This window comes from Roseateles sp. (assembly GCF_965229315.1).
Taxonomy (GTDB): Bacteria; Pseudomonadota; Gammaproteobacteria; order Burkholderiales; family Burkholderiaceae_C; genus Pelomonas.
The window spans coordinates 1,040,251-1,095,507 of sequence record NZ_CBDDJA010000002.1; the positions used below are offsets into that span (position 1 = coordinate 1,040,251).

Sequence of the window (55,257 nt, forward strand, 5' to 3'; positions counted from 1 at the left end):
GGTGAGGGGGGCTTGCGAGGTCATGGGGGCGGATTATCCGCGGTGCCTCGCTCGGCTCGGGCGCGCCTGGCGCCTCCTAGAATCCGGCCCCATGAGTTACCAGGTCCTGGCCCGCAAATACCGTCCGCAGAGTTTCGAGCAGCTCGTCGGGCAGGAGCATGTCGTGCAGGCGCTGGCCAATGCGCTGACGCAGGGCCGGCTGCACCATGCCTACCTGTTCACCGGCACGCGCGGCGTCGGCAAGACGACGGTCTCGCGCATCCTCGCCAAGAGCCTGAATTGCACCGGGCCGGACGGCACCGGCGGCATCACGGCGCGACCCTGCGGCGTGTGCCCGGCCTGCCGCGACATCGACGCCGGCCGCTTCGTGGACTACGTGGAGCTGGACGCGGCCTCCAACCGCGGCGTGGAGGAAATCTCGCAGCTGCTGGACCAGGCCGTCTACAAGCCGGTGGTCGGGCGCTTCAAGGTCTACATGATCGACGAAGTGCACATGCTGTCGAACACCGCGTTCAACGCGATGCTGAAGACGCTGGAGGAGCCGCCGGACTACCTGAAGTTCGTGCTCGCCACGACCGACCCGCAGAAGGTGCCGGTCACCGTGCTGTCGCGCTGCCTGCAGTTCAACCTGCGGCCCATGGCGGCGGCGGACGTGCAGATGCACCTCACCAACGTGCTGGGCGCCGAGAGCGTGCCGGCCGAGCCCGGCGCGCTGCGGCTGCTGTCGCGCGCGGCGCGCGGCTCCATGCGCGACGCGCTGTCGCTGACGGACCAGGCCATCGCCTTCGGCGCCGGGTCCTTGAGCGAGGATGGCGTGCGCCAGATGCTGGGCAGCGTGGACCGCGGGCACATCGTGGCCATCGTCGACGCGCTGGCCGCGGCGAGCGGCGAGGCCGTCGTGGCGCAGGCGGACGCGCTGCGCGCTGCCGGCTTGTCGGCGGCCGGCACGCTGGAGGACCTGGCCACGCTGTTCCAGCAGATGGCGCTGGCCCAGGCTGCACCGACGGCGCTGGACGACACGGACAACGAGACGGCGGAAATCCGGCGCCTCGCGGCGGCGCTGCCGGCCGACGAGATCCAGCTGATGTACAGCATGGCCCTGCACGGCCGCGCGGAACTGCACCTGGCGCCCGACGAGTACGCCGGCCTGCTGATGGTGCTGCTGCGCATGCTGGCCTTCCGGCCCGCGGGCACGCAGCCCCGGCCGGTCAAGGCTGCGGCGCTGGTGCGCCCGGCGGCCGTGGCCAAGGCCGTCGTGGCCGTGCCGCTGCCCAGGGCGGTGCCGCCCGTTGCGCCAGCCGTGTCATTGGCTATTGCTGTTTCTGCTGCTCCTGTGGCTGCCGCGGTGACGGCGCCCGTTGCCGCGCCCCCGGCCCTCGCACCGGCGCCTGCCGTCGCGCCTGCCAAGGTGGCCGAGCCTGCAGCGCCCAGCTTCAGCGACCGGCTGCGGCCCAAGCCCGTCGAACGCGAGGTCGTTGCCGAAGAGCTCATGGACTTCGACGGCCCGCCGCCCGACGACGCGCCGCCGCCGTGGATGGACGCGGACGACCTGCCGGCCATCGCCATCGCCGCCCCGCGCGGCGAACCCGAGGCGCCGCGCCGCGCCGTGCTGCGCGAGACGCCCGAAGGCGCCCGCTGGGCCGAACGCATCGCGGCGCTGAGCCTGCCGGGCATGACCGGCGAACTCGCCCGCCAGGCCCAGGCGCTGGCCTGCCGCACCGTGGACGGCCGCGAGGTCTGGACGCTGCGCCTGGAGCGTGAGTCGCTGCGCCAGCCCGCGCTGGTCGCCAAGCTCGAAGCGGCGCTGGACGCCAGGCTCGACATCGAAGCTGGCGTGGCCGAAGACTCCATCGCGCTGCGCACCATCGCGCGCGCCGAAGCGCAGCAGCGCGCGGCCGAAGATCTGGCCGCCGATCACCCGATGACGCGCACACTGCTGTCCCAATTCCCTTCAGCGCGCATCCTGCCGGGCTCCGTGCAGCCGCTGACCCCCACCCCCTGACCAGGAAAAGACCATGATGAAAGGCCAACTCGCCGGCTTGATGAAGCAAGCCCAGGCGATGCAGGACAACCTGAAGAAGGCGCAGGACGAACTCGCCCACATCGAGGTCGAAGGCCAGAGCGGCGCCGGCCTCGTGAAGGTCGTCATGACCTGCAAGAACGAGGTCCGCCGCGTGACCATCGACCCCAGCCTGCTGGCCGACGACAAGGACATGCTGGAAGACCTCGTGGCCGCCGCCTTCAACGACGCGGTGCGCCGCGCCGAGGCCACCAGCGCCGAGAAGATGGGCAAGCTGACCGCCGGCATGCCTCTCCCGCCCGGGATGAAATTCCCGTTTTGACCGCCCTTGATGCGCTCGTCGAGGCGCTCAAGCGCCTGCCCGGCGTGGGCCAGAAGTCGGCGCAGCGCATGGCCTACCACCTGCTGCAGCACGACCGGCTGGCGATGCCGCGCCTGGCCGACGCGTTGACCGCGGCGGGCGAGCACATCAAGCACTGCGAGCGCTGCCACACGTTCAGCGAGACGCCCATCTGCAGCGTCTGCGCGGACGCGCAGCGCGATGCGGCGCTGCTGTGCGTCGTCGAGACGCCGGCCGACCAGGCCGCGCTGGAGCGCACCGGGTCCTACCGCGGCTACTACTTCGTGCTGCTGGGGCGGCTGAGCCCGCTGGACGGCGTCGGCACGCGCCAGATCGGCGCCGCTGAGCTGCTGGCCCGCGCGAGCGAAGCCGGCGTGGCGGAGGTCATCCTCGCCACGAGTTTCACCGCCGAGGGCGAGGCCACGGCCCATGTGCTGGCCGAGGCGCTGCGCGTGCGCGGCATCACCTCCACGCGGCTGGCGCGCGGCGTGCCGGTGGGCAGCGAACTCGAATACGTGGACCTGGGCACCATCGCCCATGCGCTGACCGACAGAAGATGAGCCCAACCCCTACCGGCTTCGCCGGCCCCCTCAAGGGGGCGCTGCCAGTGGCCTGGCCAAGCCAGTTCCACGGCAGCCGCTTGGGCATACACCACGCCATTCAGGAGCCTTCATGACTGTTGCCCAACTCTGCCTGCTCGTCGCTTGCGTGCTGCCCATCGCCTGCGCGGGGCTGGCCAAGTCCAAGGGCTTCGGCAAGCGGCGCCGCGACGGTGGCTTCGACAACCACCAGCCGCGCGCGTGGCTGGCCCGGCTCGACGGCTGGCAGGCGCGTGCGAACGCGGCGCAGGCCAACAGCTGGGAGGCGCTGCCGGTGTTCATCGCCGGCCTGTTCGTCGCCTCGCAGCACCAGGCCGCGCAGGGCACGGTGGACCTGCTGGCGCTGGGCTTCGTGGTGTCGCGCCTGCTCTTCATCGCGCTCTACCTGGCCGACCAGGCCTCGTTGCGCTCGCTGCTCTGGATGGCTGGCCTGGGGGCCTGCGTGGCGCTGTTCTTCGTGCGCTGAACGCCGCCGGCGACCGTCAGGGCGCCGCGGCCGCCATCACGTTGCGGCCGTTGCCGGCCGCCTTGACCGTCTTTGCGGCCTTGGCAGCAGGCTGCTTGGCTGCCACCCGCACGACCTTGGCAGGGGCCGCCTTGGCCATCGAGGCCTTCGCCACCGGCCGGGTCTTGATGGCAGGTTCGCTCCTTTTGGCCGGCGTGTTCGCGGTGTAGACGACGATGGACTGGCCCGGCTTGAAGCGCGCGCCATTGCCCACCTTGTTCCACTGCGCGACCTGCTCGGCCTTGACCTTGTAGCGGGCTGCCACGGCGGCGACGGTGTCGGCCTTGCCGGCCTTGAGCGTGAGGCGGCGCAGCGGCGGCGCGTCGGGCGCGAGGTTCAGCGCCGCGGTGTCGGCCAGCCGCTCGGACACGTCCGCGTGCACATGCTCGCCGCGCGGCACCAGCAGCGTGGAGCCGGCCTTGACCAGCATCTTGGGCGGGATCTTGTTGATCTCGCGCAGCAGCACTTCGCTCGTGCCGTTGCGCTTGGCGGCCTCGCCCGGGCTCATGGTCTTGGGCACGACCCAGGCCGTCCAGCTCGCCATCGGGCCGGTGTGGCGGGCCAGGCTCTCGGCGAATGCGCTGGCCTGGTCGTAGGGCAGCAGCACCTGCTGCGTGGCGGCGGCCAGGATGACCGGCTTGTTCATCTGCGGGTTGAACTGCTGGAAGGTCTCCAGCGAGATGCCGGCGAACTGCGCGGCCAGCGACACGTCGATGTCGCGCTCGATCTTCACGCTCAGGAAGTAGGGGTGGTTGGCCACCGGCGGCAGCGTCAGCGCGTAGCGGTCGGGCGCGAAGACGATGTTCTTCACGGCCTGCAGCTTGGGCACGTAGTAGCGCGTCTCGTCGGGGATCTTCAGGCTGGCGTAGTCGGTGGGCAGGCCCAGGCGCTGGTTGCGGGCCACGGCCTTCTGCACGTTGCCCGGGCCCCAGTTGTAGGCGGCCAGCGCGAGGTGCCAGTCGCCGAACATCTTGTAGAGGCGGCCGAGGTAGTCCAGCGCGGCGCGCGTGGAGGCGAGCACGTCGCGGCGGTCGTCGCGGAAGATGTTCTGCTTCAGGTCGAAATCGCGGCCCGTGGCGGGCATGAACTGCCACATGCCGGTCGCCTTGGCCGTGGACACGGCATGCGTGACGAAGGCACTCTCGATGAAGGGCAGCAGCGCCAGCTCGCTGGGCATGCCGCGCTTCTCGACCTCTTCCAGGATGTGGAACAGGTAGCGGCTGCCGCGCGTGGTCATGCGCTCGACGTAGTCGGGCCGGGCGCTGTACCAGGCCTCGGCCTTGCGCACCCAGTCGTCGTCCAGGTCGGGCAGCTGGAAGCCGCCGCGCACGCGCACCCACAGGTCGGCGCTGGCGTCGGGCGCGTCCAGGTCGATCTTCTCGCCGGGGCGCAGGTTGTCTTCCAGCAGGCCGGCCACGACGTCGCGCGTGGGCGGCGGTGCCACCACGGGCGGCGGTGCCAGTGCCGCCTGCACGACGGCGGCGGTCTGTTCGGGGGTGGGGGCGGGGTTGGCGGCCTCGTTGACCGGGGCGGTGGTGGCCGCGCAGGCGGCCAGCAGCGTGGCCAGGGCGAGCGGTGTGAGGCGGTGGATCAGGGTCATCGGAATCCGTTCTTCCATTCGCGCAGCGTCGCGAACACATCGACCGGGCTGGGCGCGGCCGGCAGTTTGACAGGGGCATGGCGCCGCGCGGCGTCACGCAGCGCGGGTTCGGTGCAGCGAAGGAATGGGTTGATCTGGGTCTCGGTGCCCAGCCGCGCCGGCAGCGTGGGGCGGCCGGCGGCGCGTTGGGCCTCGCACCAGGCGGCGTAGGCCGCGAGGGCGGTGTTGGCGGGGTCCACCTCGCGCGCGAAGCGCAGGTTGGACAGCGTGTATTCGTGGGCGCAGCAGACGCGTGTTTCAGCGGGCAGCGCGGCCAGCGACTGCAGCGACGCGTGCATCTGCGCCGGCGTGCCTTCGAACAGCCGGCCGCAGCCGGCGCTGAACAAGGTGTCGCCGCAGAACAGCAGCGGATCGCTGCCGGGCACGTCGGTCGCGAAATAGGCGATGTGGCCGGCCGTGTGGCCCGGCACGTCCATGACGGCGAAGCGCAGGCCCAGCAACTCGACGGTGTCGCCACCCTGCACACGTTCGACGGGCTCGGGCATCTTCTCGCCGGCCGGTGCGTAGACGGGCCCTTGCAGCCGCGGTCGCAGCGCGTTGACGCCGCCGACGTGATCGCCGTGGTGATGCGTCAATAGAATGCCTGTCAGCGTCAGCCCCCGAGCGTCCAGCGCCGCGGCAACCGGTGCGGCATCACCTGGATCGACGACGATGGCCTCGCGGCCGTCATCCAGCAGCCAGAGATAGTTGTCGTCGAAGGCGGGGAGGGGCGTCAGTGTCAGCGCCGAGGACGCAGACTGCGAGCTGATGATGGGTTGCCCCTGTTTCATGCCGCCAAATCACCCATGACAGATAAAAGTCCGAGTATAGATTTGGCAGCCTGGCTGCAAACCCCTCCGGGGCGCTATCTGCTGGCCTGGGAGCAGGCACAGGTGGACGCGGCGGTCATCGACCTGTTCGGTTACCACGCGTTGCAATTGGGCCTGCCCGAACTGGACGGTCTGCAGACCAACCGCATGCCCCACCGCTGGCTCGTCGGGCGCGACCTGCACTGTGAGTTCGATGCGCTGCCCTTCGAGAGCGCCAGCCTGGACCTGGTGTTGCTGCCCCATTCCCTGGAGCTGGCCTGCGACGCCCACGCCGTGCTGCGCGAGGTGGACCGTGTGCTGCGGCCCGAGGGCCGGCTCATCGTCTTCGGGCTGAACCCGGCGAGCCTGTGGGGCCTGCGCCAGAACCTGGGCCGGCTCAAGCGCCGCGGCGAGCCCTACCTGCCTCGCGACGGCGAGTTCATCGGCTACTGGCGCCTGCGCGACTGGCTCAAGCTGCTGAGCTTCGACGTCGAGGCGGCACGCTTCGGCGGCTACCGCCCGCCGCTGCGCAGCCAGGCCTGGCTGGACCGCTGGCAGTGGGTGGAAGGCGTGGGCTCGCGCTGGTGGCCGGTGCTGGGCGCGGTGTATTTCATCCAGGCGGTCAAGCGCGTGCACGGCATGCGCATGATCGGCCTGGCCAAGAACGGGCGCGCGGCTGCCAAGAAGGCACCGGCCGTTGCGCTGAACAACCATCAGAACAAAAAATGACCGAATCCACGCCACCTGTCCTGGCCATCAAGCGCCCGCAGGTCACGATCTACACCGACGGCGCCTGCAAGGGCAACCCGGGCCCTGGCGGCTGGGGCGCCTGGCTGTCCAGCGGCGGCCACGACAAGGAACTCTTCGGCGGCGAACCCGGCACGACCAACAACCGCATGGAGCTGACGGCGCCCATCGAGGCGCTGGCGTCGCTCAAGCGCAGCTGCGACGTGGTCGTGTATCTGGACAGCGAGTACGTGCGCAAGGGCATCACCGAATGGATCGTCAACTGGCAGCGCCGCGGCTGGAAGACGGCCGACGGCAAGCCGGTGAAGAACGCGGACCTGTGGCAGCGGCTGGACGCACTGCGCAAGCTGCACAGCGTGGAATGGCGCTGGGTCAAGGGCCATGCCGGCGACCCGGGCAACGAGCGCGCCGACATGCTGGCCAACAAGGGCGTCGCGTCTCTCGGCCGGGCCCGCCCGTAAAGTCCGCGCGAACCCAGGTTCACGGAGATCCGTCGAATGAAGCTGCTGTCACTCCTGCTTGCCACGGCGCTGGCCGCTGCCACGGCCCATGCTGAGGCCCAGACCTACACGGTGCTGTGCATGAAGACGGCTTGCGGCCAGCTGAAGCTGGTCGAGTCGCCTGGCCGCATGGTGGTGGACTACAGCTACCGCAACAACGGCCGCGGGCCCGACCAGAAGGAGCTGCTGGAGTTCGCACCCGACGGCACCTGGACGGCCTACCGCAACGAAGGCGTGGCCACGTACGGCGCGCGCATCGATGAGCGCTTCGAGCGTCAGGCCGATGGCCGCGTCGTGTGGCGCTCGCCGGTGGACCAGGGCGACAAGCCGGGCGTCGCGCGTGAGGCGGTGTTCCTGCCGGTGGAGTCCAGCCCGGCGTGGGCCGCGCGGCTGGCGCAGGCGCTGCTGGCGCGGCCCGACCAGCGTGCGCCGGGCCTGCCGGTGGGGCAGGTCGCCATCGCGCGCGTGCAGGCGCTGAAGGCCGGCGGCGTGGACGTGGGGCTCTACGCGATCACGGGCCTGGACCTCGCGCCCAGCTACCTGTGGCTGCGCGAGGACAACCGCGCGCTGTTCGCTCGCGTGTCTCCGGGCTGGGGCGCGACAGTGCTGCAGGGCTTCGAGGGCGAGGTGGACCAACTCGCCAGCGCGCAAAAGGCTGCCGAACTGGTGCGACTGCAGCGCGTGGCGCGCGAGCTGCCCCAGCCGTTGCCGGGCCTGACCGTCATCGAAGGCGTGCGCTGGTTCGACGCCCAGGCCGCGGTGCTGCGCGGCCCGTCGGACGTCTATCTGTTCGAAGGCCGCATCGCCGCCATCGCCAGGCCCGGCAGCCTGGCGAATGCGCAGCCGGCCCAGCGCATCAGCGGCAAGGGCCGCACGCTGCTGCCCGGCTTCATCGACATGCATGCCCACGTGGACGAGAGCGACCTGCTGCTGGATCTGGCCGCCGGCGTGACGGCCGTGCGCGACGTGGGCAACAGCAACGCCGACCTGGCGCTGCTGCGTGGCCGCGTGATGCGTGGCGAGCTGCTGGGGCCACGCATCACGGCCAACGGCTTCATCGAGGGCAAGAGCCCGTTCTCGTCGCAGGCCGACTTCGTGCCGGACAACCTCCCCGACGCGCTCGCCGCCATCGACTGGTATGCCGCGCGCGGCTACCGCCAGCTCAAGCTCTACAACTCCATCCGCCCCGAGTGGGTGAAGCCCATGGTGGCGCACGCGCGGTCGCTGGGGCTGCGCACCGGCGGCCATGTACCGGCCTTCATGACGGCGCGCCAGGCCGTGGAGGCGGGGTTCGACGAGCTGCACCACATCAACCAGGTGACGCTGAACTTCCTCGTCGGCAAGGACGACGACACGCGCACGCTGCTGCGCTTCAACCTGGTGGGCGACAAGGCGGCGGACCTCAAGCTCAACGACGCGCGCACCCGCGACTTCATCGCGCTGCTGAAGAAGCGCGGCACGGTGGTGGACCCGACGATGACCGCCTTCGAGGCGCAGTTCACGCAGCGCCAGGGCCAGCCCAACCCCAGCTACGCGATGGTGGCGGCCAACCTGCCGGCGGTGGTGCAGCGCAGCTTCCTGTCGGCCGAGGTGGACATGGACGACGCCAAGGCCCGGCGCTGGCGCGCGAGCTGGCAGGTCATGACCGACCTGCTGCGCCGCCTGCATGCGGCCGGCATACCGCTCGTGGCGGGCACCGATGCGACAGCCGGCTTCGCGCTGCAGCGCGAGCTGGAGCTGTATGTGCAGTCCGGCATCCCGGCCGCGCAGGCCCTGAAGATCGCGACGTGGAACGGCGCCAAGTACAGCGACCGGCTGGCCGACATCGGCAGCATCGAGGTGGCCAAGCAGGCCGACCTGGTGCTGGTGGACGGCGACCCGGTGGCCGACATCCGCGCCATCCGCCGCGTGGCCCTCGTCCTGCAGGGCCTGAACGGCCAGACGCGCGCGCTGTCGCCGTCGGCCCTGTATCAATCGATGGGTATCCTGCCCTTCGTGCCCACCGCCGAGATCCTGAAGTGATGCGACTTGCCGCCACCCTGCTGCTGGCGCTGCCCCTGTGGGCCGGTGCGGACACCACGCTGCGCTTCTGCGCCGCCGGCAGCCCCAAGACCTTCGACCCGGCGATGACCGACAGCGGCATCGACCACGTCGCTCACATGCCCATCTTCGGCACGCTCGTCGAGGTCAGGCGCGGCGCGGACGAGCTCATCCCGGGCCTGGCCGCGAGCTGGCGCGTCAGCCCCGACGGCCTGGCCTACACCTTCGAGCTGCGCCGCGGCGTGGCCTGGCACACGACTGACGAGTTCAAGCCCACGCGCGAGTTCAACGCCGACGACGTGCTGTTCACGTTCGGCCGCGTGCTCAGCCGCGACAGTGCCTTCGCCAAGGCCTTCCCCAACGTGTCGCCCTACGTGGTGTCCATGGGCTGGGAGAAGCTGATCCGCCAGGTCGAGAAGACCGGCGAGCACCAGGTGCGCATCACGCTGGCCGAGCGCGACGCCTCCTTCCTGGCGGCGCTGACGTTCGCTTTCGCGGGCATGCAGTCCGCCGAATTCGGCGCGCAGCTGCTGAAGGCCGGCACGCCGCAGCGCATCGCACAGTGGCCGGTGGGCACGGGGCCTTTCCAGCTGAAGAGCTTCCGCAAGGACGCCGTCATCCGCTACACCAAACATCCTGGCTGGTGGCGCCGTGACGAGAAGCCGCGCGCCGACCAGCTCGTCTACGCGATCACGCCTGACGCCACCGTGCGCTCGCAGCGCCTGAAGCGCGACGAGTGCGACATCGCCGCGCCGGTCGGCCCGGCCGAGCTGGCCGAGCTGAAGAAGGACCCCGCCATCCGCATCGCCACCGCGCCTGGGCTCAACGTCGGCATCCTGGCGTACAACACCCGCAAGCCCGCGCTCGCGAAGCTGGCGGTGCGCCAGGCGCTGGACATGGCCATCGACAAGGCGGCGATCCTGCGCACGGTCTACGGCGACGCCGGCACGGCCGCCACCACCGTCATCCCGGCCGCCAACTGGGCGCACGATGCCAGCCTCAAGGCCGCGCCCTACGACCCCGCGAAGGCCAAGGCGCTGCTGCAGAAGGCCGGCGTGCTGCCGCTGGACCTGCAGCTCTGGGCCATGCCCGTGGTGCGCGCCTACAACCCCAACGGCCAGTTGATGGCGCAGATGATCCAGTCCGACTGGGCCAAGGTGGGCGTCAAGGCGCGCATCGTCACCTACGAGTGGGGCGAGTACCTGCGCCGCATCGACGCCGGCGAGCACGACGTGGCGCTGAGCGGCTGGAACGGCGACACCGAGCCGGCCAGTACGGCGGCGCAACTGGCCTGCGGGTCCAACAGCGGCACGTTCTGGTGCGACCCGGCCTACGACAAGCTGCTGGCCGAGGCGCGCCAGGCGCTGAAGCAGGAGGACCGCAAGCTGCTGTATGGCAAGACGCAGAAGATCGCGCTGGAGCAACTGCCGTGGACGCCCATGGGCTACGGCAAGCTCGCGGTGCCGCAGCGCGCGGCGGTCAAGGGCTTCATCCTGGACCTGGACGGGAGCATCTACTTCGACGGCGTCCTGCCGCGTTGAATTGCCGCGCTGAATTGCCGCGCTGAATTGCCGCGTTATGGCGGGCCGAGCGCCAGGCCGCTCCCAAGCCGGCCCGCGCTGGCGATGCTTGCGGCTCGATGCCGCAAGCATCGCCGTCCCCTCGGGGGACCGATCAGATGCGCCCGCGTTCAGCGCGGCGTGGCTGAGCGAGGGATGCTTCAGATCTTGATTTCCCAGCGCAGCTGCCACTGCGTGTAGCTGGGCCCGCCGCTGCGCGCCGTGATGACGGCCTTGTCGGTGGTGATGACGCTGCCGGTGAAGTAATCCAGCGGCGCCAGGTTGGCGGCCGACAGGCGCACGGCCAGCGAGGGGCTGAAGGTCCACAGCGCGAAGGCGTCGGCGACGCGCTTCTTGTCCAGGTTGGTCAGCTGCAGCTCGGTCTGCTGGATCTCGTAGGCCGGCGTGTAGTTGACGTTGGCGCCCAGCGTCAGCGGCAGGCTGCGCAGGCGGTAGTCGAAGCCGAGGTTGGCGGTGCCGCGCGGCTGCTGGTCCAGCGTGTTGTGCGGCCCGGGGATCTGTTCGACGCGTGAGCGGAACAGGCTCAGGTTGGAGCGGATGTTGACGGGCCACGCGTCCGTGAGGAACTGATCCAGGCGGAACTTGGCTTCCAGTTCGACGCCGTAGGTCGTCGCGTCGCCGATGTTGCGCGGCCGCGCCACCCAGCGCGGCACGCTGGCCCAGGACACAGTCTCCAGCTCGGGCTCGACGCGGATCAGGTCCTGGATGCGGCGGTAGAACGCGTTGACGCTGACGATGCCGCCCAGGCTCAGGTAGTTCTCGTAGGCCAGCTCCAGCCCGCGTGCCACCTCGGGCTTCAGGTCGGGGTTGCCCATGCGGTCGGGGTAGTTGATGACGTTGGCGCCGCACAGCGCGTTGTCGGGGCAGGCGTACTGCGAGTTGATGCTGGGCCGCGCGATCAGGTCCGACAGGTTGGGGCTGCGGTAGGAGCGGGTCAGGCTGGCGCGCACCTGGTCGCGGCTGTTCTCGCCGACCTTCCAGACGGCATGCAGCAGCGGCGTCCAGACCGAGGAGCGGTTGCTGACGGGGTTGCCGGCGCTGCTGCTGCCGGTGGTGATGGTCTCGCCGCGCAGGCCGGCGTAGAAGCTCCATTGCTTGCCCACGCTCCACTCGTCCTGCGCGTAGTACGCGAAGCGCTTGGTGGACGCCGAGAGGTTGTCGCCAAAGTCCTGCAGCGCCGGCAGCGGCAGGCCGTTCTGCAGCGTCACGCGCGTCTGGTCCAGGTTCTGCCCCTCGGCCTCCAGGCCGCCCACGAGGCTGTGCTCGCTGGCCATCTGGTGCGACAGCTTGGCCGTCATGCTCCAGGAGCCGTGGCGGCTGTCGGTGGTGTCGTCCTGCGTGCGGAAGAGCGCGCCGCCGCGGCGCTCCTCGCGGTCGCTCGTGCCGTGGGCGGTCATGCTGCCGAAAGCGCCGCGCACCTCCAGTCGCGTGTCGTCGCCCAGCTTGTGCTGCCATTGCCCGTGCAGGCGGCCCATCGTCGAGCGGTTGCGGCTCTCGGTGTCGGCGTGGTCGTAGTTCAGGCAGCGGATCTGGCTGGTCGGGTCGGCGCTGCACAGGCTCTGCGTCTGGTCGAAGGCGTTGCTGCCCGAGCTGCGGTTGACGACGATGAAGGGCTGCAGCGCGAAGCTGTCGCCGTTGGCCTCGCGCCACTGCACGCGGCCGTTGACATTGAGCGATTCGTTGCCCGAGTTGCTGCGGCCGCGGTTGACGATGGTGCTGTCCTGGCCGCTGCCCAGCAGGTGCGTCGTGCTGGTGCTGTTGTAGTCGTCGATGCGCTCGTTGCGCGTCGCGTTCAACGTGATGTTGTAGGCACCCGTCTGGCCGAACTTGTCGTTGCGCGTCCAGCCGAGGTTGGGCCGCAGCTTGCCGCGCTCCTCGGACAGCTGCAGGCGCAGGTCGTTGACGCGCTTTTGCAGCGCCTCGCGCAGCACGATGTTGATGGTGCCGGCGATGGCGCGCGCACCGTACTCGGCGGTGGGCGCGCGAAGCACCTCGATGCGCTCGATCTGGTCGGGCGGCAGCTGGTCCACCGAGAAGCCGGGCGGCATGCGCTCGCCGTTGACGAGGATCTGCGTGTAGCCGCCGCCCATGCCACGCATGCGGATGTCGCCGCCGCGGCCCGGGCGCCCGCCCGTGGTCACGCCCGGCAGGCGCTTGATGACCTCGCCGATGGTCGAATCGCCGTAGCGCTCGATCTCCTCGCGCGTGATGACGATCTTGCTGGCGGTGGATGCGCGGCGCACGGACTCGTCGCTGGCCCGGCCTTCGACCTCGACACGGTCCAGCTGCGCCTTGCCCTGGTCGTCGGCCGGCCTTGTCGCGGGGCGTGTCGCGGGCCGGCGTGGCTGGGCTGGCGCGGAGGCAGCGCCGTCAGGAGGGGTGGGTTGGGTCTGCGCTTCGGCAGCGCCCAGGCTGCAGCAGGCGGCCAGCGCGACAGCCGCGGGAACACGGTGGAGTTGCATGGGGCGCGAGCTTGCCACGCGGCCGATGCGAGCCTGTGGCGCGCCGGTGAAGGAAAGACTTCTTTACCCAGCCTGCGCAAGCGCGTCAGTACGCGACCTGCGCCGACAGGTAGCCGCCGGTCTGGCGCCTGGGCTGCACGGCCGGCGCGATGCGGCCGAGGTCCACCCACGCGGCCGTCAGCGAGAAGTGCTTGCTGGGCGCCCAGGCGACGAACACGTCCTTCCAGTCGTCTTCCTTCAGTGCACCGGCGCCGAGCACGGACTGGTTCAGGTTGTCGGGCTTGGCGCGGAACTCCACGCCCACGGCCAGGTCCTTGGCGAGCAACTTGGCCAGCGACAGCTCGGGCTGCAGCTGGTAGCCGCTGCCCTGCGCGCCGCCGAAGCCCAGCAGCCCGTTCTGGTTGGCCTGGGTGGCGCGCAGCGTCAGGTTGACCAGCACGCCGGGGGCGAGGAACAGCTTGGTGGCGCTGACGTAGACGTCGGTGCCCGAGGCCTTGGCGCCCAGCGGGCCGAAGAGCGTGGGGCCGAGCGCACCGACGTGGGCCTTCTTGTGCTCCAGGCCGATGGCGAGCTGCGGCATCAGCGTATCGCTGTCCAGCACGGCGTCGCCGGCCACGCGCAGCTTCACGCCGAAGATGTCCTGCTTCAGGTGCAGGCCGTCCAGGCCCAGCGGCGCGAGGTTGCTCTGGGTGTCGAAATCCTGCCTGGCCAGCGAGATCTCGACGCGGTCCCTGATGCCGAGCGCGGCGCCATAGGTCCACAGGCCGTAGTTGCCGGTCTTGGCGCGGGTGACGAAGGCGGTGGCGCCCACCTCGCTGGTGGACGCATAGCTGCCGGTGATCGCCCACGGCGTCAGCCCGCCACCGGCTGCGCCGTCGATGCTGGAGACGCCGCCGGTGAGCAGCAGCTTGCCCGCGGCCTGGGCGAGGGCAGGGGCGCTGACGAGGGCGGCGGCCAGCCCGATGGCGGGCGCAAAGGCGGTGCGGCGCATGAAGAAATCTCCGGTTTCCTTGCAGACCCGGGCACTCTACGCACAAACCCTGTTGGCCGGACGCCAAAGAGCCGGCAGCTAGACTGCGCAGCCCGTTTCAGTGAACTCTTCCCGCCCATGAACGCGATTTCCGAAGCCCAGCTGCAACCCCTGCTGCAAGCGGTGGTCGACTCCGGCAGCAGCCGCACGCTGGGCGACGCCAGGGCGCTGAAGTCCGTCAAGGTCGATGGTGGCGATGTGGTCATCGACGTCGAGCTGGGCTACCCCGCGGCCAGCCAGCATGCGGCGCTGCGCACCGCCTTGGTGGCGGCGGCCAGGCAACTGCCGGGTGTCGGCAACATCAGCGTCAGCATCACCACCCGCATCGTGGCCCACGCCGTGCAGCGTGGCGTTCAGCTGCTGCCGGGTGTGAAGAACATCATCGCCGTGGCCTCCGGCAAGGGCGGCGTGGGCAAGAGCACCACCGCCGCCAATCTGGCACTGGCGCTGGCCGCCGAAGGTGCCCGCGTGGGCATGCTGGACGCCGACATCTACGGGCCCAGCCAGCCGCTGATGCTGGGCGCCAGCGGCCGGCCGGAGACGCTGGACGGCCAGACCATGGAGCCGCACATCGCGCACGGCCTGCAGGTCAACTCCATCGGCTTCCTCGTCGACGACGACCAGGCCATGATCTGGCGCGGCCCCATGGCCACCCAGGCGCTGGAGCAACTGCTGCGCCAGACGCGCTGGCAGGAGCTGGACTACCTCATCGTCGACATGCCGCCGGGCACCGGCGACATCCAGCTCACGCTGTCGCAGCGCGTGCCGGTCACGGGCGCCGTCATCGTGACGACGCCGCAGGACATCGCGCTGATCGACGCCAAGAAGGGCCTGAAGATGTTCGAGAAGGTGGGCGTGCCCATCCTCGGCATCGTCGAGAACATGGCCCTGCATGTCTGCGCCAACTGCGGCCATGTGGAGCACATCTTCGGCGCCGAGGGCGGCGCGAAGATGGCTGCGCAGTACGGCACGGAACTGCTCGGCTCGCTGCCGCTGGCGATGAGCATCCGCGCCCAGGCCGACTCGGGCACGCCCACCGTCGCCGCCGAGCCGGACGGCGAAGTGGCCGGCATCTACAAGGCGCTGGCCCGCAAGGTGTCCGCCAAGATCGCCGCGCAGGGCAAGGACTACTCGGCCAAGTTCCCGAGCATTTCGATCTCCAAGACCACATGAGCCCGTGGCTGACCCGGTGCTGACACGGGCGGATATCCGAGCGTCTTGGTCGCCCTGGAATGCACCGTCTGGACAAGGGCGCGCCTTTGTGACGCAATCACCCGGTCGGTTGCCGCGTGCGGACCCGCTTTCTGTTCGCAATGAAGCGGGCGTGCGGCCCGCAGGAGACAAGCCGTGATGGACATGGACCGGAGGCAATTCTTCCGGGTGAGCGGTGCCGGGCTGGCAGCATCCAGCCTCGTGGCCTTGGGGTTCTCGCCGACGGCGGCCCTGGCCGAGGCGCGCAATTTCAAGCTCACCCGCGCAACCGAGACCCGCAACACCTGCCCCTACTGCTCGGTGGGCTGCGGCGTCATCATGTATTCCTTGGGCGACAAGGCAAAGAACGTCACGTCGTCCATCATCCACATCGAAGGCGACCCGGACCACCCGGTCAACCGCGGCACGCTGTGCCCCAAGGGCGCCGGCCTGCTGGACTTCGTGCACAGCCCCAACCGGCTGAAGTTCCCCGAGATCCGCGAGCCCGGCAGCACCGAGTGGAAGCGCGTCAGCTGGGATGACGCGATGACGCGCCTGGTCAAGCTGATGAAGGCGGACCGCGACGCCAACTTCCAGGCGACCAACGCCGACGGCAAGACGGTGAACCGCTGGCTGACCACCGGCATGCTGTGTGCCTCCGCATCCTCCAACGAATCGGGCTACATCACCCACAAGGCGATGCGCTCGATGGGGATGCTGGTCTTCGACAACCAGGCGCGCGTTTGACACGCCCCGACGGTGGCCAGTCTGGCCCCGACGTTTGGGCGCGGTGCGATGACCAACCACTGGGTGGACATCAAGAACGCCGACCTCGTGCTCATCATGGGCGGCAATGCCGCCGAGGCCCACCCGTGCGGCTTCAAGTGGGTCATCGAGGCCAAGCACCACAACAAGGCCAAGCTCATCGTCGTGGACCCGCGCTTCACGCGCTCGGCCGCCATGAGCGACTATTACGCGCCCATCCGGGCGGGGGCTGACATCGCCTTCCTGGGCGGCGTCATCAACTACCTGCTGAGCAACAACAAGATCCAGCACGACTACGTCAAGGCCTACACCAACGCCAGCTTCATCGTCGGTGAGGACTACCAGTTCAACGACGGCATCTTCAGCGGCTATGACGAGGCCAAGCGCCGCTACGACCCCAAGAGCTGGGGCTACGAGCTGGACGACAAGGGCTTTGCCAAGGTCGACCCGACGCTGGAGCACCCGCGCTGCGTGCTGAACGTGATGAAGGCGCATTACTCGCGCTACACGCCCGAGCAGGTCAGCAAGATCACCGGCACACCCAAGGACAAGTTCCTGAAGGTCTGCGAAATGATCGCGGAGACGTCCAGGCCCGACAAGGTCATGACCATCATGTACGCCTTGGGCTGGACGCAGCACAGCCAGGGTTCGCAGATGATCCGCACCGGTGCCATCATGCAGCTGCTGCTGGGCAACATCGGCCTGCCCGGCGGCGGCATGAACGCGCTGCGCGGCCACTCCAACATCCAGGGCCTGACGGACCTGGGTCTGCTGTCCACGTCGCTGACCGGCTACATGAGCCTGGCCCGCGACAGCGAGCAGGACCTGCAGACCTACTACAAGACCCGCGCCCTCAAGCCGCTGCGGCCGGGCCAGATGAGCTTCTGGCAGAACTACCCCAAGTTCTTCGTCAGCCAGCAAAAGGCCTGGTGGGGCAAGGCCGCGACTGCCGAGAACGAGTGGGCCTTCCACTACCTGCCCAAGTACGACAAGGCCTACGACGTGCTGCAGGCCTTCGAGCTGATGGGCCAGGGCAAGCTCAACGGCTACATCTGCCAGGGCTTCAACCCGGTGGGCTCCTTCCCCAACAAGAAGAAGATCATCGGCGGGCTGTCCAAGCTGAAGTTCCTCGTCATCATCGACCCGCTCAACACCGAGACCGCCGAGTTCTGGAAGAACCATGGCGAGCACAACGACGTGAAGAGCGAGGAAATCCAGACGACGGTGTTCCGCTTCCCCAGCACCTGCTTCGCTGAGGAAGACGGCTCGCTCACCAACTCCGGCCGCTGGCTGCAGTGGCACTGGAAGGGCGCCGAGCCTCCCGGCGAGGCGCGTGGCGACCCGGAGATCGTCGCCGAGATCTTCACGCGCATGAAGGCCGCGTACGCGAAGGAAGGCGGGGCCTACGCCGACCCCATCCTGAACCTGACCTGGCCCTACCTGCAGCCCACCAAGCCCTCGTCGGAGGAACTGGCCAAGGAGTACAACGGCAAGGCGCTGGCCGACCTGCCCGACCCCAAGGACCCGACCAAGATGCTGGCCAAGGCCGGCGAGCAGCTCAGCGGCTTCGGCCTGCTGCGCGACGACGGCAGCACGTCGTCCGGCTGCTGGATCTATGCCGGCGCCTGGACGCAGGCGGGCAACCAGATGGCCCGGCGCGACAACAGCGACCCCTACGGCATCGGCCAGACGCTGAACTGGGCCTGGGCCTGGCCGGCCAACCGGCGCGTGCTCTACAACGCGGCGTCGTGCGACCCGACCGGCAAGCCGTGGAACGCCAGGCGCAAGCTGGTGGCCTGGTCCGGTGACAAGTGGTCCGGTTCGGACGTCCCGGACATCCGCCCCGACGCCAACCCGACGGACGAGGATGCCGTGCGGCCCTTCATCATGACCGCCGAGGGCGTGGCGCGCCTGTTCGCGCCCACCGGCATGGTGGACGGCCCGTTGCCCGAGCACTACGAGCCCTTCGAGACGCCGCTGGCCGCCAACCCCATGCACCCGGGCAACGCCAAGGCCAAGTCCAACCCGGCGGCGCGCGTGTTCAAGGGCGACATGGAGGCCTTCGGCACGCCCAAGGATTTCCCGTACGTGGCGACGAGCTACCGGCTGACCGAGCACTTCCACTACTGGACCAAGAACGTGCAGACCTCGGCCGTCATCCAGCCGCAGCAGTTCGTCGAGATCGGCGAGGAGCTGGCCAAGGAGAAAGGGGTGGCCAACGGCGACTGGGTCAAGGTGAGCAGCAACCGCGGCTTCATCAAGGCGGTGGCCGTGGTCACCAAGCGCATCGCCTCGCTGGACGTGGACGGCAAGCGCGTGCACACGGTGGGCCTGCCCAACCACTGGGGCTTCGTCGGCGTGGCCAAACCCGGCTATCTGGTGAACACGCTGACCCCCTTCGTGGGCGACGCGAACACGCAGACGCCGGAGTTCAAGAGCTTCACCGTCAATCTTGAGAAGGCATAAGGAGCGCACATGTCTTCACTCCAATCCCTCGACATCGCCAAGCGCTCCGCGACGACGACGCCCTCCACGCAGGCCCGTACCCACGTCGCCGAAGTCGCCAAGCTCATCGACGTGTCCTCCTGCATCGGCTGCAAGGCCTGCCAGGTGGCCTGCATGCAGTGGAACGACCTGCGCGACGACGTCGGCGACAACATCGGCACCTACGACAACCCGCGCGACCTGACGCCGCAGAGCTGGACGGTCATGCGCTTCTCCGAAGTGGAGGTCGAAAAAGACAAGCTGGAATGGCTGATCCGCAAGGACGGCTGCATGCACTGCGAGGACCCGGGCTGCCTGAAGAGCTGCCCGGCGCCCGGCGCCATCGTGAAGTACACGAACGGCATCGTCGACTTCATCTCCGAGCACTGCATCGGCTGCGGCAATTGCGTGACCGGCTGCCCGTTCGACGTGCCGCGCATCAGCAAGGTCGACAGCAAGGCCTACAAGTGCTCGCTGTGCTCCGACCGCGTCGGTGTGGGCCTGGAGCCGGCCTGCGCCAAGGCCTGCCCGACCGGCGCCATCCGCTTCGGCACCAAGGAAGACATGCTGGACTACGGCGCCGAGCGCATCGTCGACCTGAAGGAGCGCGGCTACGCCAACGCGGGCGTGTACGACCCGCCGGGCGTGGGTGGCACGCACGTCGTCTACGTGCTGCAGCACGCCGACAAGCCCGAGCTCTACCACGGCCTGCCCAAGGACCCGAAGATCAGCCCGCTGGTGTCTCTGTGGAAGGGGGCCGCCAAGCCGCTGGCCGTGGCGGCCATGATCGGCGCGGCGATCGCCGGCTTCTTCCACTACACGCGCGTCGGGCCCATCGAGGACCCGGACGACCCCGAGGCGGACCGCAACCTCGCCCGCAGCCCCGACCCGGATGGCATTGACCGCCATCCGCACGTCTGAAGGAGCGCACCATGGCCACCCGCTTTCTGCAGCGCTACAGCGCCGGTGATCGCACCAACCACTGGTTGATCGTGCTGTTGTTCTTCTGCGCCGGGCTGTCGGGCCTGGCGTTCTTCCACCCCAGCCTGTTCTTCCTGTCCGCGCTGTTCGGCGGCGGCACCTGGGCGCGCATCCTGCATCCCTTCATGGGGCTGCTGATGGCGTTGTGCTTCGTCTTCATGTTCGTGCGGCTGTGGCGTCACAACGTCTGGCAGGACGTGGACACGCAGTGGCTCAAGCACAGCGGCGACATGCTGCGCGGCGACAAGAGCCACATGCCGCCCGTGGGCCGCTACAACGCCGGCCAGAAGGCGGTGTTCTGGCTGATGGTCGTCTGCCTGGTCGTGCTGGTCGTCACCGGGGTCATGTTCTGGCAGCCCTGGTTCGCCAACAGCTTCCCCATCACGCTGCGGCGCATCGCCGTCGTGCTGCATGCGCTGTCGGCCACGGGCCTCATCCTGACCGTCATCGTGCACATCTACGCGGCCATCTGGGTCAAGGGCACGGTGCGCGCAATGACCCGCGGCAGTGTCACCGAGGGCTGGGCGCGTCAGAATCACCCGCTGTGGCATCGCGAGATGACAGGCAAGCAATGATCCTGAACACGGCCGTTGGCCGCATGCCCGCCGGTCTGGCTCTGCGTGCCGCTGGCGGCGTTGCTCCTTCTTGCGGGCATGAGCCCGCGGCGTCGTCGCTCCTTGCCAGCGACCCGCTTCGCCAGCCCTCAGTGCATGGCCAACTGCCGTCTCCAGGATGACCTCCAGCGCCCACCAGAAGATCCTCAGCCCGGAAGAGATCGCCGTCCGGGCCGGCGAGCAGCAGACCTTCCTGCACCTGCCCGAGCCCGGCGTGTTCGCCGAGCGCGCACTGCGCCTGCGTGCGCTGGCCGAGGGGCATGCGATGCGCGACTTCCTGGGCTTCGTCGCCGAACTGGCCGACGCCCAGCACCGCGCGCTGTCGAAAAACGTGGCCGTGCCGCTGCCCACGCCCGAGCAGATCGAGGCCGCCGCCCGCAGCGGCCGGCCGCTGCTGCCGGCGCCGACCTGGCAGCGCGCGCCGGTGTGGCGCGAGTCGCTGCGCGCGCTGCTGCTCGACCTCGCCCGCCACCTGCCCGCAGGCCCGGCCAAGGCCACCGCGCTGCACCTGGCCGAGGCGCCCGACGAGCACCTGGAGACTCAGGCCGGCCGGCTGCTGTCCGGCGTCATGCTGGGGCTGGACCTGGCCGCCGCGCCACTGGTCGCTGCGGCGCTGCAACTCCACTTCGTGCGCCTCGTGCAGCAGACGGCCGCCGCCCACGCGGGCGCCGCGCTGCCGCCTTTCGGCCGCATCGACGACCCCACGCTGTGCCCCTGCTGCGGCTCGCGTCCGGTGGCGTCGGTCGAGCGCCTGGGCGCCGAAGGTGCGCGCTACCTGGCCTGCGGCCTGTGTGCCACGCAGTGGCATTACGTGCGCATCAAGTGCACGCATTGCCAGAGCACCAAGGGCATCTCGCTGCAAAGCCTGGTGGCGTCCGATGACGCCGGCGCGACGACCACCGGCGCGGTCGTGCAGGCCGAGTGCTGCAGCGAGTGCGGCCACTACCTGAAGCTGATGCACCCGGCGCGCGACAACGGCGTCGAGCCGCTGGCCGACGACCTCGCCACGCTGACGCTGGACCTGCTGGTCAGCGGTGAAGGCGACGGCGGCGGCCTGGAGCGCCACGGCGTGAACCTGCTGCTGCTGTTCGGCGAGCCCGAAGAAGCGCCACCACCCGGCCGGGGCCACTGATGGCCGCGCCCGAAGAATCCGTGGTTCACGGTTCCAAGGCCCAAGACCCAGCGGCCCCCAAAGACCTGCCGGCGCTGGACAAGCTCTTGCGCGACTGCGCGCCGCTCGTCGCCGAGCACGGCCACACGCTGGTGGCCCGCGAGGCACGCGTGCTGCTCGACACGCTGCGCACGCGCGCCGTGGCGGGCGGCCTGCCGCGCAGCGACATCGACGCATTGCCGCAGACGCTGGCCGCCCAGGTGCACGACCGCCTGCAGCCCAAGCTGCGCGCGGTGCTCAACCTCACCGGCACCGTCATCCACACCAACCTCGGCCGCTCGCTGCTGGCCGACGCCGCGCTGCAGCAGGTGCTGGCGCTGATGGTCTCGCCCAACAACCTGGAGTTCGACCTGCAGGCCGGCGGGCGTGGCGACCGTGACGACCTCATCGAGAGCCTGCTCTGCGAGCTGACCGGCGCCGAAGCCGCCACCGTCGTCAACAACAACGCGGCGGCCGTGCTGCTGGGCATCGCGGCGCTGGCCGGCGGCAAGGAGGCCATCGTGTCGCGTGGCGAGCTGGTGGAGATCGGCGGCGCCTTCCGCATGCCCGACGTGATGGCCGCGGCCGGTGCCACGCTGGTGGAGGTGGGCACCACCAACCGCACCCACCCGCGCGACTACGAAGGCGCCATCACGCCGCGCACCGGCCTCATCGTCAAGGTGCACACCAGCAACTACCAGGTGCAGGGCTTCACGGCGGCGGTGGACGAAGCCACGCTCGCGCCCATCGCCCACGCGGCGAACCTGCCGCTGATGACGGACCTCGGCAGCGGCGCGCTGGTGGACCTGTCCCAGTGGGGCCTGCCGGCCGAGCCGCTGCCGCAGGCCATGCTCGCGGCCGGTTGCGACGTCGTCACCTTCAGCGGCGACAAGCTGCTGGGCGGCCCGCAGGCCGGCCTCATCGTCGGCAGCAAGGCCGCCGTCGGCCGCATCCGCAAGTTTCCGATGAAGCGCGCGCTGCGCCTGTCCAAGCTGCCCTTCGCCGCGCTGGAGGCCACGCTGCGGCTGTACCTGCGCCCCGAGCGGCTGGTGCAAGACCTGCCGACGCTCAGGCACCTGACGCGCAGCCAGGCGCACATCGCCGAGCTGGCGCAGCGCCTGTTGCCCGCCGTGGCCGCCGCCGTCGCGCCGCGCTACACCGTCGAGACTGTCGCGCTGCAAAGCCAGATCGGCTCCGGCTCGCTGCCCGTGGAGCGACTGCCCTCGGCAGGCCTCGCCATCAGCGCCGCCGACGGTCGCGGCCGCACGCTGGAGGCGCTGGCCGTGGCGCTGCGCGGGCTGCCGCGCCCGGTCATCGGCCGCGTCAACGACAACCGCCTGCTGCTGGACCTGCGCTGCCTGGACGAGCCCGCGCTGCTGACCGGCCAGTTGGCCGCATTGACGGAGGCACTGGCTTGATCGTCGGAACCGCCGGCCACATCGACCACGGCAAGACCACGCTGGTGCGCGCACTGACCGGCGTGGACACCGACCGCCTGCCCGAGGAGAAGGCGCGCGGCATCAGCATCGAGCTGGGCTATGCCTATCTGGATGTTCCAGGCCACGCCGAACGCATTGGCTTCATCGACGTGCCCGGCCACGAGAAGCTGGTGCACACCATGCTGGCCGGCGCCAGCGGCATCGACTTCGCGCTGCTGCTCGTCGCGGCCGACGACGGCGTCATGCCGCAGACGCGCGAACACCTGGCCGTGCTGAGCCTGCTGGGCTTGACGCGCGGTGCCGTCGCGATCACCAAGATCGACCGCGCCGAGCCCGGCCGCGTCGAGGCGCTGCGCGACGAGGTGAGGTCGCTGCTGGCCGGCACGGGCCTGCGCGATGCGCCCCTCGTCGCCGTCTCCGCGCACACGGGCGAGGGCGTGGCCGCCTTGCGCGAGCTGCTGTTCGACGCCGCCCGCCACACGCCGCCGCGCGCGACGCAAGACCTGGCCCCGCGCCTGGCCGTGGATCGCGCCTTCAGCCTCGACGGCGTCGGCACCGTCGTCACCGGCACGCTGCATGCGGGCGAGATCGCCGTGGGGGACGAACTCGTCATCCAGGACCAGCGTGCCCGCGTGCGCAGCCTGCATGCGCAGAACCGCGCCGTCGAGCGCGCGCAGGCCGGCCAGCGCTGCGCCGTCGCACTCGCCGGCCTGGCCAAGGAACAGGCGCCGCGCGGCCAGTGGCTCACGGCGCCTGCGGTGGCGCTGGCCACCGACCGCTTCGACGCCCGCCTGACGCTGTGGCCCGGCGAGGCCCGGCCGCTGCGCTCCGGCACGCGCGTGCACCTGCACCTGGGCGCGCAGTCGGTGACGGCCAGCATCGCCGTGCTGGATGGGGATGCCATCGACCCTGGCGCGTCGGCCCGTGTGCAGCTGGTCTGCCACGCACCCGTGGGCGCCTGGCGCGGCGACCGGCTGGTGCTGCGCGATGCCGGCGCCGCGCGCACCCTCGCCGGCGGTGTCGTGCTGGACCCGTTCGCGCCGACGCGCTACCGCCGCACGCCCGAGCGCCTCGCCGAGCTGGCGGCCTGCGAGCTGCCCACCGTGCCCGAGCGCCGCGAGCGGCTGCTGGCGCTGTCGGCGCTGGGCCTGGACCTGGCGCGTTTTGCGCAGGCCGAGGGCCTGGCCGAGCCGCTGGCCGGCTGGGCGCTGGGTGACGAGGCCCGCGCCGCGCTGACCGCCAAACTGCTCGCCGCGCTCGCCGGCTTCCACGCCGCCTCGCCCGACGAGCTGGGCCCTGACGCGGCGCGGCTGCGCCGCCTGGTGGCGCCGCGCATCGCCGAGCCGCTGTGGCGCCAGCTGCTGGCCGAGCTGCGCGCGGCCGGCCGCGTGGCGCTGCGCGGCGCCTTCGTGCACCTGCCCGAGCACGGCGTGCAGCTCTCGGCCGCCGAGCAGCGCATCGCGCAGAAGGCCGCGCCTCGCCTGGCCGCCGCCGGTGCCGAAGGCGCGTGGGCGCGCGACCTCGCCAAGGACTGTGCCGAGCCCGAGCCGCTGATGCGCGCCACGCTGGCGCGCCTGGCACAGCAGGGCGAGCTGCACCAGGTGGTGAAAGACCTCTACTGCGACACCGCGACGATGGCCAGACTCGCGGCCATCGCGCGGGCGCTGGGTGCGGAGCACGGTAACGTCACGGCCGCCGCGTTTCGCGACGCGACGGGCCTGGGCCGCAAGCGTGCCATCCAGCATCTGGAACACTTCGACCGCGTCGGGCTGCTGCGCCGCGTGGGCGACGAACACCGCCTGCGTACGGACAGCGCGCTGTTTTCGCAGGCGACGAACTGATCATGGAAAGAGAACGACACCGGTGTGTCGGCCGGGCTTCAAACCCGGTGGGTGGCGCCACGCGCCGCTGGGTGGGTTCGACTCCCTCCTCTTTCCGCCGTTGGGCATTCATTCGGCTGCTGCGCGGCCCGATCTTGCGCCTGCGATGCTCGCCGTACCTGAGTACGGCTGCGCTTCTCGACGCAACCTCGGGCCGCTCGCGACGCCGACTGAACGCCCAACACGGCGTTGGGACTGTTCTGGGAACCCACGCGGATGACTGAGATGGCCATGCCCCCGGGCTTGTGGCTCTGGGCCGAGGACCAGACCTGGGCCCAGCTGCTGCCCGATGGCCATGTGCGCGTGGGCATCACGGCGCTGGGCTTGCGGGCGTCGGGCGAGGTCTACATGTGCCGGCCCAAGTCGGCGGGCAGCGTCGTCGAGCAGGGGCGCTCCATCGGCGTCGTGGAGCTGGCCAAGTCCATCGTGGCGGTGAAGTCGCCGTTGTCCGGCACGGTCGTGCGCGTCAATGGCGCGCTGGAGGACCGGCCGGAGCGGGTGCATCAATCGCCCTACGGCGACGGCTGGTTGGTGGAGCTGGCGCCGTCGGCGCTGGACGACGAGAAGGCCCGGCTCGCCATTGGCGAGCACGCCGTCCGCGAAGCCCTGCAGCACTGGGCCTGGCTCAACAAGATCGACACGCCATGAAGACCGGCCTGGCCATCCTGCTGTGGGCCGCGGACCCCGATGCGCCCGGGCGGCTGGCCACGCCGTTCGCGCACGCCTCGGCCGCCGGGGCGATGGAGATGCCGGTGGAGGTGTACTTCTCGGCGCGCGCCGTGCTGCTGCTCAAGCCGGGCGTGGCCGAGGGGCTGCGCGCGTCGGCGTACTTCGACAAGACGATTGCGGCCTGGATGCAGGATGCCCTGGGCCATGGTGCGCGCTTCTTCGCCTGCTCGGACGCGCTGGCCGCGCAAGGGCTGACGATGGCCGAGCTGATGCCCGCCGCGCGGCACCACGGCGGTGCCGTGCAGTTCGTGGCCCGCGCCGCCGACCCGGCCTGGGCCACGCTGGTGTTCTGACGCCGCGCGCTTGCCGCACACTGCGCGCATGACGACGCAACACACCGCACTGCGGGCCCTGCTGGGCCGCTATTCGGTCGGCCCCAAGCACCTGGTCGAGCCGGGCCCGAACGACGACCAACTGGCCTGCATGACCCAGGCCGCGCTGCGCGCCCCTGACCACGCCGAGTTGGTGCCCTATCGCTTCAAGCTGGTGCGCGGTGCCGCAAGGGAGGGCATGGCCGCCCTGTTTGCCGACGCGGCACGGGCGGCCGGCAAGGGCGAGGCCGGCGCGGCGCTGGACGCCGAGCGCGCACTGCGCCCGCCCATGACGGTGGCCGTCGTCGCGCGCATCGACCTGGGGCACCCGCAGGTGCCGGCGCACGAGCAGTGGGCGGCGGTGGGCGGCGCCATCGCCAACTTCCTGGCGGCGGCCCACCTGCTGGGCTTTGGCGGCAAGATGCTCAGCGGCGCGAAGGTGCGCAACCCGGCCATCGCGGCGGCGTTCTGCGAGGCGGGCGAGACGCTGCTGGGCTGGATCGCGCTGGGCACGCCGGCTCGCCAACCCGCCGGCCCGGCCCGCAAACCCGCACCTGCCGAGGTGTTGCAGGATTGGCATCCGCCTTGCAAGCCTTGACACCATGCAACTCAAGCCCCCAGTCCGGCCCGCGCCTCGCGGCCGCCCGGGCTGACCCAAAAGAATCGAGCCCAGCGCGATGGAACTGACGCCCAGAGAGAAGGACAAGCTGCTGCTCTTCACCGCCGCGCTGCTGGCCGAGCGCCGCCGTGCGCGAGGCCTGAAGCTCAACTACCCCGAGGCCGTGGCCTTCATCAGCGCGGCCATCCTCGAAGGCGCACGTGACGGCAAGACGGTCGCGCAGCTGATGAGCGAAGGCCGCGAGATCCTGACCCGTGCGGACGTCATGGACGGCATCGCCGAGATGATCCCGGAGATCCAGGTCGAGGCCACCTTCCCCGACGGCACCAAGCTCGTCACCGTCCACCAACCCATTGCCTGAGACCGCCATGCGCAAGCTGCTTCTGCTGATGCCCCTGATCGGGGCTTTCTGTGTGTCGGCCCTGGCGCACGAGGGCCACGGCGCGCCGGCCGCCCACCTGCATGGCTGGGACGGCGCCGGCGCGATGGCGCTGGTGGCCGCGGCCGGCGTGGCCGTCTGGTGGCTGGTCAAAGGGCGCAAGTGATGATCCCCGGCGAGCTGATCACCGCCGACGGCGAGCATGAACTGAACCCCGGCCGGCGCACGCTGACGTTGAAGGTCTCCAACACCGGCGAGCGGCCCATCCAGGTCGGCTCGCACTACCACTTCGCCGAGACCAACGCGGCCCTGGGCTTCGACCGCGAGGCCGCGCGCGGCATGCGGCTGAACATCTGCAGCGGCACGGCGGTGCGCTTCGAGCCCGGGCAGTCGCGTACTGTCGAGCTGGTGGACCTGGGCGGCGATCGGCAGGTCTGGGGCTTCCGCGGCCTCGTGCAAGGCAAGCTATGAAGATCAGTCGACGCGCCTACGCCGAGATGCTCGGCCCCACCGTCGGCGACAAGCTGCGCCTGGCCGACACCGCCCTCGTCATCGAGATCGAGCAGGACTACACCCTGGCCGCCGGCGGCTACGGCGAGGAGGTCAAGTTCGGCGGCGGCAAGACCGTGCGCGATGGCATGGGCCAGTCCCAGCGCGTCAACGGCCCCGGCCCCGGTGACGCGGTGGACACCGTCATCACCAACGCGGTGATCCTGGACCACTGGGGCATCGTCAAGGCCGACATCGGCCTGCGCGGCTGCCGCATCGCGGCAATAGGCAAGGCCGGCAACCCCGACGTGCAGCCCGGCGTGGACATCGTCATCGGCCCCGGCACCGAGGTCATCGCGGGCGAGGGCTTCATCGTCACGCCCGGCGCCATCGACACCCACATCCACTTCATCTGCCCGCAGCAGATCGAAGAGGCCTTGATGAGCGGCGTCACCACCATGATCGGCGGCGGCACCGGCCCCGCCACCGGCACGCTGGCCACCACCTGCACGCCCGGGCCTCACCACATCGCGACGATGCTGAAGGCGGCCGAAGCCTTCCCGATGAACCTGGGCTTCATGGGCAAGGGCAACGCCAGCCGGCCCGAGGCGCTGATGCAGCAGATCGACGCCGGCGCCATCGGCCTGAAGCTGCACGAGGACTGGGGCACCACGCCCGCGGCCATCGACAACTGCCTGAACGTGGCCGAGCTGACCGACACCCAGGTCGCCATCCACACCGACACGCTCAACGAGAGCGGCTTCGTCGAAGACACGATTGCCGCCTTCAAGGGCCGCACCATCCACAGCTTCCACACCGAAGGCGCGGGCGGCGGCCATGCGCCGGACATCATGCGCGTGGTGGGCGAAGCCAATGTGCTGCCCAGCTCCACCAACCCGACGCGCCCGTTCACCGTCAACACGCTGGACGAGCACCTGGACATGCTGATGGTCTGTCATCACCTGGACGCGGGCATCGCCGAAGACCTGGCCTTTGCCGAAAGCCGCATCCGCCGCGAGACCATCGCCGCCGAAGACATCCTGCACGACCTCGGCGCCATCAGCATGTTCTCGTCCGACTCGCAGGCCATGGGCCGCGTGGGCGAGGTCTCCCTGCGCTGCTGGCAGACGGCGCACAAGATGAAGGTGCAGCGTGGCGCCCTGCCGGGCGACGGCGCCGGCAACGACAACGCCCGCGTGAAGCGCTATCTCGCCAAGCTCGCCATCAACCCCGCGCTGGCGCATGGCATCAGCCACGAGGTGGGGTCAATCGAGGTGGGCAAGTGGGCGGACCTGGTGCTGTGGAAGCCCGCCTTCTTCGGCGTGAAGCCGTCGCTGATCCTGAAAGGCGGCTTCATCGCCGCCGCCGCGATGGGCGACGCGAATGCGTCCATCCCGACGCCGCAGCCGGTGCACTACCGGCCGATGTTTGGGTCGTTTGGCGGTGCCTTGTCGCAGGGCTCGCTGACGTTTGTGAGCCAGGCGGGCCAGGCCAACGTCGAGAAGCTGGGCCTGGCCAAGACCCTGGTGCCGGTGCACGGTTGCCGCTCGGTCAAGAAGGCCGACATGCGGCTCAACAACTACCTGCCGGTCATGGAGATCGATGCGCAGACCTACGAGGTGCGAGCGGATGGCGTGCTGCTGACCTGCGAGCCGGCCAAGGAGTTGCCGATGGCGCAGAGGTATTTCTTGTTTTGAGCGTCGGGCGCGCCGGACAGTATTTCGGTAGGTTGGGGTGAGCATCGCGAACCCCAACGTTCGCGTCGTCGGGGCTTGTTGGGGTTCTCTGCGTTCACCCCCAACCTACGGGCTATTGACAGTACGTTCCCCGCATCCATAGCGCCCCCTCATTCGCGCCGTTCGAGCGCATGTTGCCATGGCGTCTTTGGGTTCGCTTCTTGGTGGGCCAGAATCGGCTCACAACGGGAGGAGACCATGGGCGGGATGCAACGTGTAATTCTTGTGCTTGGTGCGGCTGCGATTGCAAGCGAGCTGGCATCGTGTAGCAAGACGGAGAATGGCGCGCCTCAGGCCGCTGTTGCCAGCGACCCTGTCGCTGCACTCAAGGCGGTCATGGCGAAGGCCAAGGCATCCGTTGACGCCGAGCCTGATTGGACCGTGCCCCCGGGCGGCTTCCAAACCAAGTGGTCTCGCTCGAAGGCTACGCTGGCTGAAACCTATGCGATGGATGTGCAGAAGACGCAGTCGCTGGTCTCCCCTTACGTCGGCTCTGTGGAATTCTCATGTAACGAGCGCTTGAACGAGGCTGAGTCGGAAGGCGACGCGAAGTCGCAGCCTCTGACAATCGAGAACAGCTACGCCTGCCGCGCGGCGCTCGCGCATCAAGACGGCAAGTGGGTGTTCAAGGAAATGAAGTGCGCGGGCGGAACTCCCGCTGCCGACTGGATATTCATCCCGTCAGGTGATGGCGGTGCGCATGGGCGATGCCGCAGGGCTATCGAGTCTGCGACCCAACTCGTTAGGTTGGGATAAGCCCGTAGGTTGGGGTAAGCCTGCGCACCCCAACATCTGGGTCGCTGGGATTCGCCGCGCTCACCGCACCTCTCTAGCTTCGCGACGGGTGTGCCTGTTCGGGCCGCGTCAGGCTAGCTTCCGTACGGCGTCCAGCGTCTTGGCCTTCATCGCTTTGGTCAGCTTGTGGAAGACCAGCAGGAACTCGGCCGTCGTGTCATCGGCCTCGTAGAAATAAGAGGCCGGCACACCCAGCACGGCGCCAACGCGCTCCATCAGTTCCAACGACGGCGCCCGGGCGCCCGTTTCGTAGCGGTTCATCCGGGTGCTGGCCGACTCCGCCTCCAACCCTGCGTCGAGCCCCAACTTTTCCTGCGAGAGGCCTGCGCGCAGCCTGGCCTCCTTCAATCGCTTCCCGATCACTGACATGCGCGCCCGTGCAGCAAAAGCGCGAATCCTGTCTGTGCCGCTTGCGCAAAATACTACCGTCTTGGTAGTATGTTGCCAAAACGGTAGTCGCAGTTCGACTCGCTTAGGTCGGAGGTTGCGATCAATCTGGCCAGTGCAGCGCGAAGGCGCGGTTCTCATCTGTTCGCATGCTCGTCAGCAAGACGGCATCGAACGCTTGTCAGGAGCTTGACGTGAACGACACCAGCATCCCATCAACGCCCAGTGCTTCCACGGGTATGAATCGCCCCGGGTTTCGAGGAGGCTCAACACTCTGAGAGGATTGAGCCATGAGCAAGTCGAACAAGTTCTCGCCCGAGGTGCGTGAGCGCGCGGTGAGGATGGTGCAGGAGCACCGAGGGGGGTACCCGTCGCTGTGGGCAGCCATCGAGTCCATCGCGCCCAAGATCGGCTGCGTGCCGCAGACGCTGAACGAATGGGTCAAGCGTTCGGAGGTCGATGCTGGCGTTCGCGAGGGCGTGACGACCAGCGAGGCCCAACGCGTGAAGGAGCTCGAGCGCGCGGTGCGTGAACTGCGCAAGGCCAACGAGATTCTGAAGCTGGCCAGCGCGTTTTTCGCCCAGGCGGAGCTCGACCGCCGCATCAAGTCCTGAAGGCCTTCGTCGACCAGCATCGCCAGGAGTTCGGGGTCGAGTCGATCTGCAGCGTCTTGCAGATCGCCCCGTCGGCGTATTGGCGCCATGCGGCTCGTCGGCGCAACCCGGTGCTGTGCTCGCGTCGCGCGCAGCGCGATGCGAGCTTGGCGCCTCAAGTCCGGCGCGTCTGGCAGGCCAACATGCAGGTCTACGGCGCCGACAAGGTCTGGCGTCAGCTCAACCGCGAAGGCGTGGTGGTGGCGCGCTGCACCGTCGAGCGGTTGATGCGCCAGCAGGGCCTGCAGGGCGTGCGCCGTGGCAAGGCGGTGCGCACCACCGTCCCCGATCCCAAGGCGCCGTGCCCGCTGGACCGTGTCAACCGGCAGTTCCGTGCCGAGCGGCCCAACCAGCTCTGGGTCTCGGACTTCACCTACGTCTCAACTTGGCAGGGCTGGGTCTACGTGGCGTTCGTGGTGGACGTGTTCAGTCGGCGCATCGTGGGCTGGCGCCAGAGCAGCTCAATGCACACCGAGTTCGTTCTCGACGCGCTGGAACAGGCCTTGTACGACCGCAAGCCCGGCCAAGCGCAAGGCCTGGTACATCACTCGGATCGCGGGTCGCAATACCTGTCTATCCGCTACAGCGAGCGCCTGGCGGAGGCCGGCATCGAATCCTCAGTGGGCTCCAAGGGCGACAGTTACGACAACGCCCTGGCCGAGACCATCAACGGGCTCTACAAGGCGGAGGTCATCCATCGTCGCGGACCGTGGAAGACCAAGCAGGCAGTGGAACTGGCAACGCTGGAGTGGGTGGCTTGGTTCAACCACCACCGATTGATGGAGCCGCTGGGCTACGTCCCGTCGGCCGAGTTCGAGGCCAACTACCATCGACAACGCGCTGGTCAGGCCGCGACCGTCTGACTTAAACCGAAAGGCCTCCGCGATTCCCGGGGCGGTTCAGTATGTCCGCCGGCCTAGTGACTGCGGCGGATGACACCGACCCTGGCGTCGAGCCCGTGGCGGTCAGTTCGTCCAACGCGGGCGACAGCGGCTCCCCGCCTGACACATCTCATTCCGCCTGGGCGGTGCTCGATGACGCCTGGCTGGTGCTGAAGCGCGCCGAGTCCGTTGTGTTGCTGATGGGGCAGGGGCCGGACCTGCCGGAGCAGCACGTCTATGCCGCCGAGGTGGCGTGCGAGCTGCTTGAGAGGTTGAAGGACCAGTTGCGCACGGCTCAGGAATTGGTGCGGCCAGCTCGTAGGTTGGGGTGAGCCCGCAACCCCAACGTTTGACGTCCGAGTTTGTTGGGGTTCACTCCGTTCACCCCAACCTACCGAACCAAATGCGGGATCGGGTTTAGTTCGTAGGTTGGAGTGAGCGCGAACCCCAACGTTTGACCATCCGAACGCGTTGGGGTTCACTGCGTTCACCCCAACCTACGCAAGACGCCATGCGCTACCGCCGCGCTGACACGCCGGGCGCCACTTACTTCTTCACGTTGAATGCGGCGGACCGCAGCGGTCAATTGCTGACGGACCACATTGATGCATTGCGGGCCAGCTTCCGCGCCGTTCGTCGCTCACGCCCTTTCGTCTTGGACGCGATCTGCGTGCTGCCCGACCACCTGCACCTGCTGATGACGCTGCCGCCCGACGACGCGGATTTCGCCACGCGCATCATGCTCATCAAGCAGGGCTTTTCGCGGCGGGTGCCCCAAGGTGAGCGGATCAGCGCGAGCCGGGCAGCCAAGGGCGAGCGAGGGCTTTGGCAGCGGCGCTATTGGGAGCACCTGATTCGCGACGATGCCGACTTCGAACGGCATGTGAACTACATCCACTTCAACCCGGTGAAGCATGGCTGGGTAGAGCAGGCGGTCGATTGGCCGCATTCGAGCATTCATCGGTTCATCCGCGAGGGTGCGATTGACGCCTCGTGGGCGGGTGTTCGGGGTGAGGCCATGGAGGCGGGGGAGTGAGGCGTTGGGGAGCGATGCCGGGAGTGAGGCGCTGGGGTTCGCAGGCTCACCCCAACCTACGGCGGTGATCACGGCTGCGAACGCATCAAGACAAAGGGCCTGCATCGCAGGCCCTTCGTCGTTCAGCAGCGCCCGAGCGCCGCCGCATTCATCACCAGATGACCACCCGCTTGTCCTCGGGCCGCACCATCGCGTCACCCGCCTTGCAGCTGTAGGCCTTGGCGAAGGCCGGCATGTTGGATGGGGCCGCGTTGGTGCGAAAGCCCGCCGGGGCGTGGGTGTCGGTGTTCAGGCGCACCAGCTGCGCCTCGGGGCGGATGTTGCCGGCCCAGACCTTGGCCCAGTTCATGAAGAAGCGCTGGTCGCGGCTCAGGCCGTCGAGCTTGGGGTCGGGCTGGCCGGCCGTGGCCTTGACCATCGCGTCATAGGCCATGTTCAGGCCGCCGAGGTCGCCGATGTTTTCGCCCAGCGTCAGGCGGCCGTTGGCGTGCTTGTCGGGGTACTGCGGCAAGGGCGCGTAGGCGTCGGCCTGGGCCACGAGTTTGTTGGCGCGGGCCTCGAAGCGTTGGCGGTCCTCGGCCGTCCACCAGTTGGCGTTGTTGCCTTCGCCGTCGAACTGGCTGCCCTGGTCGTCGAAGCCGTGGCCGGCCTCGTGGCCGATGACGGCGCCGATGCCGCCGTAGTTGATGGCGTCGTCACCGGTGGCGTAGAAGAAGGGCGGCTGCAGGATGGCGGCGGGGAAGTTGATGGTGTTGGTGGAGGGGCTGTAGTAGGCGTTGACGGTCTGCGGCGTCATGTTCCACTCGTAGCGATCGGTGGCCTTGCCGATCTTGGCCAGGTTGTAGCGCTGGTTGAACTGGCGGGCGGCGCGCAGGTTGGCGTAGTGGCTGTCGGGCTTGACGGTGAGGCCGCTCCAGTCGCGCCACGTGTCCGGGTAGCCGATCTTGGGCAGGAAGGTCTGCCACTTGGCGATGGCCTTGGCCTTGGTCTCGGGGCTCATCCAGTCGAGGTTCTCGATGCGCGCCTTCAGGGCGTTGCGCACGTTGTCCACCAGCTGTTGCGCGCGCACCTTGGCGTCGGGCGTGAAGTACTCCTTCACGTAGAGCTGGCCCAGCGCCTGGCCCATGCTGGCGTTGACGGCGCCGAGTGCGCGCTTCCAGCGCAGCTCCTGCTCGGGCGTGCCGTTGAGGGTCTTGCCGTAGAACGCGAAGTTCTCCTCCTGGAAAGCCTTGGACAGCGCGGGCGAGGCGCCGTCGAGGGTGTGGAAGGCGAAGTAGGCCTGCCATTGCGCCACCGGGGCCTCGGCCAGCAGCTGGTCGAGGGCGGCGAAGAACCTGGGCTGCGACAGCGAGAAGCCACCGGCGGCGTTGACGCCGGCGTCGACCTGCATGACCTTGAAGTACTGGCCCCAGTCCCAGTGCGGGGTGACCTTGTTGGCCTGCTCGACGGTGACGAAGTTGTACTGGTTCTCGGGCTTGCGCAGTTCCACGCGCTGCAGCGACGCGGCGGCCAGTTGGGTCTCCAGCGCCATCACGAGGGCGGCGCGCGACTGCGCCTCTTCGGCCGGGCTGCCGGTCAGCTCGAACAGCCTGGCGATGTGGGCCACATAGGCGGCGCGCAGCTTGGCGTATTCGTCCTTGCTGTAGTACTCGGGGCCGGGCAGGCCCAGGCCGCCCTGGCCGGCAAAGGCGATCTGGCGCTTGGCGTTCTTGTAGTCGGCACTGACGCCGAAGCCGAAGGCGCGCCCCTCGGCGCGGGCATGGGCCTGCTGCAGCCAGGTGACGATGTCGGCGCGCGTCTTCAGCGCATCGATGGCCGCAAGCGCCGGCTGGACGGGCGTGAAGCCGGCGCGCTCGATGGCGGCCTCGTCCATCGCGGCGCGGTAGAGGAAGCCGATCTTCTGCTCGATGGAGCCGGCGGCGGCGCGGTCAGCGTTCTTGGCCGCGTTCTCGACGATGCCGCGCTGCGCGTTCAGGCTCTTGTCGGCCAGCGCGTCGAAGCTGCCCCACCGGCTCTTGTCCGACGGGATGGGGTTGGCCTGGATCCAGCGGTTGTTGGCCCAGGCATTGAAGTCGGTGCAGGCCGACTGGGTGTCGTCCACATCGGGCACGAAATCGGGGACGGCGGCGGCGTGGGCAAGGCCGGCGCAGCACAGGGTGGCAGCCAGGGAGATAGCGCGAAAGGTCAAGAGAGAACTCCGTACGGGGCACAAAACGCAAAGCGTGCACCATAGCCGCGCGCGCGCCGTGCGGGCCATACCGGAAGTCATCGAGCCGTTTGAAAAGTGCGCGGGCCCCGGCTGTGCCGCCCGGGCTGGCCCACCGGTCGGCAGGCGCCAGAAAGCGAAATGCCCGCCGAGGCGGGCACCGCTCAGGCCGGCGCCGGCATCAGCCTCGGCGGCGTGCCCGCCACAAGCCGAGCCCGGCCAGCCCGGCCAAGGCCAGGACCGCGCTCGCCGGCTCCGGCACGGCCGTGACGGCACCGACGCCGATGCCGGCGCCCGTGTTGTCGTAGGCGTAGCCGATGATGGCACGGGCCGGGTCATTGAAGGCCGTGCCGATGGACAGGCGCATCCAGCCGTAGTTCGTCGCGCCGGTGGCCTCGTTGAGGAACGAGAAGCCGATGTAGTTGTTCGTGCTGTTCAGCAGGAAAGCCGTGGCGCCCGTCTCCGTCTGCAGGCCGCCGGGAGACAGTGACGTGCCCAGGCTGGCATTGACCAGCGTGCCCAGCGCCAGGTTGTCGGCCGCCGAGGTCGAGGCGCCCAGGCCGGTCACCACGCCACCGCCCGTGTTGCCCCAGGCGAACAGGCTGCCGCTGCCCCACAGGTTCAGGTCCCACCCCGGCGTGGCGCTCGACGAGGTGCCGGTGGCACCCGTGACCACGTTCAGGTAGATGCCTGCCGTGGAGACGGGGATCGCGATGCTGGTGGTGCCGCTGTACACCACGTCGGCGTGCGCCTGCATCGACGCGACCGATCCGGCGACCAGGGCAAGGGCGGCTGCCACGCCCTTGAGCGTTGAGAGATGGATGACGGGACGGGTCATGGTGAAGGGTTCTCCTGGCAAATGGGTGCGCTGAGTGTGCGAGATGCAGCCGCAGCCGGATGTCCCCCGCATGGATGACATTCCGAGCAAGTTTGATGAGAGGGTTTTCACCTGCACCTGCACCTGCACCTGCACCTGCACCTGCACCTGCACCGGCATCGACATTCAGCCGCAGCAAGGTGGTGGGTCGGGGTGAGCGTAGCGAGCCCCAACGCCCCTTTTCCCGTGTCGGCCGCCATGCCACTGACGTCTGCCAACAAGGCGGTGATGTTGGGGTTCGCAGGCTTACCCCAACCCACGGGGCCCATCGACCCCGGACTTTCCCGGTGTCACTTCGGATACGGCTGGCGCCGTTCGCGACACTCTGGGGCCCGGTCCTTCCATCCCTGCCGCCATGAAACGTCTGCCCCTTCCCCGCACCCTCGTGCTCTGCCTTGGCCTTGCCCTCGGCGGCCACGCCGCCCACGCCCAGCCGCTGCCCACCGTCTGGAACCTCGCCCCCCTCTACGCCAGCGACAGCGACTGGGAATCCGCCCGCAAGGCCCTGCTGGCCGACCTGCCCAAGCTGGCGGCGCTGAAGGGCACGCTGGGCAAGAGCGCGCAGAGCCTGCGCGCCGGGCTGGACGCCATCAGCGCGGCCAACCTGCGTGTCGAACGCCTGCGCGTGTACGCCAGCATGAAGCAGTCCACCGACAACCGGGACACCCAGAACCAGGAGCGCAGCAACCTGGCGGCGCAGCTGGGCGGTGAGTACAGCAGCACCATCGCGTGGCTGGAGCCCGAGATCCAGTCGCTGGGCGAGGCCAAGGTCGCGGCGTTCGTGAAGGCCGAGCCGGGGCTGAAGAAGCATGCCGAGCACCTGCGCAACAGCCTGCGCCAGGCCAGGCACACGCTGAGCGCCGAGAGCGAAGCCGTGATCGCGGCGCTGGGCCCGGTGCGCGAAGCCACGGGCGAGGTGCGCACCTTGCTGTTCAACGCCAACACCCAGTGGCCCGAGCTGACGGTCAACGGCAAGACCGAGCGCGTGACCGACACCAAGTACGGCCTGCTGCGGCAGAACCCCGACCGCGCGGTGCGCAAGCAGGTGTTCGACGCCTTCTTCGGCGCGATAGCCCAGTACGAGGACACCTACGGCGTGACGCTGGGCAACGTGGTGCAGGACGACACCATCATGGCCAGGCTGCGCCGCTACCCCAGCGCCGTGGCCATGAGCCTGGGCGCCGAGGAAATCCCCGAGGCCGTGTACCGCACGCTGGTGGCCGAGGTGCACAAGGGCCTGCCCACGCTGCACCGCTACTTCAAGCTGCGCCAGAAGATGCTGGGACTGCCGGACCTGCACTACTACGACATCTACCCGGCCCTGGTCACGCAGAACAAGCAATACAGCCTGGACGATGCCGCCGCGCTGACGCTGGCCGCCACCCAGCCGCTGGGCGACGACTACCAGGCCCTGCTGGCGAAGGCCTTCAAGGGCAACACCATGCACGCCATGCCGGCGCCCGGCAAACGCGGCGGGGCCTACCAGGACGGCGTGTACGGCGCGCCGCCCTTCGTGTTCCTGAACCACCAGGGCGAGTTCGAGTCGGTCAGCACGTTCGCGCACGAGTGGGGCCACGCCATGCACACGGCCATGGCCAACCGCGCGCAGCCGTACGAGACGGCGAACTATTCGCTGTTCATCGCCGAGATCGCCTCCACCGCCAACGAGGTGCTGCTGAGCCACTACATGCGCGGGCAGGCCACCAGCAAGGAAGAAAAGCTCTACCAGCTGGGCTATGCGCTGGAGCGCCTGCGCGGCACGTTCTTCCGCCAGGCCATGTTCGGCGAGTTCGAGCTGAACACGCACGACGCCGCCGCCAGGGGCGAGGCGCTGAACGGCAAGCGCATGACGGAGATCTACTGCAAGCTGTTGAAGGACTACCACGGCGACGCCGCCGGGGTGATGAAGATCGACCCGGCGTACTGCCAGGAATGGGCCTTCATCCCGCACTTCTACCGGCCGTTCTACGTGTACCAGTACGCCACGTCGATCACCGCGGCGCTGCACTTCGCCGAAGACATCCTGGCCGCCAAGCCCGGCGCCCGCGACAACTACCTGAGGCTGCTGGCCGGCGGTGGCTCGGTGGCGCCCTACCAGGCGCTGAAGAACGCAGGCTTGGACATGGCGACCCCCGCGCCCTACCAGGCCGTCATCAAGCGCATGGACAGCATCATGGACGAGATGGAGGCGCTGTTGGCGGCCCAGTGACGAGCCAGTGCGACCCGGCGCCAGCCCCCCATCACTGGTCGTACCGCACCGCCTTGACCTGAAGCTGCGGCGCCTGCCAGGCGTAGCTCGGGCTGAGGACATCCAGCTCGGACGCCTGGCCTCGCCACTGCAGGCCCATCAACGACGCCAGTGTCCAGCCGGCCCAGTCGGCTCGGAACGGCCGACTCGTGATGGCTGCGTCGAACGGTGCGGCGCTGCGCCAAAGAAGCGCGGGGATGCGATAGCCCGCTGCGGTGGAAGGGCTGTGCCCTGCGAAGACCCGTTCGTGGCCGACTTCCTGGCCGTGATCTGACAGAAACATCCAGGAAGCGTGCCCGCCGCCTGGCGTGTGATGGCGGGACAGCCGCAAGGTCTCGGCAACGACGGAGTCGTGGTAGCGGATGGCCGTGTCATACGAGCGCCGCGCCGCGCGCAGCCAAGCCGGCTTGCCGCGGCGCATCATGTCGCGCTCGACGCCGTCCGTCTCTTCTGCAAAGGGCGTGAAGTCTGCGGGTGCGCGAAGGCGGTAGTGCGGGTGCGCGCCCAGCAGGTGAACGATGATCAGTTTGCGGGGTGCGGGATCGATCAACGCTTCTTTCAGGCAGTCCAGCAACTCACCGTCGAGCATGGCGGTGGAACGGCCGGGCTCCCGGTTGATCATCTCGAGGCTGTCGGCGAGCCGCGCATGCTGCTGCTCGATCGCGACATCGTCGTGGTTGCTCATCCACCAGACCCGATAGCCCGCCGCGCGCGCCAGCGCCAGCAGGTGATGGGTCTTGTTGACAGGGTCGTCCTCGTCCCGCGCGCCGAAGCTGAACAGGCCGCTCAACGAGGCCAGCGTGCTGGGCTGCACGGACCAGGCATGCTGCAGTTTCAGGAACTGCCCCCGTTCGGCAGCGGCGAGCTGGGCCAGGTGCGGCGTGGTGTCGCGCGAGTAGCCGTACAGACCCATGTTGTCGCGGTTGATGCTGTCGGTCAGCACGAGGACAACGGTCGAAGGCCCTGTCATCGACGTTCGGGCACCTGCCGCAAGGGCATTCGCGAGCAGCTTGGCACGCTCGTTTTCCTGATTCGACCAGGCCGAACGCAGCTCGCCCACGGACGCCACCCAGTTCGGCCAGAACAACACCGGGTGATGGCGGCGCCAGGGTTTGCTCAGCAGCCCGGCAAGACACAGCGCCATCAGCACGGCGAACACCCATCGAGAACGCAAGCGGAGGGGCTCGCTGCGGCGATTGGCCGCGCCGACGAGCGCTGCCACCAGCCACAGCGAAGCGATCAATGCCGCCCCGCCGCCCGCCAGCGTGAGTGCTTGCGAGGACGCGTATTCGAGCGCCTCGCGAGGCGTCGTGTTGGCCACGGCTGCCAGCACCAGCGAGCTTTCCGGAGAAGCCTGGTAGTGCATGCGCATGAAGGCGCGGACGGCACCGTCGATGAGGAACAGGCCGATCAGCAGGCCAGCCACCGCGAACCGCAACGAGCGCCACCGGGTGGACTTGAGGGGCCACAGCAGCCACAGCACGGCCGGCAGCGCGAGCACGACGACCTGGGCCACCCGACGCCCTTCGTAGCCGGCGACCGCGGCGAGCGTGACGAGCGCGAGCAGCGACAGCGAAGCCACCGGCACTGACAACCGCTTGGGAAGATGGAAACGGAACATGCTTCAGGAATCAGGGGGAGTGGGCGAGAGGTTCGTGCCAGGCAAGTGACAGGGGACTCAGCGTGTCGTGATCATGCGCACGCCCAGGCCGATGAACACCGTCCCCGCCAGCCGATCCAGCAATTTTCCCAGGCTGGGCCGGCGGTTCAGCCAGGCGCCGATGCCACCGGAGAAGTAGCCCAGCAGCCCGAAGAGCACCGCCGCCTGCGCGGTGAACAGCACGCCCAGCAGCCCCAGTTGCCACGCCACCTGGCCCTGCTGCGCGACGACGAACTGCGGCAGGAAGGACAGGAAGAACAGCACCACCTTGGGGTTGATCGCGTTGGCAACCAGCCCCTTCACGAACAGCTGGCGCAGCGGCGTCTCCGCCAGTGCCTCCCCGCCCACGCGCACGGCGCCGGCATGCCGCCAGGCCTGCACGCCCATCCACAGCAGGTAGGCGCCGCCGGCCGCCTTCAACGCCGTGAACGCGACGGGCGATGCCGCCACCAGCGCGCTGACGCCCACCACGGCGAGCAACGTGTGGCTGAGGCAACCCAGAGCGCAGCCCAGGCCGAAGGCCATGCCCGCCCGCCGGCCGCGCGACATGCCCATGCTGAGCACCATCAGGTTGTCCGGCCCGGGCGTCGCGGTGAGCATGATGGCGGTGGCGAGGAAGGCGAGGGCTTGGGCGGCGGTCAGCATGGGCGGATGCTAAGCGGGCCCAACCGGTGGGCCATGTGCTCCTGCGCAGGGCACAGAATGCCGGCATGCAGGTCCGCCACCGAAGACTCCTCATCCTCACGCGCCGCCACCCCTCGGCCATCCTGCTGGTCGTGCAGCTCGCCGGCCTGCTGCTCTACCCGCTGCTGGAAACGACGCGCGCCGGCCCCTTGGCGCTGAGCGCCTTCGGCATCGCGGTGCTGATCTTCACCACCGGCATGGTGCGACGCACGCCGGGTCTCACGTGGCTGAGCGTGTGCCTGGCGCTGCCGGCCATCGTCCTGCTGGTGCTCCAGGGGGTGTGGCAGATGCACTGGCTGCTGCCCTGGTCCGCCGCGCTGGAGGCGCTGTTCTATTTCTACGCGGCCGGCAGCCTCGTCGCCTACATGCTGGGCGACATGCGCGCGACGACGGACGAGCTGTTCGCGGCCGGCGCCACCTTCACGCTGCTGGCCTGGGGCTTTGCCTACAGCTTCGAGGTGCTGCAGGCCGTGCAGCCGGGCAGTTTCATGGCGGCGGTCAACGCCGAGCAGCCGCGCACCTGGTCGGAGCTGATGTTCCTGAGCTTCGCGTTGCTGTCCAGCACAGGCATCGGCGACGTCATCCCGGTGCGGCCTCTGGCGCGTGCGGTGGCGAGCCTGGAGATGTTCGTCGGCGTGATGTACCTGGCCGCGGTGGTGTCGCGGCTGATCGGGCTGACGCTGCTGCGGCGCTGATCCGCGCCAGCCCGGCATCCACGTCGCCACGCAACGCCCCCCGGCTTGACACCCGCTGCCGCACCAGGACACTCGCATCTGCCCGCCCGCCGCCAGCCCATGTCGCCCACGCTCACCTTGCGCCACTACGGCCCGTCCCGCGGCAGCCATGCGCACGACCATGCCCAGGTGCTGTGGACGCTGGACGGTGCGCTGGAACTGGAAATGGACGGCCGCGGCCAGCGGCTGGCGGCGGGGCAGGGCCTGCTGATCCCGCCCGGTGCGCTGCACGACTTCGAGGCGCCGCAGGGCAGCCAGTGCCTGGTGCTGGACACAGCCGACCCCGCCTGGGCCGCCCGCGCGCCCGCGCCTGAGCACGCGCAGCCGGTGGACCATTTGGTGCGCTTCCTGGCCGCGTCGCTGCAGCAGGGCCTGCCGGTGTCGCAGGCGCTGGCCGTGCAGTTGCTGGCCCAGGCCTGGGGGCCGGGCGAGGTGCGCGCGGTGCTGCGCAGCGGCCGGGCCATCGACTGGGCCGGCCTGCGGCGCTGGCTGCAGACGCGCCTGGCCGCGCCGCTGACCGTGGCCGACCTGGCCGCCCGGGCGGGCCTGGCCGAGAGCCAGTTCCGCGCCCGTTGCCTGGCGGCCACCGGGCTCACGCCCATGCAGTGGCTGCGCGCGCAGCGGCTGGCGCGGGCCCGCGAGCTGCGCGCCGCCGGCCTGCCCGTGGCGCTGGTGGCGCAGCGCGTGGGCTACGACTCGCCCTCGGCGCTGACGGCGGCGCTGCGGCGCGGCGCCGGCCCCGCCGCCTGACGGCGACCGCTGGCGCGCGACGACCGCCCGGCGTTGCGCGACGACGCAGCGCCGAGACTGGCCGGCATGCTGAACAAAGCCGACCGAGCTGATCTCCTGGCCCTCGCGGCCATCCTGATGTGGGCCTCGCTCGCCACACTGGGCGTCTCGCTCGCGCATGTGCCGCCCTTCCTGCTGACGGGCCTGGGGCTGCTGGTGGGCAGCGCGCTGGCGCTGCCGCTGTCACGCTGGCGGTGGCAGGCCTGGGTGCTGCCGTGGCGCACGCTGGCGCTGGGGGTCTACGGCCTGTTCGGCTTTCACCTGCTGTTGTTCATGGCGCTGCGCACCGCGCCGGCGCTGCAGGCCAACCTCATCAACTACCTGTGGCCGCTGGGCATGGTGGTGCTGGCACCCGTGCTGCTGCCGGGCCTGCGCTGGCGCGCGGCGCAGGTGGGCGCGGCGCTGCTGGGCTTTGCGGGTGCGGCGGTGGTCATCCTCGGCCGGGCTGGGGGCGAAGCGAGTGGCGGCTGGCATGCGGGCTATGCGCTGGCGCTGGGCTCGGCGCTGGTGTGGAGCAGCTACTCGCTGCTGACGCGCCGCGTGCCGGCCTTCCCGACCAGCGCGGTGGGCAGCTTCGCGGCCGTGTCGGGCCTGCTGTCGCTGGCCTGCCATGCGCTGTGGGAGCCTGCGGTGGACCTGAGCGCACGCGATGCCCTGCTGATCGTCGCGCTGGGCCTGGGGCCGCTGGGCGGTGCGTTCTTCCTGTGGGACGCGGCGCTGAAGGCCGGCGACCCGCGCCGCATCGGGCTGCTGGCCTTCCTCACGCCGCTGCTGTCCACGGCGGTGGTGCTGGTCGCCACGGGCCAGGCGCTGACGGCGTCGCTGGCGCTGGGCGGGCTGATGATCGTCGGCGCCGCCGTGTGGGGCAGCCGCGAGGCGGGCTGAGCCTCAGTCGCGGAACGATGGCGCGGCGCCCTTGCCGGCCATCATGGCCTGGGTCAGGTCCTCGCTCATCAGCATCGCGGCGTTCCAGGTGGCGATGTAGTTCAGGCCGTCGGGCACCGAGTGGTCGCGGGCGTAGTTCAGCATCTCCTTGGTGCCGCGGATGGACAGCGGCGACTTGGCGGCGATGCTCGCGGCGATGTCGCGCACGCCAGCCTGCAGCGCCTCGCGGCTGTCGAACACGCGGTTGACGAGGCCCACCTCGCGCGCTTCGGCGGCGTCCATGCGCCGGCCGGTGTAGGCCAGCTCGCGCACCAGGCCCTGCGAGCCGACGATCTTGGGCAGGCGCTGCAGCGTGCCCACGTCGGCCACCATGCCGATGTCGATCTCCTTGATGGAGAAGTAGGCGTCTGCCGAGCAGTAGCGCATGTCGGCGCAGGTGATGAGGTCGATGCCGCCGCCCACGCAGGCGCCGTGGATGGCCGCGAGCACGGGCTTGCGGCAGCGCTCCAGGCTGGTCAGCGTGTCCTGCATGTCCAGGATGACGCGGCGCAGGCCTTCGCGGGTGCGGCCGTCGCAGGGGTCCTGGATCTGCGGCGCGATGCCCATCATCATCTGCAGGTCGATGCCGGCGGTGAAGTGTTTGCCTTCGCCTTCCAGCACCGCCACCCGGGCCTCGGGCTGGCCGTCGATCCAGTCGAACGCGCGGCGGATGTCCTGCCACATGACGGCGTTCATCGCGTTGGCCTTGTCGGGCCGGTTCAGGCGGACGGTGGCGATATGGTCCTGGATGGAGACGATGAGGGTGTCGAGTTGCATGGTGATCGGGTCAGCGTGGGGCGGTGTGCTCGCGCAGCCATTGCGCCAGCGCGGCTTCGTCGGTGTCGCCGGCGGCGACGGAGAGCATGGTCAACGTGGCGTCAGCCTGCGAAGCGGTCAGCCACCAGCCATTGAGGAACAGGAACAGGCCGATGGACAGGAAGGCCGCGCGCTTGTTGCCGTCAACGAAGGGGTGGTTCTTCGCGAGGCCCACGCCGTAGCTGGCTGCGAGGTCGAAGACGTCCGGCGAGCCGTAGTGAGCGAGGTTGGGCGGCCGCGCGAAGGCAGATTCCAGGAGGCCTTCGTCACGTAACCCGGCCGTGCCGCCGTGCTCGCGCAGGCTCTCGCCGTGCAGCAGTTCCAGCGCGCGGCGATCAATCCAGATCCAGCTCATTTAGCGAGCTGGTGAAAGGTGTCCTTGAACTCTCGCATGAACTCACGGCCCGCTTCGATCTGGGCTTCGATGCCCGGGTCGTAGGGCGTCAGCGTGACGCCGTTGGCCGCCTCGGTCAGATACAAGGTGTCTCCCTTCTCCACCTTCAACCTTGCCAGCACCTCCTTGGGCAGGATGACGCCGACCGAGTTGCCGATTTGCGTGAGCTTGAGTGCACTCATGGATTGACTCCGTTATAACGTTTGTAATACTAGCCGGCGTTTCTGCCCATCACAAGCCCGAGGCCCCGCCATGAAACGCCGCAACTTCCTCAGCGCCGCGCCGGCGCTGTCAGCCGCGACGGCCGCCACCGCCGCCGCCGGACCCGCCGCCTTGACCGCTTCCGCCGCCGCGCCCCCCGATTTCCGCTGGACCGAGCTGACCGCCGCCGAGGCGAGCCGGCAGATGGCCGATGGCAGGCTCACCTCGTTGGCGCTGACGCAGGCCTACCTCGCGCGCATCGCCGCCGTGGACCGCGCCGGCCCGAAGCTGAACAGCGTCATCGAGCTGAACCCGGACGCTGAAAGCCTGGCCGCCGCGCTGGACGCCGAGCGCGCCGCCGGCAAGCTGCGCGGCCCGCTGCACGGGCTGCCGGTGCTGCTCAAGGACAACATCGCCACACACGATCGCATGTCCAACACGGGCGGTTCCATCGCGCTGGCCGGCGTGGCCGTGCCCAGGGACGCGACGCTGGTGGCGCGGCTGCGCGAGGCCGGCGCGGTCATCCTGGGCAAGACGAATCTCTCCGAGTGGGCCAACTTCCGCGGCAAGGCCTCGGTCAGTGGCTGGAGCAGCCGCGGCGGCCAGACCGTCAACCCCTATGCGCTGGACCGCTCGCCCAGCGGCTCGTCGTCCGGCACCGGCGCCGCGCTGGCCGCCAACCTGGCGCTGCTGGGCGTGGGCACGGAGACGGACGGCTCGGTCACGTCGCCGTGCTCGCTGCAGGCGCTGGTGGGCGTGAAGCCCACGGTGGGCCTGGTGTCGCGGCACGGTGTGATCCCCATCGCGTTCTCGCAGGACACCGCCGGCCCGATGTGCCGCAGCGTGGCCGACGCCGCGCTGCTGCTGTGGGCCATGGCCGGTGTGGACCCGGCCGACCCGGTGACGAAGACGCAGCAGGGCCGCTTCGACCGCGACGCGCTGCTGCAGCTGCCGCCCGGGGCGCTCAAGGGCAAGCGCCTGGGCGTGGCGGTCAACCTGGCGGAAGGCCATGGCCGCGCGACGGTGGCGCTGTTCGAGGCCGCGCTGCAGGCACTGGAGGCGGCCGGCGCGACGCTGGTGCGCGAGCCGCTGCCACAGCTCCCGGCCATGGGCGCGGGCGAGCTGGACGTGCTGGTGTACGAGATGGCGCCCGCGATGGCCGACTACCTGCGCGAGTTCGCGCCGGGCGGCCCGTTCAAGACCATCGCCGACCTCGTGGCCTTCAACCAGTCGCACCCCGAAACGCTGGCACTGTTCGGCCAGGAGTGGTTCGAGGCCTCGGCAGCATCTGCCATGGCCGGTGGCATCAAAGCGCCCAAGTACCTGAAGTCGCTCGCCACCGGCCAGCGCGCGGCGCGGGCGCAGGGCATCGACGCGATGCTGAAGAAGCACAGGCTCGACGCCATCGTCGCGCCCACGTCCGGCCCGGCCTGGCTGATCGACCCCGTCAAGGGCGACCAGGACGGGACGCCCTCGGCCACGACGCCTGCCGCCGTCGCCGGCTATCCCCACGTGACTGTGCCCATGGGCCAGGTCAGCGGCCTGCCAGTGGGGCTGTCCTTCTTCGGCACGGCCTGGGCGGACGCCAAGCTGCTGGCGCTGGCCGCCGACTACGAGCAGCGCACCCAGTTGCGCCGCGAACCCCTGTTCAAGCCCACGGCATCCGCCTGAAGGCACACTGGCGACCATGATCCACGCTTCCAAACGCATCGCCGGCGGCAACGGCCTCGCCCCCGTGCTCGTCAAGCGCGCTGCCACGCTCGAACTCGACTGGGACACGCGCAGCAAGAGCCGCTTCGCCGCCACCGACTCCAGCGGCCGCGAGATCGGTGTCGTGCTGCCGCGCGGCACCACGCTGCGCGGCGGTGATGTGCTGGTGGCCGAGGACGGCACGCTGGTGCGCGTCATCGCCGCCGCCCAGCCGGTGCTGCAGGTGCGCCACTGCACCGAGCACGGCAGCCCGTTCGACCTGCTGCGCGCCGCTTACCACCTGGGCAACCGCCATGTGCCGCTGGAACTGCAGCCCACCCTGCTGCAGTTCGAACCCGACCCCGTGCTGGCCGACATGCTGCGCCGCCAGCACCTCATCGTCACCGAAGCGCAGGCCGCGTTCGAGCCCGAAGGGGGCGCGTATGGCGAAGGCGCGGGGCATGGCCACCACCATGGGCACGACCACGGTCATGACCACGCGCACCACGGGCATTCACACGACGACCACACGCACGCCGCCGCACCGGCGCCCGTGCGCAAGCCGCTGGCGATTCCCGTCAAGGCGCATGACGACGGCCATGTGCATGGCCCGGGCTGCGGCCACGACCACGGGCATGACCACAAGCACTGAGGCATCACTGCTGCAGCTGCTCTGGCTCGCCTCGCCCGCGTTGCCGGTGGGCGGCTTCAGCTATTCCGAGGGCCTGGAGGCCACGGTCGATGCGGGTGTGGTGCACGACGAAGCCAGTGCCGGCGACTGGCTGCTGAACCAGCTCGAACTCGTGCAGGCGCGCGCCGAGTTGCCGGTGGCCGCGGCGGCGCATGCCGCCACGCTGGCACTGGATGGCGCGCGGCTCGCCGAGTTGAACGCCTGGGTGCTGCAGACGCGCGAGACCAGCGAGAGCCTGCAGCAGGCCCAGCAGATGGGCCGCAGCCTGCTGGTGTGGATGCAAGGCCTGGTGGCCGATGTGCCCGTGCTGCCGTTGCTGCAGCAGCTCAGGCCGGCGCCCACGTGGCCCGTCGTCATGGGCGCGGTGGCTGCCTCGCGGGGTGCGGCACTGGAGCCTGCGCTGACGGCCATCGCCTTCGGCTGGGCCGAGAACCTGATGCAGGCCGCCGTGCGCTGCGTGCCGCTGGGCCAGACGTCGGGCCAGCGCCTGCTGGCACGTCTCGTGCAAGCCATCCCCCAAGCCGTGGCGACCGCACGGGCTGCTCCCGAGCCGATGGCGTTCGCGCCGCTGCTGGGCGTTCACGGCGCCCGCCACGAAACCCAATATTCACGCCTGTTCCGCTCATGACATCTGCGCCTCTGCACGCCATCCCGAATCGCACCAAGAAGCTGCCGCCGCTGCGCGTGGGCGTGGGCGGCCCCGTGGGCTCCGGCAAGACCACGCTCGTCGAGATGCTGTGCAAGACCATGCGCGAGCGCTGGGATCTCGTCGTCGTCACGAACGACATCTACACCAAGGAAGACCAGCGCCTGCTGACCGTGGCTGGCGCGCTGGCGCCCGAGCGCATCATGGGCGTGGAGACCGGCGGCTGCCCGCACACCGCCATCCGCGAGGACTGCTCCATCAACCTCGAAGCCGTGGACCGCATGCTGGAGAAGTTCCCCGACGCGGACATCGTCTTCGTCGAGAGCGGCGGCGACAACCTAGCGGCCACGTTCAGCCCCGAACTGAGCGACCTGACCATCTACGTCATCGACGTGGCCGCCGGCGAGAAGATCCCGCGCAAGGGCGGCCCCGGCATCACGAAGAGCGACCTCTTCGTCATCAACAAGACCGACCTGGCGCCGCATGTGGGTGCCGACCTGGACGTCATGCGCAGCGACACCGCCCGCATGCGGCCGGTGAAGCCCTGGGTCATGACCAACCTCAAGACGCGCGACGGGCTGGCCGAGGTGGTGGCCTTCATCGAGAAGAAGGGCCTCCTTGTCGGCTGAGGTGGTCCGCTGGCCGGCGACATTGGCGCTGAGCGCGACGCAGGACGGCGCTGCTACGCGCGTCCACGCGCGCCACGACGGCCCGCTGCGGCTGCTGAAGACGCTGTACCCCGAAGGCCAGCTCATCGCCCACGCGGTGCTGGTGCATCCGCCTGGCGGCTTGGTGGGCGGCGACCGGCTCGACATCGACATCGACGTTCAGCCCGGCGCACACCTGCTGGTCACGACGCCGGCGGCGACGCGCTTCTACCGCTCCGTCGCCGGCGAAGCTGTGCAGGCCGTGACGGCCCGTGTGGCCGCTGGCGCACGGCTGGAATGGCTGCCGCAGGAAACCATCGCCTACAGCGGCTGCGAGGGCCGCAACGAGGTGCGGCTGCAGCTCGACGAAGGCGCCAGCCTCATCGCCGGCGAGGTGCTGGTGCTGGGCCTGCCCGCGGCCGGCCTGGCCTTCGAGCGCGGCCGCATGCTGCAGCACCTGGCGCTACCGGGCCGCTGGCTGGACCGTGGCTGGCTGCGCGCCGGCGACGCGGCGCTGCTGGACGGCCCCTGCGGCCTGGCCGGCCACCGCGTGCTGGGCACGCTGGCGTTTGCGCAGACCGCGCCGCTGGCTGACGTCGAGACCTTGCTGACCGACAGCCGCGCCTGCCTGGACGGCGTGCCGCTGTCGGGCGTCACGCACCTGGCCGGACCGCAGGGCCCGCTGCTGCTGGCGCGCGTCGTCGGCGACGAGGTCGAGGCGATGACGCTGGCGCTGCGCCGCGTCCGCGCGCTATGGCGCGAGCGGCTGTGGGGCCTGCCCGGGGGGGACCCGCGCATATGGGCGACCTGACGCCGCGTCAGCGCGGGCCGGCTTGCCAGGCGCGCAGCAGCCGGTAGAGCTCGGCCGGCGTCGTCTTGAGGCCGCGCAGCACCAGCGGCGGCACGTCGGGCGCCCGGTGGAGGGCGACGACGGTGCCCTCCAGCAGTTGCTGCGGGTCGTCCTCGACGCTGATGTCCCGCACGCTGGCGCGTGTGATCGAAATCTGCCGGAACGGCCAGCCGACTTCCAGGCTCTCTGGCCGCAGTCGCAGCAGCGAGGGCGTCGTCGCGAAGTCCCACGCGCCAAGCACGAGGAAGAAGGCCGCGCCGCCGTAGGCCGTCCATGGCTTGTCGTCCTGCAGCCACAGGCACAGTGCCGCCATGCCGGCCGCGCCGGCCAGCCTCAGCGCGCGTGACGACCAGGGCTGGCGAACCACGCCGTCGGGCGGCATGGCGAAGGGCGGCAGCACCGCCCGCTCCAGCACGCGCATGCGCAGCCGCGAGAAGTCAGTCAGCACGCATTCCAGCGACGCACGGACGTGGCCGGCGGCGTCCAGCAGTTCCAGCCGCTTCAGCAGCGGCCAGTCGCGCAGCGCTGTGATGTGGGTCCATGGCACCAGGCCTGCTGCCTTGCCGTCGCGCGTGGCCCACAGCCCGTCGCCGTCCACCGACGTCGCGGTTCGGCCGACGCGACGCGCCGGGCCCAGCAGTGCCAGCGTCAGCAGCCCGAAGGCGCCGCCGCCGAGCACCGCCACCCAGGCCAGCAGCGCGCTGTTGTCGTGGCAGGACTGCGGGTCGTCGGCCGCGGTGAACGGCAGCATGGCCAGGAAGACCGCTGTGCCGGCCGTCATCCACGGCGCGAGCCAGTACAGCCAGCGCATCACGCGCGGCATCTCGAAATGCTCGGCAGCGACGGGCCACGGCGGCATTGAACTCACGGTTCAGTCGGCCACGACCCGCGCCAGGCTGTGCACCGCGGTGGGGATGTGATCGAGCCGCACCAGCGGCTGGGCCGTGGCGGGCAGGCAGGCGGCAAACGCCAGGGCAATGAGCCAGCGTGTCACGACGTCTCCCATGTGGGGGCGCGGCGGCGGTTCAGCCCCGCGCCGGTGGCAGGGTCATGCGCGGTGGCGCCAGGCGGTCGGCACGGCGGCTGCATGGCCGCCGATCTTCGCCGATCGGCGCGGTCTCACGCCTCGTCGCCGCCCGGCATCTGCTGGCGCAGCTTGACCTTGGTCGCCGAGTTCTTGCGCATCTTGATGTTCATCATCTCGACACCCAGCGAGAACGCCATCGCGAAGTAGATGTAGCCCTTGGGCACGTGGTGGCCGAAGCCTTCCGCCACCAGCACCACGCCCACGACGACGAGGAAACTGAGCGCCAGCATCTTGATCGTCGGGTGGTTGGACACGAAGCGGCCGATGGGACCGGCGAACAGCATCATCATCGCGACCGAGCAGACCACGGCGGCGATCATGATGCGCACGTCGTCCACCATGCCGACGGCCGTGATGATGGAGTCCAGCGAGAACACCAGGTCGATCAGCATGATCTGCACGATGACCGCGCCGAACGCGGCCTTGGCCTTGCCGGCCGTCGTGCCGTGGGCGTCGTCCTCGCCTTCCAGCGAGCCGTGGATTTCGCCGGTGCTCTTCCAGATCAGGAACAGGCCGCCGGCAATGAGGATGAGGTCGCGGCCGGAGATGCCCTTGTCGAGGACGGGCAGCGTGAACAGCGGCTCCACCATGCCGACGATCCACGCCAGCATCATCAGCAGGCCGATGCGCATGAACATGGCCATGAACAGGCCCAGGCGGCGCGCGAATTCCTGGCGCGCCTTGGGCAGCTTGTCCACCAGGATGCTGATGAAGATGATGTTGTCGATGCCCAGCACCAGCTCCAGCGCGGTCAGCGTGGCGAGGGCGATCCAGGTCTGCGGGTTGGACAGCAGTTCGAGCATGGGCAGGGATGGTATGGCGAGCCCGTGATTTTCGTCAGCCGCCGCCCGGGCCGCACGCAGTGGCGGACTGACGGACAGTTCGGTTTTCCGGGGGTTATGGGCGCCGCGGGACTTCGGCTACGCCTGCTGCGCCGGGCGCCGGGCGCCCGAGGGCGAACCCGGCCAGCCGGCGGCCGCCCAGGCGCGACGCAACTGCAGCTCGGAGCTGAAGCCGGCCGCATCGCTGGCCGCTGCCACGCTGGCGCCGGCCGCCAGTGCCCGTTTCGCGACGGCCAGCCGCACGCCGCGCAGGTAGGCCTGCGGGCTGGTGCCGGCGTGCTGCGCGAACAGCCGGCTCAGCGTGCGCGGCGTCGTGGCGGCCAGGCCGGCCATGCGCGCCAGCGGCCAGTCCTCGCCCGGCGCCCGGCTCAATGCATCCTGCACGCGGTGCAGCCGTGCGTTCAGGTGCTGGCGGTGCGCCAGCAGCGGCGACAGCTCCGGGTCGCCCGGGCCGCGGCGCAGCGCCACGGCCATCTGCTCGGCCACACGGGCGGCCACCAGTTCGCCGGCATGCTCGGCAATCAGGTGCAGCGCGAGGTCGATGCCGGCCGTCACGCCGGCGCTGGTGAACAGCTCGCCGTCGCGCACGAAGACGCGGTCCTGCAGCACGGTGCAGCGCGGCGCGAGGCGGGCGAGGTCGTCCAGGTGATGGTGGTGCGTCGTGGCGCGACGGCCGTCCAGCAGGCCGGCCTGGGCGGCGAGCAGCGCGCCGGAGCAGACCGTCACGAGGCGCAGGCCCGCGCGGCCCGGTGCGAGGTGGGCCAGCCACGCGAGCAGCTCGCGCCTGGCGGAGGGTGCGCGCGCCTCGGCGGCGGAGGTGCGGCCGACCAGCACCACCCAGCTCCCGTCGGGCAACGTGTCCGGCAGCGGCTCCAGCGCCTGCAGTCGTATGCCCACCGAGCCGGTGGCCTCGGCCCGCGGGCCGGCGAAGCGCAAGTCGAGTGCCGGCACGTCCAGCTTCAGCGCGGTGACCTCCAGGCTGGCCAGGCGCAAGGCCTCGGCCGGGCCGGCCCAGTCGAGCACGAGGCTGTCGTCCTGCAGCACGAACAGGACCTGCTTGGGCTCAGGCAACGGCGGCTTCCCGGGCAGTGACCACCTGCAGCGCGGCCTCGGTGTCCAGCACGCGGGCGAAGCGGCCGTCCAGCACGGCGGCCGTGCGGGCGCGGAGCTGCGCGGGCGTCAGCGGGCTGCCGTCGGGGTGCTGCATCGTGAACGTGAGCGTCGCTTCGGGCACGTAGATGACATCCCAGCCCAGGTCGCTGGCGTGCCGCGTGGTTGTCTCGCAGCATTGCTCGGTGCGGATGCCGCTGATGACGAGCTGGCGGATGCCGTGCCGCGTCAGCCACACGTCCAGGCCGCTGCCGACCAGCGCGCTGTGGCGGGCCTTGTGCACGGTGAGGTCGGCCGTGAAGTCGCGCAAGCCGTCCAGCGGCCGCACGTGGCCGCTCAGCAGGCTGAAGGGGTCGGTGCCGCTTGCATCGGGCTGCACGTGGAACACGCGGACGATGGGCAGGCCTGCGGCCTGGAAGCCTTCGATGAGGCGGTTCTGCGCGGCAAGGTAGGCGGGCAGGTCCTCGGTTTCGAACGTGGGGCGCTGGGTGAAGGAGTGCTGGACGTCGATGACGATCAGGGCGGTGGTCATGGCGGGCCTCGGGGCGTGGATGGAGGCGGCCAGTGTTCCTCTGCCGGGCAGGCGCCGCCACGCACGGCCAGACGGAGATCGATCAATTCAGGACAAACCGAGTGCGCGCAGCAGCTCGGCCGGTGCGTAGGGCTGGCGGCGCCGGGGCCAGGCCGTCACGAGGTCGCGCATGCGAGCGTTCAGCGGCGCGCTGCGGCCCAGGCTGCGCGCCAGGCGCACCACCTCGCCGCACAGCGCGTCGATCTCCGTGACGCGGTCGTGCGCCAGGTCGTCGGCCATGCTGGAGCGCGCCTGGGCGTCGATGCGCAGCATGCGCGCCGCCGCCAGCCGGAACACGAACGTGGGCATGCGCAGCAGCACCAGCAGCCGGCGCGGCGGCAGCGGCGTGAGCTGCGCGACCGGGCAGCGGGCGGCGTCCAGCAGGTCGAGCGCCTCCTGCTGCAGCGCGGCGAACGCGCGCCGGTAGCCGCGCTGCAGCAGCTCGTCACGCAGCGGCCGGCCTGACAAGGCATTGACCGGGTTGTTCAGGTTCAGCAGCAGCTTGCCCCACTGCACCGGCGCAAGGTCGGCATGCAGGTCCAGCCGCATGCCCACGCGGGCCAGCGCGGTCTGCCAGGCGCCCAGCGCCACGTCGGCCGGGCCGCCCTCGGCGGCCAGCGCGCCGCCCGTGCCGCGGTGGTAGTGCCCGGGGCCGATCTCGGCGATGTTGTACGGCACCATGCCGGCGTGCCAATGCAGTTGCGGCACGGCCTGGCGCGCGGCATCGGCGTTGGCTATGCCGTTCTGCAGGCTGACGACCGGTGTGCCCAGCGGCAGCGTCAGGCCCAGCGCCGTGGCGGCCTCCACCGTGGCGCCGGACTTCACGCACAGCAGCACGAGGTCGGGCTTCAGGCCGGCGGGCGGCTCCTCGTGCAGGCGCAGTTGCAGCGGCGGGATGTGGCGGTCCAGGCCGTCCTGGTCGGTCAGCCGCAGGCCGTGCTTTCGCAGCGCCGCCAGCACGCGTGGGCGGCCCACGAAGTGCACCGGCACGCCGGCCAACTGGGTCAGGCCGCCGACGAAGCAGCCGACGGAGCCGGCGCCCATGACGAGAACGCCGGTCATCGGGTCAGCGAACCACGAGGAGGTTAGCGGGCCGAGCGCCTGGCCGCTCCCAAGCTGGCCCGCGCCAGCGATGCGCGAGCGGCTCAATGCCGTGAGCATCGCCGTCCCGTCGGGGGACCGGCCAAGGTAAGCCTTGGACGAGGGGCGTCAAGGATGGGCCAGGTCGCGCAGGTGCGTCGGGCCGACGCGGCGTTCGATCTCGGCCAGCAGCGGGCGCCCCCAGCCGAGCATGAACATCGCCTCGCCGACGACGAACATCGGGCCGACGAGCAGGCCCACGAGGTCGTCGACGAACGCCGGCTTCTTGCCCTCGTAGTAATGGCCGATGAACTGGAACACCCAGCCGACGACGAAGCTGCCGACGCCCACGGTCAGCCAGCCGGCCGTCGAGCCCTGGGCCATGGGCATGGCCAGCGCGGTCAGCACGCCGTTGACGATGGCCGTCGCGGCGCCCAGCACGAGGTTGCCGCGCGTCAGATACCACAGCGCCGTCACGGCCCACAGCACGATGGCCGCGTTCATGGGCGCATCGGTCACGGTGAACTCGGCGCGCGACAGCAGCACGCTGATGGCGAAGACGATGAGGGGGATGCCGATGAAGTGCGTCGCGATGTTGCGGCGGTCGCGGTGGTAGGCGGCGTACTGCGTCATCAGGTCGAGAGCGGGGCGGAACAGGCTGGCCATCGTTGCGGCTCCATGCAGGAGGATGGGGGCTATGCTAGTCCAGCCTGGCGCGGGCGTGCCCTGCCGGGCCTGACAAATCCCCAGCAAAGTGCCCGACTTGAGCTTGCAAACGACATTCACGCGGCGACTCTCGCTGGCTGTGGCGCTGGCTGCGCTGGCGGGCTGCGCCGGTGCGCCGCCGGGCTCGGCGCCTGCGGTCGCGGCCTTCGAAGGCAACGACTTGCGGGTGCTGGTGTTCCGTGGTGGCGCGGCGGCTCGCCTGGGCCACAACCACGTGCTGCGGGCGGGCGACCTGCGCGTGGACTGGCCGGCCGCGGGCCCGGTGCTGCGCCTGCGGCTGGATGCGCTGGAGGTCGACCCGCCCGCGCTGCGCGCGACCCTGGGCCCGGGCTTTGCCAGCGCGATGGACGACACGGACCGCGCCGGCACGCGCACCAACCTGTTGAAGGCGTTGGACGGGGCAGCCCATCCGGAGGTCGTCGTGCGCACGCTGCAGCAGGTGGGGGAGGGCGGCCTGCGCGCCGTGGAGGCGGAGATCACGCTGCACGGCGCCACGCGCCGTCAGTGGTTCGTCGCCCACGTGGACGGCCGGCGGGCGCTGGGCGAGGTCGTCATCCGGCAGAGCGACTTCGGCATCCAGCCGTTCACGGTGATGGGCGGGCTGCTGGCCGTGAAGGACGAACTGGTGATCCAGTTCGAGCTAGTCCAGCCTTAGGCGCATCAGGTCCTTGCCCAGGCTGCGGCCATCGGGCAGGCGTATCGCATCCGACAGCGTGCCGTAGCGCTCGAAGCCCAGGGTTTCGTACAGGCCGATGGCGGCGCGGTTGGTCGCCGTCACGCTCAGCGTGACCTGGGCCAGACCGGGCGTGGCGCGCAGCTTGTCGAGAGCGGCGGCCAGCAGCGCCCGGCCGATGCCGCGGCCGCGGTGGGTGTCGGCCACCATCATGCCGATCAGGTGGGCGATGTGCTGCACCTTGCGCCGGGGCTCGCGCTCGCAGGTCAGCGCGCCGACGAGGCGGGTGCCTTCCAGCGCGACGAGCGTGAACAGTGTGGCG

57 protein-coding genes, 1 tRNA gene and 1 other annotated feature (2 of these 59 cut by a window edge) are annotated in these 55,257 nt (G+C 70.0%); of the genes, 37 read left to right on the plus strand and 21 right to left on the minus strand.

Annotated features, from left to right (window positions below):
• Positions 1-24: the start of an AIR synthase-related protein gene (locus ACO07H_RS09555; protein WP_422013459.1), read on the minus strand. The gene continues 1,086 nt to the left of window position 1, outside the view; 24 of the gene's 1,110 nt are visible here — the first part of the coding sequence; it begins with the start codon at positions 22-24; its stop codon lies off the left edge, out of view.
• 67 nt (positions 25-91) lie between these two features.
• On the opposite strand from ACO07H_RS09555, the gene dnaX reads away from it, so the two are divergent.
• The 4 genes from dnaX (at position 92) to ACO07H_RS09575 (ending at position 3,425) form a co-directional block, all read left to right on the plus strand.
• Positions 92-2,002: a DNA polymerase III subunit gamma/tau gene (gene dnaX / locus ACO07H_RS09560; protein ID WP_422013461.1), complete on the plus strand. Its 1,911-nt coding sequence runs from the start codon at positions 92-94 to the stop codon at positions 2,000-2,002.
• A gap of 13 nt (positions 2,003-2,015) precedes the next feature.
• Positions 2,016-2,342, plus strand: a complete 327-nt coding sequence (locus tag ACO07H_RS09565) for a YbaB/EbfC family nucleoid-associated protein (protein WP_422013463.1) — start codon at positions 2,016-2,018, stop codon at positions 2,340-2,342.
• The gene (gene recR / locus ACO07H_RS09570) at positions 2,330-2,920 is read left to right on the plus strand and encodes a recombination mediator RecR (RefSeq protein ID WP_422018621.1); all 591 of its coding nucleotides are present in this window, start codon (positions 2,330-2,332) and stop codon (positions 2,918-2,920) included. The genes ACO07H_RS09565 and recR overlap by 13 nt, the downstream gene beginning before the upstream one ends.
• Before the next feature lie 112 nt (positions 2,921-3,032).
• A complete protein-coding gene (locus tag ACO07H_RS09575; protein WP_422013465.1) occupies positions 3,033-3,425 on the plus strand; it encodes an MAPEG family protein in 393 nt (130 codons plus the stop codon).
• Positions 3,426-3,441: 16 nt separating this feature from the next.
• On the opposite strand, the gene ACO07H_RS09580 is transcribed toward ACO07H_RS09575, so the two are convergent.
• The gene (locus ACO07H_RS09580) at positions 3,442-5,064 is read right to left on the minus strand and encodes a transglycosylase SLT domain-containing protein (protein ID WP_422013467.1); all 1,623 of its coding nucleotides are present in this window, start codon (positions 5,062-5,064) and stop codon (positions 3,442-3,444) included.
• Complete coding sequence (gene gloB / locus ACO07H_RS09585; RefSeq protein ID WP_422018622.1) at positions 5,061-5,846, minus strand: hydroxyacylglutathione hydrolase; 786 nt, start codon at positions 5,844-5,846, stop codon at positions 5,061-5,063. Before gloB ends, ACO07H_RS09580 begins: the two co-directional genes overlap by 4 nt.
• Positions 5,847-5,936: 90 nt before the next feature.
• On the opposite strand from gloB, the gene ACO07H_RS09590 reads away from it, so the two are divergent.
• From ACO07H_RS09590 to ACO07H_RS09605, 4 genes are read left to right on the plus strand one after another with little or no spacing between them, the layout of a single operon-like run.
• Complete coding sequence (locus ACO07H_RS09590; protein ID WP_422013469.1) at positions 5,937-6,641, plus strand: class I SAM-dependent methyltransferase; 705 nt, start codon at positions 5,937-5,939, stop codon at positions 6,639-6,641.
• A complete protein-coding gene (rnhA, locus tag ACO07H_RS09595; protein ID WP_422013471.1) occupies positions 6,638-7,120 on the plus strand; it encodes a ribonuclease HI in 483 nt (160 codons plus the stop codon). The genes ACO07H_RS09590 and rnhA overlap by 4 nt, the downstream gene beginning before the upstream one ends.
• A gap of 36 nt (positions 7,121-7,156) precedes the next feature.
• Positions 7,157-9,181, plus strand: a complete 2,025-nt coding sequence (locus ACO07H_RS09600; protein WP_422013473.1) for an amidohydrolase family protein — start codon at positions 7,157-7,159, stop codon at positions 9,179-9,181.
• Positions 9,181-10,740 (plus strand): ABC transporter substrate-binding protein, encoded by a 1,560-nt coding sequence (locus tag ACO07H_RS09605; protein WP_422013475.1) that lies wholly within the window; start codon positions 9,181-9,183, stop codon positions 10,738-10,740. The genes ACO07H_RS09600 and ACO07H_RS09605 overlap by 1 nt, the downstream gene beginning before the upstream one ends.
• A 179-nt stretch (positions 10,741-10,919) precedes the next feature.
• Here ACO07H_RS09605 and ACO07H_RS09610 read toward each other — a convergent pair whose 3' ends face one another.
• Together ACO07H_RS09610 and ACO07H_RS09615 are read right to left on the minus strand one after the other, a co-directional pair.
• On the minus strand, positions 10,920-13,241 hold the full coding sequence (locus ACO07H_RS09610; protein WP_422013477.1) for a TonB-dependent receptor plug domain-containing protein: 2,322 nt from the start codon (positions 13,239-13,241) through the stop codon (positions 10,920-10,922).
• Between the two features lie 85 nt (positions 13,242-13,326).
• A complete protein-coding gene (locus ACO07H_RS09615) occupies positions 13,327-14,232 on the minus strand; it encodes a DUF3034 family protein (protein ID WP_422013479.1) in 906 nt (301 codons plus the stop codon).
• Positions 14,233-14,349: 117 nt separating this feature from the next.
• Here ACO07H_RS09615 and apbC point away from each other — a divergent pair, with 117 nt between their 5' ends.
• The 16 genes from apbC to ACO07H_RS09695 all read left to right on the plus strand — a co-directional run bounded on the left by apbC (position 14,350) and on the right by ACO07H_RS09695 (position 29,794).
• Complete coding sequence (gene apbC, locus ACO07H_RS09620; protein ID WP_422013481.1) at positions 14,350-15,444, plus strand: iron-sulfur cluster carrier protein ApbC; 1,095 nt, start codon at positions 14,350-14,352, stop codon at positions 15,442-15,444.
• 177 nt (positions 15,445-15,621) lie between these two features.
• Positions 15,622-18,693 carry a formate dehydrogenase-N subunit alpha gene (gene fdnG / locus ACO07H_RS09625; RefSeq protein ID WP_422013483.1) on the plus strand — a complete coding sequence of 1,024 codons (3,072 nt, stop codon included), beginning with the start codon at positions 15,622-15,624 and terminating at the stop codon, positions 18,691-18,693.
• Positions 18,694-18,702: 9 nt separating this feature from the next.
• Entirely contained in the window at positions 18,703-19,632 is a 930-nt protein-coding gene (gene fdxH / locus ACO07H_RS09630) for a formate dehydrogenase subunit beta (RefSeq protein ID WP_422013485.1), read from the plus strand.
• A gap of 11 nt (positions 19,633-19,643) precedes the next feature.
• Positions 19,644-20,267 (plus strand): formate dehydrogenase subunit gamma, encoded by a 624-nt coding sequence (locus ACO07H_RS09635; RefSeq protein ID WP_422013487.1) that lies wholly within the window; start codon positions 19,644-19,646, stop codon positions 20,265-20,267.
• Positions 20,268-20,424: 157 nt separating this feature from the next.
• Entirely contained in the window at positions 20,425-21,438 is a 1,014-nt protein-coding gene (gene fdhE / locus ACO07H_RS09640) for a formate dehydrogenase accessory protein FdhE (RefSeq protein ID WP_422013489.1), read from the plus strand.
• A complete protein-coding gene (selA, locus tag ACO07H_RS09645; RefSeq protein WP_422013491.1) occupies positions 21,438-22,874 on the plus strand; it encodes an L-seryl-tRNA(Sec) selenium transferase in 1,437 nt (478 codons plus the stop codon). The genes fdhE and selA overlap by 1 nt, the downstream gene beginning before the upstream one ends.
• Complete coding sequence (gene selB / locus ACO07H_RS09650; protein WP_422013493.1) at positions 22,871-24,736, plus strand: selenocysteine-specific translation elongation factor; 1,866 nt, start codon at positions 22,871-22,873, stop codon at positions 24,734-24,736. Before selA ends, selB begins: the two co-directional genes overlap by 4 nt.
• Before the next feature lie 4 nt (positions 24,737-24,740).
• A tRNA-Sec gene (locus tag ACO07H_RS09655) sits at positions 24,741-24,833 on the plus strand.
• A gap of 173 nt (positions 24,834-25,006) precedes the next feature.
• Positions 25,007-25,423 (plus strand): glycine cleavage system protein H, encoded by a 417-nt coding sequence (locus tag ACO07H_RS09660; RefSeq protein ID WP_422013495.1) that lies wholly within the window; start codon positions 25,007-25,009, stop codon positions 25,421-25,423.
• A complete protein-coding gene (locus ACO07H_RS09665) occupies positions 25,420-25,797 on the plus strand; it encodes a DsrE family protein (protein WP_422013497.1) in 378 nt (125 codons plus the stop codon). Before ACO07H_RS09660 ends, ACO07H_RS09665 begins: the two co-directional genes overlap by 4 nt.
• A gap of 28 nt (positions 25,798-25,825) precedes the next feature.
• Positions 25,826-26,413: a nitroreductase family protein gene (locus ACO07H_RS09670; RefSeq protein ID WP_422013499.1), complete on the plus strand. Its 588-nt coding sequence runs from the start codon at positions 25,826-25,828 to the stop codon at positions 26,411-26,413.
• A 79-nt stretch (positions 26,414-26,492) separates the two neighbouring features.
• A complete protein-coding gene (locus ACO07H_RS09675) occupies positions 26,493-26,795 on the plus strand; it encodes an urease subunit gamma (protein ID WP_056195107.1) in 303 nt (100 codons plus the stop codon).
• A gap of 7 nt (positions 26,796-26,802) precedes the next feature.
• Complete coding sequence (locus ACO07H_RS09680; RefSeq protein WP_422013502.1) at positions 26,803-26,979, plus strand: hypothetical protein; 177 nt, start codon at positions 26,803-26,805, stop codon at positions 26,977-26,979.
• Entirely contained in the window at positions 26,979-27,284 is a 306-nt protein-coding gene (locus tag ACO07H_RS09685) for an urease subunit beta (protein WP_422018623.1), read from the plus strand. Before ACO07H_RS09680 ends, ACO07H_RS09685 begins: the two co-directional genes overlap by 1 nt.
• Positions 27,281-28,999, plus strand: a complete 1,719-nt coding sequence (ureC, locus tag ACO07H_RS09690; protein WP_422013504.1) for an urease subunit alpha — start codon at positions 27,281-27,283, stop codon at positions 28,997-28,999. Before ACO07H_RS09685 ends, ureC begins: the two co-directional genes overlap by 4 nt.
• A gap of 237 nt (positions 29,000-29,236) precedes the next feature.
• On the plus strand, positions 29,237-29,794 hold the full coding sequence (locus ACO07H_RS09695; protein ID WP_422013506.1) for a hypothetical protein: 558 nt from the start codon (positions 29,237-29,239) through the stop codon (positions 29,792-29,794).
• A 108-nt stretch (positions 29,795-29,902) separates the two neighbouring features.
• Here ACO07H_RS09695 and ACO07H_RS09700 read toward each other — a convergent pair whose 3' ends face one another.
• On the minus strand, positions 29,903-30,202 hold the full coding sequence (locus ACO07H_RS09700) for a helix-turn-helix domain-containing protein (protein WP_422013508.1): 300 nt from the start codon (positions 30,200-30,202) through the stop codon (positions 29,903-29,905).
• A gap of 308 nt (positions 30,203-30,510) precedes the next feature.
• On the opposite strand from ACO07H_RS09700, the gene ACO07H_RS09705 reads away from it, so the two are divergent.
• From ACO07H_RS09705 to ACO07H_RS09715, 3 genes are all read left to right on the plus strand, one after another.
• A protein-coding gene (locus ACO07H_RS09705; RefSeq protein WP_422013510.1) for an IS3 family transposase occupies positions 30,511-31,736 on the plus strand; the annotation gives its coding sequence in 2 pieces (ribosomal slippage) (positions 30,511-30,799 and positions 30,799-31,736; 1,227 coding nt in all).
• Positions 30,789-30,905 (plus strand) — a sequence feature (AL1L pseudoknot). It overlaps the preceding gene by 117 nt.
• 41 nt (positions 31,737-31,777) lie before the next feature.
• Positions 31,778-32,086, plus strand: a complete 309-nt coding sequence (locus ACO07H_RS09710) for a hypothetical protein (RefSeq protein ID WP_422013512.1) — start codon at positions 31,778-31,780, stop codon at positions 32,084-32,086.
• A 179-nt stretch (positions 32,087-32,265) separates the two neighbouring features.
• Positions 32,266-32,790: an REP-associated tyrosine transposase gene (locus tag ACO07H_RS09715; protein WP_422013514.1), complete on the plus strand. Its 525-nt coding sequence runs from the start codon at positions 32,266-32,268 to the stop codon at positions 32,788-32,790.
• Between the two features lie 151 nt (positions 32,791-32,941).
• Here the strand turns inward: ACO07H_RS09715 and ACO07H_RS09720 are convergent, their stop codons facing one another.
• Positions 32,942-34,978, minus strand: a complete 2,037-nt coding sequence (locus ACO07H_RS09720) for a M13 family metallopeptidase (protein ID WP_422013516.1) — start codon at positions 34,976-34,978, stop codon at positions 32,942-32,944.
• Positions 34,979-35,177: 199 nt separating this feature from the next.
• Entirely contained in the window at positions 35,178-35,834 is a 657-nt protein-coding gene (locus tag ACO07H_RS09725) for a PEP-CTERM sorting domain-containing protein (RefSeq protein ID WP_422013518.1), read from the minus strand.
• A gap of 394 nt (positions 35,835-36,228) precedes the next feature.
• On the opposite strand from ACO07H_RS09725, the gene pepF reads away from it, so the two are divergent.
• The gene (pepF, locus tag ACO07H_RS09730) at positions 36,229-38,082 is read left to right on the plus strand and encodes an oligoendopeptidase F (RefSeq protein WP_422013520.1); all 1,854 of its coding nucleotides are present in this window, start codon (positions 36,229-36,231) and stop codon (positions 38,080-38,082) included.
• 31 nt (positions 38,083-38,113) lie between these two features.
• Here pepF and ACO07H_RS09735 read toward each other — a convergent pair whose 3' ends face one another.
• Positions 38,114-39,742 (minus strand): sulfatase-like hydrolase/transferase, encoded by a 1,629-nt coding sequence (locus ACO07H_RS09735; protein ID WP_422013522.1) that lies wholly within the window; start codon positions 39,740-39,742, stop codon positions 38,114-38,116.
• Positions 39,743-39,799: 57 nt separating this feature from the next.
• Positions 39,800-40,426, minus strand: coding sequence for a LysE family translocator (locus ACO07H_RS09740; RefSeq protein ID WP_422013524.1), 627 nt, complete (start codon positions 40,424-40,426; stop codon positions 39,800-39,802).
• Positions 40,427-40,491: 65 nt separating this feature from the next.
• On the opposite strand from ACO07H_RS09740, the gene ACO07H_RS09745 reads away from it, so the two are divergent.
• The 3 genes from ACO07H_RS09745 to ACO07H_RS09755 all read left to right on the plus strand — a co-directional run bounded on the left by ACO07H_RS09745 (position 40,492) and on the right by ACO07H_RS09755 (position 42,873).
• On the plus strand, positions 40,492-41,160 hold the full coding sequence (locus ACO07H_RS09745) for an ion channel (protein ID WP_422013526.1): 669 nt from the start codon (positions 40,492-40,494) through the stop codon (positions 41,158-41,160).
• Positions 41,161-41,259: 99 nt separating this feature from the next.
• Positions 41,260-41,949 carry a helix-turn-helix domain-containing protein gene (locus ACO07H_RS09750; protein WP_422013528.1) on the plus strand — a complete coding sequence of 230 codons (690 nt, stop codon included), beginning with the start codon at positions 41,260-41,262 and terminating at the stop codon, positions 41,947-41,949.
• 66 nt (positions 41,950-42,015) lie between these two features.
• Positions 42,016-42,873 carry a DMT family transporter gene (locus ACO07H_RS09755; RefSeq protein ID WP_422013530.1) on the plus strand — a complete coding sequence of 286 codons (858 nt, stop codon included), beginning with the start codon at positions 42,016-42,018 and terminating at the stop codon, positions 42,871-42,873.
• Between the two features lie 3 nt (positions 42,874-42,876).
• Here ACO07H_RS09755 and ACO07H_RS09760 read toward each other — a convergent pair whose 3' ends face one another.
• Genes ACO07H_RS09760 through ACO07H_RS09770 form a run of 3 tightly spaced genes read right to left on the minus strand, consistent with a single transcriptional unit; the run spans position 42,877 to position 44,304 of the window.
• On the minus strand, positions 42,877-43,689 hold the full coding sequence (locus tag ACO07H_RS09760) for a crotonase/enoyl-CoA hydratase family protein (protein WP_422013532.1): 813 nt from the start codon (positions 43,687-43,689) through the stop codon (positions 42,877-42,879).
• 10 nt (positions 43,690-43,699) lie between these two features.
• A complete protein-coding gene (locus ACO07H_RS09765) occupies positions 43,700-44,083 on the minus strand; it encodes a type II toxin-antitoxin system death-on-curing family toxin (RefSeq protein ID WP_422013534.1) in 384 nt (127 codons plus the stop codon).
• On the minus strand, positions 44,080-44,304 hold the full coding sequence (locus ACO07H_RS09770; RefSeq protein ID WP_422013536.1) for an AbrB/MazE/SpoVT family DNA-binding domain-containing protein: 225 nt from the start codon (positions 44,302-44,304) through the stop codon (positions 44,080-44,082). The genes ACO07H_RS09765 and ACO07H_RS09770 overlap by 4 nt, the downstream gene beginning before the upstream one ends.
• A gap of 70 nt (positions 44,305-44,374) precedes the next feature.
• Here ACO07H_RS09770 and ACO07H_RS09775 point away from each other — a divergent pair, with 70 nt between their 5' ends.
• From ACO07H_RS09775 to ACO07H_RS09795, 5 genes are read left to right on the plus strand one after another with little or no spacing between them, the layout of a single operon-like run.
• Positions 44,375-45,994, plus strand: a complete 1,620-nt coding sequence (locus ACO07H_RS09775) for an amidase (RefSeq protein ID WP_422013538.1) — start codon at positions 44,375-44,377, stop codon at positions 45,992-45,994.
• A 16-nt stretch (positions 45,995-46,010) separates the two neighbouring features.
• Complete coding sequence (gene ureE, locus ACO07H_RS09780; protein WP_422013540.1) at positions 46,011-46,664, plus strand: urease accessory protein UreE; 654 nt, start codon at positions 46,011-46,013, stop codon at positions 46,662-46,664.
• Entirely contained in the window at positions 46,648-47,331 is a 684-nt protein-coding gene (locus tag ACO07H_RS09785; RefSeq protein ID WP_422013542.1) for an urease accessory protein UreF, read from the plus strand. Before ureE ends, ACO07H_RS09785 begins: the two co-directional genes overlap by 17 nt.
• Positions 47,328-47,978 carry an urease accessory protein UreG gene (gene ureG, locus ACO07H_RS09790; protein ID WP_422013544.1) on the plus strand — a complete coding sequence of 217 codons (651 nt, stop codon included), beginning with the start codon at positions 47,328-47,330 and terminating at the stop codon, positions 47,976-47,978. Before ACO07H_RS09785 ends, ureG begins: the two co-directional genes overlap by 4 nt.
• Complete coding sequence (locus ACO07H_RS09795; RefSeq protein ID WP_422013546.1) at positions 47,968-48,807, plus strand: urease accessory protein UreD; 840 nt, start codon at positions 47,968-47,970, stop codon at positions 48,805-48,807. The genes ureG and ACO07H_RS09795 overlap by 11 nt, the downstream gene beginning before the upstream one ends.
• A 7-nt stretch (positions 48,808-48,814) precedes the next feature.
• Here the strand turns inward: ACO07H_RS09795 and ACO07H_RS09800 are convergent, their stop codons facing one another.
• From ACO07H_RS09800 to ACO07H_RS09830, 7 genes are all read right to left on the minus strand, one after another.
• Positions 48,815-49,714, minus strand: coding sequence for a hypothetical protein (locus ACO07H_RS09800; protein ID WP_422013548.1), 900 nt, complete (start codon positions 49,712-49,714; stop codon positions 48,815-48,817).
• A 3-nt stretch (positions 49,715-49,717) separates the two neighbouring features.
• Positions 49,718-49,840, minus strand: a complete 123-nt coding sequence (locus ACO07H_RS09805; RefSeq protein ID WP_422013550.1) for a hypothetical protein — start codon at positions 49,838-49,840, stop codon at positions 49,718-49,720.
• 125 nt (positions 49,841-49,965) lie between these two features.
• Positions 49,966-50,736: a TerC family protein gene (locus ACO07H_RS09810; RefSeq protein WP_422013552.1), complete on the minus strand. Its 771-nt coding sequence runs from the start codon at positions 50,734-50,736 to the stop codon at positions 49,966-49,968.
• Positions 50,737-50,853: 117 nt separating this feature from the next.
• Positions 50,854-51,846, minus strand: coding sequence for a GlxA family transcriptional regulator (locus ACO07H_RS09815; protein ID WP_422013554.1), 993 nt, complete (start codon positions 51,844-51,846; stop codon positions 50,854-50,856).
• Positions 51,839-52,417 carry a cysteine hydrolase family protein gene (locus ACO07H_RS09820; RefSeq protein WP_422013556.1) on the minus strand — a complete coding sequence of 193 codons (579 nt, stop codon included), beginning with the start codon at positions 52,415-52,417 and terminating at the stop codon, positions 51,839-51,841. The genes ACO07H_RS09815 and ACO07H_RS09820 overlap by 8 nt, the downstream gene beginning before the upstream one ends.
• A gap of 87 nt (positions 52,418-52,504) precedes the next feature.
• A complete protein-coding gene (locus ACO07H_RS09825; protein WP_422013558.1) occupies positions 52,505-53,518 on the minus strand; it encodes a 2-dehydropantoate 2-reductase in 1,014 nt (337 codons plus the stop codon).
• Between the two features lie 147 nt (positions 53,519-53,665).
• On the minus strand, positions 53,666-54,202 hold the full coding sequence (locus ACO07H_RS09830; RefSeq protein ID WP_422013560.1) for a DUF962 domain-containing protein: 537 nt from the start codon (positions 54,200-54,202) through the stop codon (positions 53,666-53,668).
• A gap of 97 nt (positions 54,203-54,299) precedes the next feature.
• On the opposite strand from ACO07H_RS09830, the gene ACO07H_RS09835 reads away from it, so the two are divergent.
• Positions 54,300-54,917, plus strand: a complete 618-nt coding sequence (locus ACO07H_RS09835; protein WP_422013562.1) for a YceI family protein — start codon at positions 54,300-54,302, stop codon at positions 54,915-54,917.
• On the opposite strand, the gene ACO07H_RS09840 is transcribed toward ACO07H_RS09835, so the two are convergent.
• Positions 54,903-55,257, minus strand: partial view of a GNAT family N-acetyltransferase gene (locus ACO07H_RS09840; RefSeq protein ID WP_422013564.1) — the 3' portion only. The gene runs 173 nt beyond the window's last position; only the last 355 of its 528 coding nucleotides appear in the window; its start codon lies off the right edge, out of view — the gene reads right to left on this strand; it ends in the stop codon at positions 54,903-54,905. The two genes, ACO07H_RS09835 and ACO07H_RS09840, sit on opposite strands and share 15 nt — an antisense overlap.

Coding starts and splice junctions, on each gene's coding strand:
- ACO07H_RS09740 (WP_422013524.1), bottom strand. CDS start 40,426: ATGCTGACCGCCGCCCAAGCCCTCGCCTTCCTCGCCACCGCCATCATG.
- ureE (WP_422013540.1), top strand. CDS start 46,011: ATGATCCACGCTTCCAAACGCATCGCCGGCGGCAACGGCCTCGCCCCC.
- fdhE (WP_422013489.1), top strand. CDS start 20,425: ATGACCTCCAGCGCCCACCAGAAGATCCTCAGCCCGGAAGAGATCGCC.
- ACO07H_RS09665 (WP_422013497.1), top strand. CDS start 25,420: ATGAAGACCGGCCTGGCCATCCTGCTGTGGGCCGCGGACCCCGATGCG.
- fdxH (WP_422013485.1), top strand. CDS start 18,703: ATGTCTTCACTCCAATCCCTCGACATCGCCAAGCGCTCCGCGACGACG.
- pepF (WP_422013520.1), top strand. CDS start 36,229: ATGAAACGTCTGCCCCTTCCCCGCACCCTCGTGCTCTGCCTTGGCCTT.
- ACO07H_RS09675 (WP_056195107.1), top strand. CDS start 26,493: ATGGAACTGACGCCCAGAGAGAAGGACAAGCTGCTGCTCTTCACCGCC.
- ACO07H_RS09830 (WP_422013560.1), bottom strand. CDS start 54,202: ATGGCCAGCCTGTTCCGCCCCGCTCTCGACCTGATGACGCAGTACGCC.
- ACO07H_RS09725 (WP_422013518.1), bottom strand. CDS start 35,834: ATGACCCGTCCCGTCATCCATCTCTCAACGCTCAAGGGCGTGGCAGCC.
- ACO07H_RS09575 (WP_422013465.1), top strand. CDS start 3,033: ATGACTGTTGCCCAACTCTGCCTGCTCGTCGCTTGCGTGCTGCCCATC.
- ACO07H_RS09745 (WP_422013526.1), top strand. CDS start 40,492: ATGCAGGTCCGCCACCGAAGACTCCTCATCCTCACGCGCCGCCACCCC.
- ACO07H_RS09680 (WP_422013502.1), top strand. CDS start 26,803: ATGCGCAAGCTGCTTCTGCTGATGCCCCTGATCGGGGCTTTCTGTGTG.
- apbC (WP_422013481.1), top strand. CDS start 14,350: ATGAACGCGATTTCCGAAGCCCAGCTGCAACCCCTGCTGCAAGCGGTG.
- ACO07H_RS09825 (WP_422013558.1), bottom strand. CDS start 53,518: ATGACCGGCGTTCTCGTCATGGGCGCCGGCTCCGTCGGCTGCTTCGTC.
- rnhA (WP_422013471.1), top strand. CDS start 6,638: ATGACCGAATCCACGCCACCTGTCCTGGCCATCAAGCGCCCGCAGGTC.
- ACO07H_RS09605 (WP_422013475.1), top strand. CDS start 9,181: ATGCGACTTGCCGCCACCCTGCTGCTGGCGCTGCCCCTGTGGGCCGGT.
- ACO07H_RS09775 (WP_422013538.1), top strand. CDS start 44,375: ATGAAACGCCGCAACTTCCTCAGCGCCGCGCCGGCGCTGTCAGCCGCG.
- selA (WP_422013491.1), top strand. CDS start 21,438: ATGGCCGCGCCCGAAGAATCCGTGGTTCACGGTTCCAAGGCCCAAGAC.
- ACO07H_RS09635 (WP_422013487.1), top strand. CDS start 19,644: ATGGCCACCCGCTTTCTGCAGCGCTACAGCGCCGGTGATCGCACCAAC.
- ACO07H_RS09700 (WP_422013508.1), bottom strand. CDS start 30,202: ATGTCAGTGATCGGGAAGCGATTGAAGGAGGCCAGGCTGCGCGCAGGC.
- ACO07H_RS09715 (WP_422013514.1), top strand. CDS start 32,266: ATGCGCTACCGCCGCGCTGACACGCCGGGCGCCACTTACTTCTTCACG.
- ACO07H_RS09565 (WP_422013463.1), top strand. CDS start 2,016: ATGATGAAAGGCCAACTCGCCGGCTTGATGAAGCAAGCCCAGGCGATG.
- ACO07H_RS09685 (WP_422018623.1), top strand. CDS start 26,979: ATGATCCCCGGCGAGCTGATCACCGCCGACGGCGAGCATGAACTGAAC.
- ACO07H_RS09670 (WP_422013499.1), top strand. CDS start 25,826: ATGACGACGCAACACACCGCACTGCGGGCCCTGCTGGGCCGCTATTCG.
- ACO07H_RS09735 (WP_422013522.1), bottom strand. CDS start 39,742: ATGTTCCGTTTCCATCTTCCCAAGCGGTTGTCAGTGCCGGTGGCTTCG.
- dnaX (WP_422013461.1), top strand. CDS start 92: ATGAGTTACCAGGTCCTGGCCCGCAAATACCGTCCGCAGAGTTTCGAG.
- ACO07H_RS09600 (WP_422013473.1), top strand. CDS start 7,157: ATGAAGCTGCTGTCACTCCTGCTTGCCACGGCGCTGGCCGCTGCCACG.
- ACO07H_RS09660 (WP_422013495.1), top strand. CDS start 25,007: ATGCCCCCGGGCTTGTGGCTCTGGGCCGAGGACCAGACCTGGGCCCAG.
- ACO07H_RS09765 (WP_422013534.1), bottom strand. CDS start 44,083: ATGAGCTGGATCTGGATTGATCGCCGCGCGCTGGAACTGCTGCACGGC.
- ureG (WP_422013544.1), top strand. CDS start 47,328: ATGACATCTGCGCCTCTGCACGCCATCCCGAATCGCACCAAGAAGCTG.
- ACO07H_RS09755 (WP_422013530.1), top strand. CDS start 42,016: ATGCTGAACAAAGCCGACCGAGCTGATCTCCTGGCCCTCGCGGCCATC.
- ACO07H_RS09695 (WP_422013506.1), top strand. CDS start 29,237: ATGGGCGGGATGCAACGTGTAATTCTTGTGCTTGGTGCGGCTGCGATT.
- ACO07H_RS09610 (WP_422013477.1), bottom strand. CDS start 13,241: ATGCAACTCCACCGTGTTCCCGCGGCTGTCGCGCTGGCCGCCTGCTGC.
- ACO07H_RS09810 (WP_422013552.1), bottom strand. CDS start 50,736: ATGCTCGAACTGCTGTCCAACCCGCAGACCTGGATCGCCCTCGCCACG.
- ACO07H_RS09710 (WP_422013512.1), top strand. CDS start 31,778: ATGTCCGCCGGCCTAGTGACTGCGGCGGATGACACCGACCCTGGCGTC.
- ACO07H_RS09615 (WP_422013479.1), bottom strand. CDS start 14,232: ATGCGCCGCACCGCCTTTGCGCCCGCCATCGGGCTGGCCGCCGCCCTC.
- ACO07H_RS09770 (WP_422013536.1), bottom strand. CDS start 44,304: ATGAGTGCACTCAAGCTCACGCAAATCGGCAACTCGGTCGGCGTCATC.
- ACO07H_RS09820 (WP_422013556.1), bottom strand. CDS start 52,417: ATGACCACCGCCCTGATCGTCATCGACGTCCAGCACTCCTTCACCCAG.
- ureC (WP_422013504.1), top strand. CDS start 27,281: ATGAAGATCAGTCGACGCGCCTACGCCGAGATGCTCGGCCCCACCGTC.
- ACO07H_RS09580 (WP_422013467.1), bottom strand. CDS start 5,064: ATGACCCTGATCCACCGCCTCACACCGCTCGCCCTGGCCACGCTGCTG.
- ACO07H_RS09785 (WP_422013542.1), top strand. CDS start 46,648: ATGACCACAAGCACTGAGGCATCACTGCTGCAGCTGCTCTGGCTCGCC.
- ACO07H_RS09750 (WP_422013528.1), top strand. CDS start 41,260: ATGTCGCCCACGCTCACCTTGCGCCACTACGGCCCGTCCCGCGGCAGC.
- ACO07H_RS09760 (WP_422013532.1), bottom strand. CDS start 43,689: ATGCAACTCGACACCCTCATCGTCTCCATCCAGGACCATATCGCCACC.